Source organism: Paenibacillus sp. UNC496MF, from assembly GCF_900113915.1.
GTDB classification, from domain to species: domain Bacteria; phylum Bacillota; class Bacilli; order Paenibacillales; family Paenibacillaceae; genus Paenibacillus_Z; species Paenibacillus_Z artemisiicola.
The window spans coordinates 57672-114852 of record NZ_FORE01000012.1 but is presented as its reverse complement, the minus strand read 5'-3'; the positions used below and the strand labels follow the sequence as shown (position 1 = coordinate 114852).

At 63.7% G+C, this 57181-nt stretch carries 50 protein-coding genes (2 of these 50 only partly in view); 24 read left to right on the top strand and 26 right to left on the bottom strand.

The window, feature by feature from the left end; all coding sequences use genetic code 11:
• Both BMZ79_RS21860 and BMZ79_RS21855 read right to left on the bottom strand, forming a co-directional pair.
• A protein-coding gene (locus tag BMZ79_RS21860) for an ABC transporter ATP-binding protein (RefSeq protein ID WP_371263770.1) crosses the window boundary here: on the bottom strand, nt 1–1852 show its 5' portion. It extends 2 nt beyond the left edge of the window; the window shows 1852 of its 1854 coding nt (coding positions 1–1852); its start codon is at nt 1850–1852; only part of the stop codon is in view: it crosses the left edge, with 1 base visible at nt 1.
• On the bottom strand, nt 1845–3593 hold the full coding sequence (locus BMZ79_RS21855; RefSeq protein ID WP_090643846.1) for an ABC transporter ATP-binding protein: 1749 nt from the start codon (nt 3591–3593) through the stop codon (nt 1845–1847). The genes BMZ79_RS21860 and BMZ79_RS21855 overlap by 8 nt, the downstream gene beginning before the upstream one ends.
• A 771-nt stretch (nt 3594–4364) precedes the next feature.
• On the opposite strand from BMZ79_RS21855, the gene BMZ79_RS21850 reads away from it, so the two are divergent.
• Together BMZ79_RS21850 and BMZ79_RS21845 are read left to right on the top strand one after the other, a co-directional pair.
• Entirely contained in the window at nt 4365–5519 is a 1155-nt protein-coding gene (locus BMZ79_RS21850) for a ParB/RepB/Spo0J family partition protein (protein WP_090643844.1), read from the top strand.
• A gap of 204 nt (nt 5520–5723) precedes the next feature.
• Nucleotides 5724–6551, top strand: a complete 828-nt coding sequence (locus BMZ79_RS21845) for a sugar phosphate isomerase/epimerase family protein (protein ID WP_090643841.1) — start codon at nt 5724–5726, stop codon at nt 6549–6551.
• A 149-nt stretch (nt 6552–6700) separates the two neighbouring features.
• On the opposite strand, the gene BMZ79_RS21840 is transcribed toward BMZ79_RS21845, so the two are convergent.
• Nucleotides 6701–7696 (bottom strand): oxidoreductase, encoded by a 996-nt coding sequence (locus BMZ79_RS21840; RefSeq protein ID WP_218154752.1) that lies wholly within the window; start codon nt 7694–7696, stop codon nt 6701–6703.
• 7 nt (nt 7697–7703) lie between these two features.
• Nucleotides 7704–8096, bottom strand: coding sequence for a MerR family transcriptional regulator (locus tag BMZ79_RS21835; protein WP_090643836.1), 393 nt, complete (start codon nt 8094–8096; stop codon nt 7704–7706).
• A gap of 279 nt (nt 8097–8375) precedes the next feature.
• Between BMZ79_RS21835 and BMZ79_RS21830 the strand changes: the two genes are divergently transcribed.
• Nucleotides 8376–8801 carry a GNAT family N-acetyltransferase gene (locus BMZ79_RS21830; RefSeq protein WP_090643834.1) on the top strand — a complete coding sequence of 142 codons (426 nt, stop codon included), beginning with the start codon at nt 8376–8378 and terminating at the stop codon, nt 8799–8801.
• 69 nt (nt 8802–8870) lie between these two features.
• Here the strand turns inward: BMZ79_RS21830 and BMZ79_RS21825 are convergent, their stop codons facing one another.
• The 7 genes from BMZ79_RS21825 to BMZ79_RS21790 all read right to left on the bottom strand — a co-directional run bounded on the left by BMZ79_RS21825 (nt 8871) and on the right by BMZ79_RS21790 (nt 18417).
• Nucleotides 8871–9965 (bottom strand): glycoside hydrolase family 99-like domain-containing protein, encoded by a 1095-nt coding sequence (locus BMZ79_RS21825; RefSeq protein ID WP_177222265.1) that lies wholly within the window; start codon nt 9963–9965, stop codon nt 8871–8873.
• Between the two features lie 672 nt (nt 9966–10637).
• On the bottom strand, nt 10638–11465 hold the full coding sequence (locus BMZ79_RS21820; RefSeq protein ID WP_090643829.1) for a carbohydrate ABC transporter permease: 828 nt from the start codon (nt 11463–11465) through the stop codon (nt 10638–10640).
• Nucleotides 11465–12343, bottom strand: a complete 879-nt coding sequence (locus BMZ79_RS21815) for a carbohydrate ABC transporter permease (RefSeq protein WP_090643826.1) — start codon at nt 12341–12343, stop codon at nt 11465–11467. The genes BMZ79_RS21820 and BMZ79_RS21815 overlap by 1 nt, the downstream gene beginning before the upstream one ends.
• Before the next feature lie 120 nt (nt 12344–12463).
• On the bottom strand, nt 12464–13900 hold the full coding sequence (locus tag BMZ79_RS21810) for an ABC transporter substrate-binding protein (protein ID WP_177222264.1): 1437 nt from the start codon (nt 13898–13900) through the stop codon (nt 12464–12466).
• Nucleotides 13901–14008: 108 nt separating this feature from the next.
• Nucleotides 14009–15577: a response regulator transcription factor gene (locus BMZ79_RS21800; RefSeq protein ID WP_090643819.1), complete on the bottom strand. Its 1569-nt coding sequence runs from the start codon at nt 15575–15577 to the stop codon at nt 14009–14011.
• A gap of 4 nt (nt 15578–15581) precedes the next feature.
• Nucleotides 15582–17297, bottom strand: a complete 1716-nt coding sequence (locus BMZ79_RS21795; RefSeq protein ID WP_177222263.1) for a cache domain-containing sensor histidine kinase — start codon at nt 17295–17297, stop codon at nt 15582–15584.
• 298 nt (nt 17298–17595) lie between these two features.
• Nucleotides 17596–18417: an AraC family transcriptional regulator gene (locus tag BMZ79_RS21790; protein ID WP_177222262.1), complete on the bottom strand. Its 822-nt coding sequence runs from the start codon at nt 18415–18417 to the stop codon at nt 17596–17598.
• A 278-nt stretch (nt 18418–18695) separates the two neighbouring features.
• On the opposite strand from BMZ79_RS21790, the gene BMZ79_RS21785 reads away from it, so the two are divergent.
• Both BMZ79_RS21785 and BMZ79_RS21780 read left to right on the top strand, forming a co-directional pair.
• On the top strand, nt 18696–20123 hold the full coding sequence (locus BMZ79_RS21785) for a sulfatase family protein (RefSeq protein WP_090643811.1): 1428 nt from the start codon (nt 18696–18698) through the stop codon (nt 20121–20123).
• 241 nt (nt 20124–20364) lie between these two features.
• Entirely contained in the window at nt 20365–20586 is a 222-nt protein-coding gene (locus tag BMZ79_RS21780; protein ID WP_090643808.1) for a hypothetical protein, read from the top strand.
• 37 nt (nt 20587–20623) lie between these two features.
• Here the strand turns inward: BMZ79_RS21780 and BMZ79_RS21775 are convergent, their stop codons facing one another.
• The 4 genes from BMZ79_RS21775 to BMZ79_RS21760 form a co-directional block, all read right to left on the bottom strand.
• Nucleotides 20624–21400: a 5-oxoprolinase subunit PxpA gene (locus tag BMZ79_RS21775; RefSeq protein ID WP_256252960.1), complete on the bottom strand. Its 777-nt coding sequence runs from the start codon at nt 21398–21400 to the stop codon at nt 20624–20626.
• Nucleotides 21397–22875 (bottom strand): amidase, encoded by a 1479-nt coding sequence (locus BMZ79_RS21770; RefSeq protein ID WP_090643806.1) that lies wholly within the window; start codon nt 22873–22875, stop codon nt 21397–21399. Before BMZ79_RS21770 ends, BMZ79_RS21775 begins: the two co-directional genes overlap by 4 nt.
• 144 nt (nt 22876–23019) lie before the next feature.
• Nucleotides 23020–24303, bottom strand: a complete 1284-nt coding sequence (locus BMZ79_RS21765) for a cytosine permease (protein WP_090643803.1) — start codon at nt 24301–24303, stop codon at nt 23020–23022.
• A 147-nt stretch (nt 24304–24450) separates the two neighbouring features.
• Nucleotides 24451–25101, bottom strand: a complete 651-nt coding sequence (locus BMZ79_RS21760; RefSeq protein WP_090643800.1) for a GntR family transcriptional regulator — start codon at nt 25099–25101, stop codon at nt 24451–24453.
• A 201-nt stretch (nt 25102–25302) separates the two neighbouring features.
• On the opposite strand from BMZ79_RS21760, the gene BMZ79_RS21755 reads away from it, so the two are divergent.
• The 4 genes from BMZ79_RS21755 to BMZ79_RS21740 all read left to right on the top strand — a co-directional run bounded on the left by BMZ79_RS21755 (nt 25303) and on the right by BMZ79_RS21740 (nt 29447).
• Nucleotides 25303–26709, top strand: coding sequence for a helix-turn-helix domain-containing protein (locus tag BMZ79_RS21755; protein ID WP_090643798.1), 1407 nt, complete (start codon nt 25303–25305; stop codon nt 26707–26709).
• 122 nt (nt 26710–26831) lie between these two features.
• Entirely contained in the window at nt 26832–27146 is a 315-nt protein-coding gene (locus BMZ79_RS21750) for a hypothetical protein (RefSeq protein WP_256252957.1), read from the top strand.
• A gap of 89 nt (nt 27147–27235) precedes the next feature.
• Complete coding sequence (locus BMZ79_RS21745) at nt 27236–27646, top strand: VOC family protein (protein WP_256252956.1); 411 nt, start codon at nt 27236–27238, stop codon at nt 27644–27646.
• Between the two features lie 409 nt (nt 27647–28055).
• Nucleotides 28056–29447 carry a glycine--tRNA ligase gene (locus tag BMZ79_RS21740; RefSeq protein ID WP_143089031.1) on the top strand — a complete coding sequence of 464 codons (1392 nt, stop codon included), beginning with the start codon at nt 28056–28058 and terminating at the stop codon, nt 29445–29447.
• A 40-nt stretch (nt 29448–29487) separates the two neighbouring features.
• On the opposite strand, the gene BMZ79_RS21735 is transcribed toward BMZ79_RS21740, so the two are convergent.
• Both BMZ79_RS21735 and BMZ79_RS21730 read right to left on the bottom strand, forming a co-directional pair.
• Complete coding sequence (locus BMZ79_RS21735; protein ID WP_143089030.1) at nt 29488–30066, bottom strand: hypothetical protein; 579 nt, start codon at nt 30064–30066, stop codon at nt 29488–29490.
• Nucleotides 30051–30464: a hypothetical protein gene (locus BMZ79_RS21730; RefSeq protein WP_090643789.1), complete on the bottom strand. Its 414-nt coding sequence runs from the start codon at nt 30462–30464 to the stop codon at nt 30051–30053. Before BMZ79_RS21730 ends, BMZ79_RS21735 begins: the two co-directional genes overlap by 16 nt.
• Between BMZ79_RS21730 and BMZ79_RS21725 the strand changes: the two genes are divergently transcribed.
• The gene (locus tag BMZ79_RS21725) at nt 30433–30654 is read left to right on the top strand and encodes a hypothetical protein (protein ID WP_218154751.1); all 222 of its coding nucleotides are present in this window, start codon (nt 30433–30435) and stop codon (nt 30652–30654) included. The genes BMZ79_RS21730 and BMZ79_RS21725 overlap by 32 nt on opposite strands.
• 209 nt (nt 30655–30863) lie before the next feature.
• Entirely contained in the window at nt 30864–31784 is a 921-nt protein-coding gene (locus tag BMZ79_RS21720; protein WP_090643785.1) for an amidoligase family protein, read from the top strand.
• Nucleotides 31785–32544: 760 nt separating this feature from the next.
• Here BMZ79_RS21720 and BMZ79_RS21715 read toward each other — a convergent pair.
• Both BMZ79_RS21715 and BMZ79_RS21710 read right to left on the bottom strand, forming a co-directional pair.
• Entirely contained in the window at nt 32545–33297 is a 753-nt protein-coding gene (locus tag BMZ79_RS21715) for an SDR family oxidoreductase (protein ID WP_090643783.1), read from the bottom strand.
• A 91-nt stretch (nt 33298–33388) separates the two neighbouring features.
• Nucleotides 33389–33868, bottom strand: a complete 480-nt coding sequence (locus BMZ79_RS21710; protein WP_090644398.1) for a carboxymuconolactone decarboxylase family protein — start codon at nt 33866–33868, stop codon at nt 33389–33391.
• Between the two features lie 356 nt (nt 33869–34224).
• Here BMZ79_RS21710 and BMZ79_RS21705 point away from each other — a divergent pair, with 356 nt between their 5' ends.
• From BMZ79_RS21705 to BMZ79_RS21680, 6 genes are all read left to right on the top strand, one after another.
• The gene (locus BMZ79_RS21705; protein ID WP_256252955.1) at nt 34225–35673 is read left to right on the top strand and encodes a spore germination protein; all 1449 of its coding nucleotides are present in this window, start codon (nt 34225–34227) and stop codon (nt 35671–35673) included.
• A complete protein-coding gene (locus BMZ79_RS21700) occupies nt 35670–36845 on the top strand; it encodes a Ger(x)C family spore germination protein (RefSeq protein WP_090643780.1) in 1176 nt (391 codons plus the stop codon). Before BMZ79_RS21705 ends, BMZ79_RS21700 begins: the two co-directional genes overlap by 4 nt.
• 3 nt (nt 36846–36848) lie before the next feature.
• The gene (locus tag BMZ79_RS21695; protein WP_090643778.1) at nt 36849–37949 is read left to right on the top strand and encodes a GerAB/ArcD/ProY family transporter; all 1101 of its coding nucleotides are present in this window, start codon (nt 36849–36851) and stop codon (nt 37947–37949) included.
• Nucleotides 37950–38036: 87 nt separating this feature from the next.
• Nucleotides 38037–38909, top strand: coding sequence for an RNA polymerase sigma factor SigJ (gene sigJ, locus BMZ79_RS21690; RefSeq protein ID WP_090643775.1), 873 nt, complete (start codon nt 38037–38039; stop codon nt 38907–38909).
• 192 nt (nt 38910–39101) lie between these two features.
• Nucleotides 39102–39512, top strand: coding sequence for a MarR family winged helix-turn-helix transcriptional regulator (locus BMZ79_RS21685; RefSeq protein WP_090643772.1), 411 nt, complete (start codon nt 39102–39104; stop codon nt 39510–39512).
• 99 nt (nt 39513–39611) lie between these two features.
• Nucleotides 39612–40361 (top strand): SDR family NAD(P)-dependent oxidoreductase, encoded by a 750-nt coding sequence (locus BMZ79_RS21680; protein WP_090643770.1) that lies wholly within the window; start codon nt 39612–39614, stop codon nt 40359–40361.
• A 171-nt stretch (nt 40362–40532) separates the two neighbouring features.
• On the opposite strand, the gene BMZ79_RS34390 is transcribed toward BMZ79_RS21680, so the two are convergent.
• A complete protein-coding gene (locus BMZ79_RS34390; RefSeq protein WP_177222261.1) occupies nt 40533–40685 on the bottom strand; it encodes a hypothetical protein in 153 nt (50 codons plus the stop codon).
• 329 nt (nt 40686–41014) lie between these two features.
• Nucleotides 41015–41458, bottom strand: coding sequence for a carboxymuconolactone decarboxylase family protein (locus BMZ79_RS21675; protein WP_090643768.1), 444 nt, complete (start codon nt 41456–41458; stop codon nt 41015–41017).
• Nucleotides 41459–41679: 221 nt separating this feature from the next.
• On the opposite strand from BMZ79_RS21675, the gene BMZ79_RS21670 reads away from it, so the two are divergent.
• Entirely contained in the window at nt 41680–42186 is a 507-nt protein-coding gene (locus tag BMZ79_RS21670; RefSeq protein WP_090643765.1) for an RrF2 family transcriptional regulator, read from the top strand.
• Nucleotides 42187–42592: 406 nt separating this feature from the next.
• Here the strand turns inward: BMZ79_RS21670 and BMZ79_RS21665 are convergent, their stop codons facing one another.
• Nucleotides 42593–43420 (bottom strand): helix-turn-helix transcriptional regulator, encoded by an 828-nt coding sequence (locus BMZ79_RS21665; RefSeq protein ID WP_090643762.1) that lies wholly within the window; start codon nt 43418–43420, stop codon nt 42593–42595.
• Nucleotides 43421–43597: 177 nt separating this feature from the next.
• Here BMZ79_RS21665 and BMZ79_RS21660 point away from each other — a divergent pair, with 177 nt between their 5' ends.
• From BMZ79_RS21660 to melA, 3 genes are all read left to right on the top strand, one after another.
• On the top strand, nt 43598–44695 hold the full coding sequence (locus tag BMZ79_RS21660; RefSeq protein ID WP_090643759.1) for an FG-GAP repeat domain-containing protein: 1098 nt from the start codon (nt 43598–43600) through the stop codon (nt 44693–44695).
• Nucleotides 44692–45771, top strand: coding sequence for a Gfo/Idh/MocA family protein (locus tag BMZ79_RS21655; protein ID WP_090643757.1), 1080 nt, complete (start codon nt 44692–44694; stop codon nt 45769–45771). The genes BMZ79_RS21660 and BMZ79_RS21655 overlap by 4 nt, the downstream gene beginning before the upstream one ends.
• A 276-nt stretch (nt 45772–46047) precedes the next feature.
• Nucleotides 46048–47460 carry an alpha-galactosidase gene (melA, locus tag BMZ79_RS21650; protein ID WP_090643754.1) on the top strand — a complete coding sequence of 471 codons (1413 nt, stop codon included), beginning with the start codon at nt 46048–46050 and terminating at the stop codon, nt 47458–47460.
• Nucleotides 47461–47848: 388 nt separating this feature from the next.
• Here the strand turns inward: melA and BMZ79_RS21645 are convergent, their stop codons facing one another.
• Nucleotides 47849–49321, bottom strand: coding sequence for an aminoacyl-histidine dipeptidase (locus BMZ79_RS21645; protein WP_090643751.1), 1473 nt, complete (start codon nt 49319–49321; stop codon nt 47849–47851).
• Between the two features lie 359 nt (nt 49322–49680).
• Here BMZ79_RS21645 and BMZ79_RS21640 point away from each other — a divergent pair, with 359 nt between their 5' ends.
• The gene (locus BMZ79_RS21640) at nt 49681–50253 is read left to right on the top strand and encodes a TetR/AcrR family transcriptional regulator (RefSeq protein ID WP_090643749.1); all 573 of its coding nucleotides are present in this window, start codon (nt 49681–49683) and stop codon (nt 50251–50253) included.
• A 317-nt stretch (nt 50254–50570) separates the two neighbouring features.
• Complete coding sequence (locus BMZ79_RS21635) at nt 50571–51977, top strand: MFS transporter (RefSeq protein ID WP_090643746.1); 1407 nt, start codon at nt 50571–50573, stop codon at nt 51975–51977.
• Between the two features lie 152 nt (nt 51978–52129).
• On the opposite strand, the gene BMZ79_RS21630 is transcribed toward BMZ79_RS21635, so the two are convergent.
• From BMZ79_RS21630 to BMZ79_RS21620, 3 genes are all read right to left on the bottom strand, one after another.
• On the bottom strand, nt 52130–52774 hold the full coding sequence (locus BMZ79_RS21630; RefSeq protein WP_090643744.1) for an HD domain-containing protein: 645 nt from the start codon (nt 52772–52774) through the stop codon (nt 52130–52132).
• A 266-nt stretch (nt 52775–53040) separates the two neighbouring features.
• On the bottom strand, nt 53041–54849 hold the full coding sequence (locus BMZ79_RS21625; RefSeq protein WP_090644393.1) for an ABC transporter ATP-binding protein: 1809 nt from the start codon (nt 54847–54849) through the stop codon (nt 53041–53043).
• A 64-nt stretch (nt 54850–54913) separates the two neighbouring features.
• Entirely contained in the window at nt 54914–56644 is a 1731-nt protein-coding gene (locus BMZ79_RS21620; protein ID WP_090643741.1) for an ABC transporter ATP-binding protein, read from the bottom strand.
• A gap of 300 nt (nt 56645–56944) precedes the next feature.
• Here BMZ79_RS21620 and pepT point away from each other — a divergent pair, with 300 nt between their 5' ends.
• Nucleotides 56945–57181 carry the beginning of a peptidase T gene (gene pepT / locus BMZ79_RS21615; protein ID WP_090643739.1) on the top strand. 1002 nt of this gene lie beyond the right edge of the window, so 237 of the gene's 1239 nt are visible here — the first part of the coding sequence; the start codon lies at nt 56945–56947; the stop codon falls past the right edge of the window.

Below are 57181 nucleotides of genomic sequence, written 5' to 3'. Positions count from 1 at the left end.
ACGCTTGCTTGAGCGGCTTGGCGGCGCCGAGGCCCGGACGTTCGGAGCGGCCCTGCGAGTGCCGGTACAGCTCGTCGTAATAGCCCCCCGCCGCGAGCAGCTCGCGGTGCGTGCCCTCCTCGACGATCTCGCCTTGGCGCATGACGATGATCCGGTCCGCGTTCATGATCGTGGACAGCCGGTGCGCGATGACGAGCGTCGTCCGTCCTTCGGAGACGACCGCCAGCGCGCGCTGGATGAGCTGCTCCGAGTGCGAATCCAGGTTCGCCGTCGCCTCGTCGAGAATGAGGATGCGGGGCTTGAACACGATAATTCGGGCGAACGAGATGAGCTGCCGCTCGCCGGCGGACAGGCCGCTGCCCCGTTCCGACAGCAGCGTGTCGTAGCCGTCCTTCATGCCCCGGATGAGCGCGTCCGCGCCGACGAGCCGGCACGCCTCGATGACTTCCTCGCGCGAGATCGCGTCGTCGAAGAGCCGGACGTTGTCGACGATGCTGCCGGAGTACAGGTACGGCTCCTGCTGCACGAGGCCGATCAGCCGGTGCAGCGTCTCCTGCGGCATGTCGCGGACGTCCGCGCCGTCGATGGTCACGCTGCCCGCCTTCACGTCGTAGAAGCGGCAGAGAAGGCTGATCAGCGAGCTCTTCCCCGCGCCGGTCGTCCCGACGATGCCGATCATTTCGCCCGGGCGCACGTGCAGGTCGAGGTGATGCAGGACGGGGATGCCGTCCGTGTAGCCGAATTTCACGCCGTTGAAGTCGATTTGCCCCTTCACGTTGGCGACGTCGAGCTTCGCGTCCGGCCGATCCTGAATCTCGGGCACCGTATCGAAGATCGACCAGATCCGGTTCATCGACACCGAGGCGGACAGAAGCGTGTTCCACTGCTGCGTGATCGTATTGATCGGCTGGAAAAACTGCCGGATGTACGTAATGAACGCGAACAGCACGCCGAACGGGATCGACTCCCCGAGCACCGCGTTGCCGCCGACCCACGTGACGAACGCCACGGACAGGTTGCCGAGCATGTCGAAGGAGCGGTTGAACAGCACGTTGGTCCGGATCTCGCGCAGGTTGGAGCGGAAGTACGTCTGGTTGCGCTCCGAGAACTGCCGCTGCTGCTCCTTCTCCTGGTGGAACACCTGGATGATGTGCATCCCCGCGAGGTTCTCCGCCACGAAGGCGACGAGCCGGGACAGGTTCGTCCGCGCCATCTGGTACGTCGTGCGCATGTAAGTGCGGAACGAAATCGCCATCACGGCGATGATCGGCAGCAGAATCAGACAGTACAGCGTAAGGTGCACGTCGAGCCGGAACATGAGCACGATGATGAACACCAGCGTCAAGCCGTCGCGGAGCACGCTCAGCAGCACCTGGCTGAAGAACTGGTTGATCGTCTCCGTGTCGCTCGAGACGTGCGTGATGAGACTGCCGCTCGGCACGCGGTCGAAGTACGACATCGACTGCCGCGTGATGTGGCGGAACAGATTTTTGCGGATGGCCGCGACGATGCTTTGTCCCGCATGCTGAAGCAGATTGTTCTGCAGGTACGTGAACAGGAAGCCGCCGACCGAGAGCAGCAGGTACACGCCCGCGATCAGGAACAGCATGTTCGCGTTCGCGTCGCCTTTCGTAAGATGGTCGTCGATCGCGATCTTCACGAGATACGGCTGCAGCAGATCCGCGGCGATCGCCAGGATAATGCAGCCGAATACGGCCAGAAACGTCGTCAGATGCGGCCTCGCGTATTGGAACAGACCCTTGTACGCGGAGCTGTTCGACTTCGGCGGCTGCGGCAGCGAAGGATCGCCCGCGCCGCCGTCCGCCTTGATTTTCTCCCTCGTCTTAGCCAACGCTGTTCCCCTCCTCCTGTATCGCGTGCAGCATCGCGTAGATGCCCTTCTGCGCGAGCAGCGTCTCGTGCGTGCCCCGCTGCACGATGCGCCCTTCGTCCATGACGATGATCTCGTCGGCGTGCTTGAGCGCGCTGATCCGGTGGGCGATCAGAATCGTCGTCTTGCCCCGGCGCTCCTTGCGGATCGTCTCGATGATGGCCGTCTCCGTCACGGCGTCGACGGCGCTGACGCTGTCGTCGAGGATCAGGACCGGCGCGTTCATGAGCATGCCGCGCGCGAGCGCGGTCCGCTGGCGCTGGCCGCCCGAGAGCGTGACGCCCCGTTCGCCGAGCTTCGTCTCGAAGCCGTCCGGGAACGTCATGATGCTGTCGTGGATCTTCGCCTGCTCCGCCGCCTTCTGCACGAGCGACAGCTCGGAGCTGCGGCGGAAGAACGCGATGTTGTCGCGGATCGTCGTGCTGAACAGGAAGCCGTCCTGCGGCACGTAGCCGATGCCGCCGCGCAGGCTCTCGAGCGTCAGCTCGTTCAGCGGCGTACCGCCGATGTTGATCGTGCCGGAAGGCGTGTCGAAGACGCGGAGCATCAGCTTGACGAGCGTCGTCTTGCCGCTGCCCGTCTTGCCGATGATGCCGAGCGTCTTGCCCGGAGGCACCGTCAGCGTGATGTCCTTCAGCGCTTCCTTGGACGCGCCGGGGTACGCGAACGTCAGATGGTTGACCGTAAGCGGCGCGTGGGCCCAGTCCACGTCGACCGCCGCTTCGTGCTGGACGATCTCCGGTTCGCGGTTCATCAGATCGTTCACCCGTTCGAGCGACGCCCGCGAGCGCTGGATCGTGTTGATGACGTTGCCGATCGCCTGCAGCGGGTTGACCATCATGCGCACGTAGAGCGTCAGGGCGACGAAGTTGCCGAGCGTGATCCGGCCCGTCAGCGTCAAGTAGCCGCCGAACGCGAGCGTGATGATCAGCGACAGCGCGCCGAGGAACGGAATGAGCGCCTGGAAGAAGGAGGAGACGCGCACGAGCTTCAGCTGATTGTCCTTGATCACGTCGACCGTCCGGCCGAACCGGCCGTTCATGATGTCTTCGACGGCGAATTTCTTCGTGACCCGGATGCCGCCGAACTGCTCCTCCGCGGACTCCGTCATTTTGCCGAGCGATTCCTGCACTTTGTGCGAGCGCGCCCGGATGACCGGCCCGAGCTTCACCACGATCCACGGAATGGCGATCAGCGGCGAGACGCTGACGAGAATGAGATAGAGCGGGATGTTGCTGACGATCATCATGACGATGGCCGCGACGATCAGCATCGCGGCGTTCGCCGTCTGGTTGACGCCCATCGAGATCGATTCGCGCACCGTCGTCACGTCGTTCATGACGTAGCTGAGCAGCTTGCCGACGCCGTTCTTGGAATAGAATTGCTCGCCAAGCTTCGTGAAATGCTTGAACAGCTTCTTGCGGGCGTATTGCTCGAAGAGCCGTCCGACGTACATGATATGGAACTGCCCGATGCCGCCCAGAATCCCGTAGGCGAGGCCGATGACCAGCAGCGTCAGGCTCGCGTCCATGACGGCCGTTTGCGTCAGCCCCTGCTGCTCCAGCTGGTCGGTGAACTTGCCGAGCACCTTGGGATAATACGACTGAAACAGGTTGGCCGCCAGCGTGAACGACACGCCGGAAGCGTAGATGTACCACTTGGAACGAATAAACGAAATCAATAGTCCGCGCCTCTTTGCCATAGTGCAGTTCCTCCCCCATAACCGATTCGTGGCCTTGCCGTGCGTGCTTTTCGTCCGAATTCACTTCTCCGGCTTCCCCGAAGCCGGAATCGCGCGCCGAAAAAGCCTCCCGCAAACGGATAAGCTTGCAGGAGGCGATGGACGCTTGCCGCCGGCCTGCCGCCTGCGACTCAGGCGGAACTCCGGACGACGGTATGCGGTTGTGCGTTCGCGCTGCGGGCCGATCGCGCGCCGCCGAACGGGGCGCGTTCCCGATGCGCCGCTTCCGTTGCCCGGCTTCGCGCAGCGTCCGCTCGTCCGCCGGCCGATGCCGGGACGATGCCCGAAAGGCCGCGCCCGTCCGCGGTCGTTTCCCGCCCCGCGCGCTGTCGGCCGCAGGATGCGCAAACAAGCCCGGACGCCTGACGCCCCGTGCCGATTGCCGGTTGTGCCTTGCGTGCCGCGCCGATTGCCGGTCGTGCCTTGCCGATTGCCGTTCGAGCCTCGATGTCCTGCCTCAAGCCGAGCACCTCTTCTCCCCAGACTGGCGACGCGTCGACGTGTTAAAGCGAACTGCCCGCGGAGCGCAAGCCCAACCGCCGTCCTAGCTGAATTTGGAAAATATTTGGTACCTGTAAACCGCCAAGTAGTATCGTATCACATCGCGCCGCAGAACCCAATTGCGACGTAAGCGGTTACGGGGCCATTTTCACAAGCAAGCACGTGTTATATAATACGGAGGACTGATTTGCGCCGAATTTCACGACCTTCTGCAAGGATAGGAGTGCAACCATGGATATTATCGAAATCGAAATGGGATTGATCGACGAGGATACGGACCAGCCGCGCTACCAGTTCGACCAAGAAGCGCTGGAGGAGCTCATGCGGAGCATCGAAGAGCTCGGCCTGCTTTCCCCCATCAAGGTGCGGTCGACGCCGGACGGACGGTACAAGATCATCTACGGCAACCGCCGGTACAAAGCGTGCAAGATGCTGAACAAAGCCACGATTCCGTGCATCGTCTCGACGGCGACGGACGAGATGGACATTTACTTGGAACAGATCGCGGAGAACCTGACCCGCGAAGGCTTCTCGCCCATCGAGGAAGCCGAAGCGTTCCACAAGCTGATGAACGACTCGAAGTTCAACAGCTCCCTGAAGTTTCTCGCGAGCAAGCTCGGCAAGCCGGAGGCCTACATCAAGAACAAATGCGAGCTGCTCAAGTTCGGCAACGCCGTCCGCAAGCTGATCGTCGCCGGCACGCAGATCCGCAAGGACAAGCTGACCGAGGACCAGGTGCTCCCGCTCAAGGATCTGCCGCTCGAGCACCGAGACCCGCTCGCGCTCCTCGCGGCGAGAGACGAGCTGCCGGTCGGCGACGTGAAGAAAATCGCGAAGCTGTTCAAGGACAAGGAGATCTCCGGCGGCACGAAGGACAAGCTCTTGTACAAGTCCGGCTACGAGCTGCTGCAGACGTGGTCGACCGTGCAGCAGAACAAGAAGGAGCGCGAGCGCGCCGCCGAGCTGAAGGCGGAGCAGGCGGAACGCGCCGCCGCGGCGAAGGCCGAGAAGGCGCGCCAGGCGGCGGCCGAGGCCGCGCAGGCGCGCCGGGCCGCGGAAGCGCCCGCGGCCGGGGCCGGCACGAGCGCGGGCGGCATGGCGGCGCTCGCGGAGGCCGCCGCGGCGGCCGGGCTCGGCGAAGCCGCCGCGGCGCCGGCGGGCGCGGCGCCGCTCGCGGGCGAGCTGCGTCGGCTGCTCTCCGCGCTCGGGGACGCGCGGCCGCTGCCGGCGGAAGCGCTGGGCGCCTACGCCGCGGCGGACGCCGGCCCGGATCACGCCGGCTTCGCCGCCGGCGTGGACGCGCTCGTGCGCGGCCTCGAGCAGCAGCTCGCGCAGTGGCGCGAGGTCAAGGCGATCGCCGACGCCAAGGCGGGCGCGGCGGACTGAGCCGCGGACCCGGCGGCGGCGGACGACCGCGGCGCAAGCGTTCTTGCACAGGATCACCCACATCGAAGAGACCGCGGGCGCCACGCGCAGCCGGTCTCTTGCTGCGTCTATAATCCGCTGCCGTTTTTTGCTACAATAGGCCTTGTCTCGCCTTGCCGAATGTTCCGTACCATCCATCCACCATTCATGGGAGCGTGAACGACAATGAGTTATTTATCGCTGAGCACCTGGAGCCTGCACCGCAATCTCGGACCGCTGCGCTGGACGCAGTGGGATGCGGAGGCCGGCAAGCATATGTTCGTCGAAAACCCGCAGCCGGAGCTGATGAAGCTCGTCGACCTGCCGGCGCATCTGGCCAAGGAAGGCTTCGGCGCGGTCGAAATCGGGCATTTCCACTTCCCGTCCACGGATGACGGCTACCTGGCCGAGCTTCGCGCCGCGGTCGAGCGCGCGGGCATCTCGCTCGATACCATCCTGCTCGACTACGGCGACGTCTCCAGCGCCGACGAGGTTCGCCGGCAGGCGGACGTCGCGTACGCGCGCGAATGGATCGACGTCGCCGCGAAAGCCGGCGCGAAGAACATCCGCGTCGTCGCCGGCGAAAGCGAGCCGGGCGACAAGGCCGCGCTGGCCCGATCCATCGCCTCGCTCAAGGAGCTGCACGCCTACGGCCAAAGCCGGAACGTCCGCGTCATCACGGAGAACTTCAAACCGCTCGCCTCGACGTCCGACAACGTCCTCGCCATCATCGGCGCGTTCGAAGGCGGGCTGAACGTCATCGACGACTTCGGCAATTTCAAGGGCGAAACCAAATACGAGCAGCTCGCCGCGATTCTGCCGCATGCCGTCTCGATCCACGCGAAGGCGCACTACGACGAGAACGGCCTGCCGGACACGGAGGAATACGTCCGCTGCCTCGAGCTGCTGAAGACGGGCGGCTACGACGGCGCCGTCTCGCTCATCTACGACGGGCCGGGCGACATGTGGGAAGGCCTGAGCCGCATCCGCCGCATCGTGGAACCGTACCTGTAAGCCATCGCGGACGCTTCGCGAGGTTTTCCCGCTTGCCGCATGCCGTGCTATCGACATATCCGAAACATGCACAAAGAACACGCCGGCTTCCCGGCGTGTTCTTTGTTGTATAACCGCGTTACGCGTTAATCATAAAGACAGATTATAGCTTACCGAAACGTCACGCCCGTCAGCTTCTCGCTCAGCGTCCACAGCTTGCGGGCCGCTTCGGGATCAATCGCCCACTGCGCCACGCCCGCGCCGAACGCGTCCGAACCCGGCTCCGCGACGACGGCGATGTCGGCATCCTCGCAGTAGACGCCGCCGCGGCCTTCGAGCTGCGGGTTGGCGGCGCACCAGACGCTCGTCGCGGCGCCCTGCGCCACGGTTTTGAACCGGCTTGGGTCGCTCGCCACCCGGTTGCCGTGCTCGTCGAGCGCGCCCATGCCCCGCATCTCGTCGTCGGACAGATGCCGGGACAGATCGGTGACGATCGTGCCCGGGTGCACGGAGAACGCCCGTACGCCGTGCGCGAAGCCGATCCGGTCCAGCTCGACCGCGAACAGCGCGTTCGCGGACTTCGATTGGCCGTACGCCATCCACTTGTCGTATTCGCGGTGCTCGTAGTTCGGATCCTCCAGGTCTACGCCCGCGAAGCGCAGCGCCCGCGATGATACGGACACGACGCGCGCGTCGCCGGATTGCTTCAGCGCCGGCCACAATCTCGCCGCCAGCTGAAAATGCCCCAGATGGTTGACGGCGAACTGCGATTCGTACCCGCGGGCGTCCCGCGTAAGCGGCGTCGCCATGATGCCGGCGCTGTTCACGAGGATGTCGAGCGGCCGGCCCGAGGCGAGGAACCGCGCCGCGAACGCATCGATCGACGCGGGATCCGCCAGGTCGAGCGTCTCCAGCTCGATGCGCTGTAAGCCGGCCACCGCCGCGGCGGCTTTCTCCGGCGTCCGCGCGGGCACGACGACCGTCGCGCCGGCTTCCGCCAGCACGCGGGCGGTTTCGAGGCCGAGGCCGGAGTAGCCGCCGGTGACGATGGCGGTTTTGCCGGTCAGGTCGCGGCCGCCGAGCGCCTCGGCCGCGGTCGTTTGCGGGCCGAAGCCGGACGGGATCGGCGCTTGGGGCGTTGGCACGTAGTTATCGGTAGGTGGCATGGATGCGTCACTCCTTATTCGTGATGGGGTACGTCAAATGAATCAGCTGCGCGTAATTGTCCAGCTTGTACTGCATCATGCCGAGCGACTCGCGCAGCTCCTCCATTTGCCGTTCGATATGTTGCTTGTGCTCGGCGAGCACGAGGTAGCAGTCTTCGTAGCGGCCTTCGTTGTAATAACGGATGTACCGTTCAATGTCCTTGAGCGGCATTTGCGTCCGTTTCAGATGCGTGACGAACATGTAGCGGCGCAGATCCGACTCCGAGTAGAAACGATGCCCGTTGTCTTTGCGCTTCGCCGGCGGCAGCAGGCCGATCCGCTCGTAATAGCGGATGACGTCGATGCTGAGGCCCGTCAAGCTCGAAATGTCCGCGATGGCGTATTGCTTGTTCTTCTCCATCCCCTATCCTCCTCTGCTCGGGCGTCCCCGTAACGGACCTGCCGCGAGTATCGTAATACCTAAACCATGGTTAAGGTCAAGCGACCAATAATTAGCTTCTTTTAGCATAACCCGTTCTCGCCGAAAAGGACGCGTTCCCATCGCGGAAACGCGCCCTTCCGCGATACGGTTGCGGCCAACAAAAAACGTCCAAGAGCCCGCGGTCTGCACGGTCTTGGGGATCTAGGCTTATCGCCCGCGGCCGCGGTATCCTTTTGCTGCAAAGGCAGGGAGAGAGCCATGAACATCCGGGAAGGGGAAAAGGTCCGGCTGCAGGCGATCGTGCCGGAGGATAGAGCGGCGTTTCACGCGAACGATCAGGATACGGAAGGCGCGCGGCTGTCCGACGCCGTCGGCGGCTGCTTGAATTCGCACGGCTGCGACCCGCGGAACGGGACCTTCCAGTACGGCATCGCCATCTTCCGCCCGCAATGGCGGAAGGGCTGCGCGCATGAAGCCGCGCGCCTGCTGCTGCGGTATTATTTTCGCGAACTGCGCTACGAGAAGGCGGCCGCGCACGTGCATGCGTTCAACGAAAGCTCCGCGAAGCTGCAGGAGAAGCTCGGCTTCCGGCGCGAAGGCCCCCTGCGGAGCGCCTTATTCACGAACTGCCATCGGCACGACGAGCATCTCTATGGGCTGCTGAAGGACGAATTCGTGTTTTGACGGGGATGCGGCTGCGAACGCCGAAAAGGACAGCGCGAGCTGTCCTTTTTCGTTTCCGAGGCTAGGGCTTCAAGCGCCGAACACGTCCCAGATCGCCTCCAAATACTTCAGGCCGTGCACCGTATCCGGCTCCAGATACCCGCCCTCCGTCCACTCGTTCCAGGCGTACACCGTGAACAGCTTCGGATCGAGGCCGGACGCGCGGTCGAGGTAATCCTTCATCTCGCGAAGCATGCGCGCGAACGCCTCCGGCGTATTGCCGGTCAAAATCGGCGTGTACGGGTAATCGCCGCGGACATGCGGCCGATCTTGCGCGCAGCGCGGACCCGGGTCCCAGCCCATCGTCGCGTTCGGAAAATACGGCACCTCGTACGCGTCGCGGAACGCGGGCCATAACGCCGCGGCCGCCGCCGCGCAGTCCGCGTACGGCGCATCGGGGAACGCCTCCGGCTCCGCATGGTGGATCCAGACGTACGACGTAACGCTGTCGATGCCGAGCATGCGGATCAGCGCGTTCGCGTCCGGCCCGATGATCGCGCGGTGCCGCTCGTTCAACCCCCACTCCACCAGGTTCAGGTGCAGCTCCCCGCAGCCCGCCTCGCGCGTCTTGGCGCGGAACGAAGCCAGCGCGTCGCGCGCCGCCTCGACGCCGCCGAGTCCGTTGATCAGCGTATGGCACTCGTAGATGGAGAAATAGAGCTTGCCGTCGAGCTTCAGAAAGTTCGGTTCGTTGAAGTAGCGGATGATCAAATAATCCGCCATCGCGTCGAACCGCTCGCGCGACACCTCGTTATGATTCGCCCACATGATGCCGAAGCGCAGCCGGTCGCGGTTGCCCGCCTGCAGGAAGCCGTCCTCGAGCGCGCGGTGCAGGAACGGCCCTTCGCCCCCGCCCATATCCCAGTACCAGTCGTAAATGAACGACGTCACCCCGTGATCGGCGGCCGCCGCGATCTGCTTTTCCGACACCGCGGGATCCGACTCGTCCAGCTCGCCCCAGAGCGGCACCTTCGGCTGCTCGTGCCCGGGGAACAACGGCTTCGCCGCCCGCAGCGTCGGCCACTCCGTCCAGCCTTCGCCGCGCAGCGCCTCGTTCTTGGCATCGGGATGCCATTGCGGAAAATAGTACACCGCGACCTCATACGGATGATTCGATGCAGCCATCGTCTCAGCTCGCCTCCTGATTTCGTGAAATGGGCCAGGCCGGTTCTGCCTGTTTCGCGGCCATGTGCGGTACGGGGTACCGCTCTTTGGCCGCTTCGGCCGGTTTGGCGGCCATGTGCGGTACGTGGTACCGCTCTTTGGCCGGTTCGGCCCGGTCCGGCGGCCATGTGCGGTATGTGGTACCGCTCTTGGGCCGGTTCGGCTGGATTGCGGCCATGTGCGGTACGTGGTACCGCTCTTTGGCCCAGCGCAAGCGCAGGCATGCCGAACGAGAGCGACTTTGGTGCGAAGCACCACGGGAGCGCTCGTCGGCATTGACGGCTCTGAAGCAAGCGGCCCCCTATAGCGCGAAGCGCGGCCACTTCAGGCGCGGTCCCCGTCAGGCCAGAGCGCGAAGCGCGACCATCCGAGCGCTGCGCCGCCGCGATCCAGAGCGCGAAGCGCGCTACAAGGCGCCACAGGCGCCGCTCGGCGAAGACCAAGCGCAAGCGCAGGCATGCCGAACGAGAGCGACTTTGGTGCGAAGCACCACGGGAGCGCTCGTCGGCATTGACGGCTCTGAAGCGCAGCGGCCCCGCCCCGAGAGCGCGAAGCGCGGCCGCCTGAGCGGTGCACCGCCGCGTTTCGGAGCGCGAAGCGCGACCGCCTCAGGCGCAGCGGCTTCGCCAAGCCTCAGCCTTTCACCGCCCCCGCCGTCAGCCCGCGCAGCATGTACTTCTGCGTGAACGCGAAGAGCACGATGAGCGGCAGCACCGCCAGCACGCTGACCGCGAACACGGGGCCGTAGTTAACGGACTGCTTGTTGAACATGAACTGCACGATCTGCGGCATGAGCGTCATTTTCTCCGGCTGGTTGAGGAAAATGAGCGGCGTCAGGAAGTCGTTCCAGATGCCGTACACGTTGGTCACGATGAACGTGCCCGTCGCCGGCAGCAGCAGCGGGAAAATGATCCGCGCGAACAGCCGCAGCGGCCCGCAGCCGTCGAGACTGGCCGACTCCTCGAGCTCGCGCGGGATCGCCTTCGTGAAGGCCGCGTACAGGAACGACGCGAACGGGATGAAGCCGGCCGTGTAGATGAGCACGAGCAGAATACGCGTGTTCATGAGATGGATTTTGACCGCCAGGGTAAACAGCGGGATGAGCGAGCCGACCGTCGGGATGACCATGCCGCTCAGGAAGAACAGGTACGCGTAGCGGAACAGCCGCTCCTGCCGGCGGGACAGGACGTAGCCCGCCATGGAGGCGACGAGGATGGCGAGGCCGAGCGCGCCGACCGTCACGAGCACCGTGTTGAGCAGCCCGCGGAAGAAGTCCATGTCCTGCAGCGCCTTGCGATAGTAGTCCAGATACAGGCCGTGCGGCAGCGCGAAGGGCTGGAAGAAATACCGCGGCGCCTTGAAGCTCGACTCCACGAGGAAGAAGATCGGGAACAGGAACGCCAGCGCGATCAGGATCATCAGCGCCTCCAGCGCGACGGACGGACGTTTGTTCAGGCCCATCAGAGCTCGACCTCCCTTCGGCGGGTGATGGCGAGCTGGACGACGGTGACGATGATGATGAAGATCGCGAGCAGAATGCCGGCGGCGGTCGCGTAGCCGTAGTTCTGCGCCTTGAACGCGGCGTTGTAGACGGCCAGAAACAGCGTGTACGAGGACGTGCCCGGGCCGCCGTTCGTGAGCAGGTACGGCAGGTCGAACAGCCGCAGCGCGCCGACGATCGTCAGGAACAGCACGATGGTAACCGACGGCATCAGCATCGGGAACGTGACGTGGCGGAACAGCGCGAAGCCCTTCGCGCCTTCGATATCCGCCGCTTCGTAGATGTCGGGCGGAATCGACTGCAGGCCGGCCAGGTAGATCAGCGCGCAGTAGCCGATGCCCTGCCATTGCGTCAGGAGGATGATCGTCGGAAACGACGTGTACACGGTGCCGAGCCAGTCCTGCAGATGGGCTTCGCCGATGATCGGCTTCAGCAGGCCGTTCAGGAAGCCGTCGTACTTCAGCAGCTCGCCCCAGATGATGGACGTGACGACGAGGCTGACGATGATCGGCAAGTAGAAGGACGTGCGCAGAAACGCCCGCGTCCGGAATTTGCGATTGAGCAAGAGGGCGAGCAGCAGCGCCAGCGGATTTTGCACGACGAGGCCGAAGACGACCATCTTGAGCGTGTTTTTCATGCCGTCGAGCATCTGCTGGTCCGAGAAAATGTACCTGTAATTGTCGAAGCCGATAAACGCCGGCGCCTTCAGGCCGTTCCACTGCGTGAACGAATAATAGATGCTCTGCAGGAACGGATAGTAGAAGAACAGGCCGAAAATCGCCAGCGCCGGCAGCAGAAACAAGCAGGCGATCCAATATTGCTTGCGTTCCAGTCTCATCGCGATTCACCTACTCTTCGTAGACGGGATATAACGCGTTCAGCCGCGGAAAGCGCGGCTGAACGGTTCGTTCGTGCGGGTCCGTTGAGGGGGGCGGGGTCGCAGGCGGACGCCGAAGCGTTACTCCGCCGGCAGCACGACCGTCGCTTTGTCTTTTTCGAGGCTCGTTTGCGCCGCCTTCAAGTCGCCCGCGTTGAACTTGACGCCGGAGACGACCTTCGTCAGCTCGTCGAGCAGGTTCGTGATCGAGCTGGCCGGCAGGTAGCTGACGAACTGCGACGTCAGCACCGTGCTGGCGTCGACGGCCGCCTGGACCTCGTTCATCGCCGGATCGCTGTAGGTCACCGTGACGTCCGTGAAGGAGGTCAGCGCGCCGTCGCCGGCCATGAACGGACTGATGATGTCCGCCGTCGTGATCAGGTTGACGAGATCCTTGGATTCCTGCATGAGCTCGGTCTTGGCGTTGATGCCGAGCGCCTCGTTGCTGCCGAGCGTCATCGCCACTTTGCCGCTGTCGCTCGCGAGCGGGAAGAAGCCGATGTCGAACGTGTCGAAGCCGCCCTTCGCGATGTTGTCGGCGTTCGCGCCCGGCATCCACGGGCCTTGGACGATCATGGCCGCTTCGCCGGAAGCGAACATTTGACCCGATTGCGGCCAGTCGATGCTGATCGCGTTTTTGTTGAAATAGCCGTTGGCTTTCATTTGCTCGAAGTTGTGGTAGACCTTCTGGATCGTCGGATCCTCGGCGATCTTCGTCTTGCCGTCGTAGACGTCCTTGCCGAGCGTCGGATTGTCGAGCCCGTACGAGTTCAGCCAGTTCGAGAAGAACATCTGCGCCGTCCATTGGTCCTTGAAGCCGAGCGTGATCGGCGTCTTGCCGGACGCTTTGATTTTGTCCGCCGCGTCGAACAGCTCCTGCGCGGTTTTCGGCGGCGTCAGGCTGAGGTCGGCGAACAGCTGCTTGTTGTACCAGACGCCGCCGCCGATCGACAGGCCCATCGGCACGCCGTACGTCTTGCCGCCTGCATGCGTCTGCGCGTCCTTCTGGGCCCCGTCGTTCAGGCGGGATACCCACGGCTCGCCGGAGAGATCCGCCAGGTTGCCCGACGTCGCGAAGTCGACGCCTTGGTAGAACGCGACGTCCGGCGCGGACCCGGAAGCGAACTGCGCTTTCAATTTATCGAAGTACGTGGCGCCGAGGACGACGTCCCATTGGATTTTGGCCTTCGGATACAGCTTGGCGTACGCCGCTTCGACGTCTTGCTTGAACTGCACCATGTACGGGCGTTCGTCGAGGAACCAGGCGCCGACGCGGATCGTGAACGCCTTGTCGCTCTTCGCCCCGCCGGCCGCTCCATCGTTCGCCGCCGCGCCGCCGCCGTCCGCGGCTGCTCCGTTGTCCGCCGCCGCCCCGTTGTCCGCCGCCGCCCCGTTGTTCGCCGCCGCGCCGTTATTCGCCGATCCCGCATTGTCCCCGCCGTTGTTCGAGCCGCACGCGGACAGCACCGTCGTCAGCAGCAGCGCGCCGGCCAAGGCCGACCATCCTTTTCGTTGCATGCACCAACACCCTCTTTTCGTCTCCGGTATCCCTTGCCTCTCCAGTGTAGCGCGTTGCTAGAACCGAAAGGATAGCTGCATTTTACAGTTTCTGTGCTGCGTTTGCCGTCAGTCGTCCGCCTGCGCCGAGCCGCCCCTCGCGCTCGCCCGGTACGCGCTCGGGGAGACGCCGACCTTCTTCTTGAACATGAAGCTGAAGTGCGCGGTGTCCTTGAAGCCCACGGCGTACGCGACCTCGTACGTCTTCAGGTCCTCGCGCAGCAGCTTGTTCTTGGCCGCCTCGATCCGGAAATCCCAGAGCAAATCGGTGAAATTGGTGCCCGTCTCCTTCTTGATGAGCCGGCTGAGGTAGGAATAGTTGACGTTCAGCTTCTGGGCCACGCTTTGCAGCGTCAGCTCCTCCATGTACTGCTCCCGGATCAGCTGGCGCACGTCGGAGATGACCTTGAGCGGCGAATCCGCGAGCCCCGCGCGCATGATCTCCTGGTAGGCCAGCAGCTGCTTCTCCAGCTCCTTCATGATGTCCGTAAGCAGCACGGCCCGAAGCAGCTTCTCGCGGATGCGGACGGAATCGCCGTGCGACGGTTTTAGCCCGACGTCCGCGAGCGCCGCCTCCGCCTTCTCCACGAAGCCGAGGGCGTAGTGCTGCACGTCCTTCTTGCTCGCGCCGACGGCGAGCATGCTGCGGTACGATTCCTTCAGCAGCGCCCGCACGGCCTCCGCGCCGCCGCCGCGCAGCGCGTCCGCGATGAGGCCGAGCGCGGCGCCGGTCTCCTTCTCTTTCTCGTTCAGGAACGATTCCATCGCGTCGTAGGCGATGACGGAGTTTTTGCCGAGCAGCATGCGGTACTCCATGCACCGCTTCACTTGGCGCAGCGCCTCGGGCAGGCGGCAGAAGGACGGGAACGCCCGGCTGATGCCGACGGACAGCGACAGGCCGCGGTCCGTGCCGTTGCCTTCGGCGACGCCCTTCGCGAACGCGAGCAGCGCCTCGCGCCCGCCGGCCGAGCCGTCCGCCGGGACGAACAGGTACGTGCCGCTGGCGGACGAGGACGTCCGGCCCCGCAGCCCGGCCGCCTCGGCGGCCTGTTCCAGCTGCCCCCGCAGATGCGCCGCCGCGAACGGAAAATGCTCCCCGTCCGCGTCGCGCGGCGCGTCCAGCTCCGCGTACAGCAGCTGGAAGCCGCCGTCCCGCAGCCCCTGCTCCGCCAGCCACAAGCGCTTGTCCGCGTCGCCGTCCTGCTCGTCCGCCATGCGCTCGAAGAAGCGGTCATGCTCCTGCCAGACCGCAAGCCGCGGCTCGTGGGCGCGCAGCGAAGCGACCGTGCGGATCAGCTCCTCCGGCAGGAACGGCTTGGTCAGAAAATCCGCCACGCCGAGCTTGACCGCCTTCCGCGCATAGTCGAATTCGTGATAGGCCGTCAAGAAAATCACCGGAATCTCGGGATGCCGCCGGCGCAGCTCTTCCGCGAACGCGATGCCGTCCAGGACCGGCATGCGGATGTCCGTGACGACGACGTCGGGCAGCGAGCGCGGGCCGTTCGCCCGCAGCCGGTCGAGCGCCTCCTGCCCGTTCGCCGCCGTCCAGGCCACCTCGCACCCGATGTCCGCCCAGCCGGGCAGCGAAGCCAAGAAATCCACGATGTCGCGTTCGTCGTCGATGATCATGATGCGCATGCGGTCAGCCTCCCTCGTTGTCCTGCAAAATCTGAATCGGCATGACGACCCGCGTCACCGTGTCGTCCGCGTGGCGCAGCAGGCTGACGCCGTAGGTATTGCCGTAATGCAGCCGCAGCCGGGCGTTCGCGTTCTCGAGCCCGGAGCCAAGCCCCTTCGAGCGCCGCAGGGCGAGATTGCCCGACGCCCCGTCGTCCTCCCCCGGCCGCGAGCTGTTCGCGATCTCGATCACGAGCTCGTACTGCTCCTCCTTGACCGTCACCGCGATCGTCCCGCCTTCCGGCAGCCGGTCGATGCCGTGCACGACCGCGTTCTCCACGAGCGGCTGCAGCAGCAGCTTCGGAATCGCGATTTTGCGGAACAGGTCGGGTAGGTCGATCGCGTAGGTCAGCCGGTCGCCGTACCGGAACCGGTGGATCTCCAAATATTTGCGGACGAATTCCATCTCCGTGCCGAGCTCGACGAAGGCGTTGCCCGGCGTGATCGAGAAGCGGAAAATGCCGGACAAATGGTGGATCATCTGCGGGATATGCTTCGCCTTCTCCGGCGAATGGGACATGATGCTGATGTATTCCATCGTGTTGTAGAGGAAATGCGGGTTGATGTACATGCGGATCGCCTTCAGCTCGGCTTCGCGGAGGAGGAGCTCGTTCTTGTAGTTCGTCTCGATGAGGTGGCTCGTCCGGGCGACGAGGCTGTTGAAGCCGTTGCAGAGCATCGCGATTTCGTCCTTCGTCGCGATGCCGGTGATGAGCTGGTATTCCTCCCGCTCCGCCGCGCGCATGAGACGCGTCAGCCGCTGGATCGGAATCGTGATTCGCCGGAGGATGACGTAAGTCACGATCGTGATCGCGAGCCAGGCGGCCAGCGTGATGCCGGCGATGAACAGCGCCTGCTGCTTGACGAGCCCGCCGGTGCCGGGGCTGGCGATCAGGACGTATTGGAATTCGGAATAGCGGGATTTCTGGCGGATGACGATGCCCTTGACCGGCTCGCGGATGTCGAGCAGGTGCCCGACCCGGCCGAGGTCCGAGGCGCTCATGATCTGGTTGTCGGCGTTCGCGATGAAGAACTTCCCCGGCGCGAAGCCGGCGAAGAGCGGCCGCAGCAAGGCGGTGTCGAGCGTCACGACGAGCCGCCCCGTCTCGGATTCGGGCGACGGCCGTTCGCCTTCGGCGAAGATTTTGACGACGCAGGCGATGCGCCGGTCGTCGCTGAAGAACGCCCACTCGGGCAGGCGGTCGAATTCGAACGGCATTTTCCAATAGGCGTCGGGATAAAGCAAGCGCTTTCGCGAATCGGTGCTGTACAGCTGGCCGGCGGCGTCCAGCACGTAGATGCCGCTGACGAACTCGCCGATCTTCAGTTTGGCGGAGGTCAGCTCGGATTGGAGCAGCTCGTCGACGGAAGCGTAGCCAGCATCATCCCGCTGCCCGCGGCTCGCGGCGCGGAGCAGCGACTGGAGGAGCAGGTTTTCGCCGATCGGGGTCATCTGGCTCTTCACGGCGTACAGCACTTCGTCGAACTTGTCGGCGGCGCCGGACAGCTCGCGCTGCGCTTCTTCGGCGGCTTTCTTCTCGATGACGAGGCTGGAGCGGATGTAGAACGTCGCGCTGACGATGAGGAGCGGAACGAGCGTCAGGAGCGAATAGATGATGAGCATCTTGTAAAACAGCCTGGAGCGGATGGGGTCCAGCACGCGCGCGGTCAGCCATCTCATGGAGAAAGCCCCCTGTTCGGTTAACGGGCGGATCGGCGGGTGGCGTGAAGAGGACTTCGGATCCCGACGGCATCCGATCCGATTGAAGTTGATTCCATTATGCATGAACGCAATGGATATACAAGAGAAATTCGAGGGGTCAAACCATATATCGGTAGGGGTTACAGCATTGCCCATATAATAGAAACCCAGCGGCGACGGCCATGTAGGCGACCGCACCACCCTCTTGCCTCCAAACCGCACCCGGCCGCGGCCATGTAGGCGACCGCACCACCCTCATGCCCGCCCCGCCTCTCCCTCAGCGATGACCGGCCTGCAGCCGGAAGCCCGTCGGGGTCATGCCCGTCTTCTGCTTGAACAAGTTGGAGAAATAATGCGGGTCGGCATACCCGAGCCGAAACGCGATTTCGCTGACGCTCAGACTCGTGTCCTGGAGCAGCATCTCGGCGTGCCCGATCCGGCGCGACAGCAGGTAGCCGTATACGGTGAAGCCCGTTTCCCGCTTGAACACGCGGTTCAGCTGCTTGTAGGACATCGCCATGTGCCGGCTGAAGCGCTCCGAATCGAACGGCTCGGCCAGCTGGTCGAGATACTGCTTGATCCCCTGCGCCTGGTCGGACAGCATCTGGTTGCGGCTCTTCAACAGCCGCGAGAGGGCGATCAGGATTTCCGTCAGCACGAGCACGACGCCTTCCTGAACCTGCTCCATGCCGCCGCGCTGACCCCGCCGGACCAGGCGGAACGCCTTGCGGAACAAGCCTTCGAGCGGCGCGTCCGGCACGAGCGATTTTTCCTTCAATTGGTACGCGGCGAGCAGGTCGTCGCTGTTGCCCGCGATATTGAACCACAGGTACGTCCAGTACCCGTCCTGGTCGGGCAGCGCCGTCACTTCGTGGTAGCTCCCCTTGCGCAACAGGAACACGTCGCCTTCCTTCGGCCGATGCTCGACGGAATCGACGCGGATCGTCCCCTCCCCGCGAAGCACGTACGCGAGCACCGTGATGTCGGCGCGGCTGCGGACGTTGCGGTAGTTGGAATGGCAGTAGTTGGTGCCGATCAGCGGCACGGAGACGCCGACGTCCCAATCCGAAGGAATGGTGTACACTTCGCCATGCTTCATGTCCGTAACCCTCACTTTCCTCGATTCCATTCTCGATGTCCGCATTATAGCACATGTCCTTCACCCTCACCTTTTGTTCCGTATCCCGCATGTCGCGCGGCGGCGCGCGGAGGTAAAATGAAGTTACGCGCGAGAAAGCGGCTAAGCCGCGTTCGAACGATCGCAGCAGCGCCAGCACTGGCGAAGCAAGACACTCGCATGCTAAAACGGTCAACCATGGCGCCGGGCGCTTCGGAAACGCGCGGCGCTCTTCGACACGTCCAAGGAGGTCCTTTACGATGCAACGCCATGCGCTTCGCGCGCGACCGAACCTCATCTACGTCTTTGCCGACCAGCTGCGCCTGGACGCCTGCGGCTATGCCGGCGACCGGCGGGCGCAGACGCCCAACCTGGACCGGCTCGCCGGGGAAAGCATGAATTTCGCCAACGCCGTCTCCGGCCATCCGGTATGCGCGCCGTACCGGGCGTCGCTGTTCACCGGCAAGTACACGACCAGCACGGGCATGGTCATCAACGAAATCAGCATGAATCCGAACCATCGCGGCATCGGGCACGTCCTGACCGAAGGCGGCTACGAGACGGCCTACATCGGCAAATGGCATTTGTCGGCGAACGAGCTGGGCCATCACTACGAAACCCGCAATTCCTACACGCCGCCCGGGGAACACCGGCTCGGCTTCGACGGCTTCTGGGCCGCGTACAACTTTCACCACGAGTATTACGGCATGTACTACCATGCCGACTCCCCGGCGAAAATCCCGATGGAAGGCTACGAACCCGACGGGCAGACCGACATGGCCATCGGGCAATTGCGGCGGATGGCGGAAGAGGACCGGCCGTTCGCGCTGTTCCTCTCGTACGGCACGCCGCACGATCCGTGGACGCCGGACAACGTGCCCGCGGAATATTTGGCCCGGTTCGCGGACGCCGGCTTCGGGCTGCCGCCGAACTATCGGGACGCGAACGACCCGCACGCGGACGCATGGGCTCGCATGACGCCGGAGGAGCGCGCGAGCATTCCCGACTGGCTGCGGGTGTATTACGCGATGACGGCCAACCTGGACTGGAACCTCGGCCGGCTGCTCGCGGCCGTGGACGAGCTCGGCCTGCGCGACGACACGGTGTTCGTCTTCACGTCCGATCACGGGGAGCTGTTCGGCGCCCACGGACGGAAAGGGAAAAACATCTTCTACGAGGAGGCCGTCCGCGTCCCGTTCCTCCTGCGCCAGCCAAGCCGCGTGCCGCAAGGCGAAACGGACGTGTGCCTGAACACGTGCGACATCATGCCCACCTTGCTGAGTCTGCTCGAGCTCCCGGTTCCGGAGGAAGTCGAAGGATCGGACCTTAGCCCGTTCGCGCTGGGCGCCGGGGGCGAGGAGCCGGAGGCGGCGTTCCTGCAGGGAACCGGCGCCACCGCGGATTGGGCCGACGGCCACGAATGGCGGGCGCTGCGGGACAAGCGGTACACCTACGCGATCTACCGGGCGGACCGGCAGGAGCTGCTGTTCGACCGCGAAGAGGACCCGTACCAATTGCGCAATCTGGCCGAGGATCCGCGTTACGCCGCCGAGCTGGAGCGGTTCCGCGCGCTGCTGGCGCGCAGGATGAACGAGATCGGCGACACGTTCGAAAGCTGCACCTGGTACCGCGACCATTGGACGGAGGACCGGCGCATCCTGCGGACCGCCACGCTTGCGGCCAAGTAGAAGCGATCGGGACGGGAGACGGCCGGGATCTCCGGACCGTTCCGCGCCCGTTTCCGGCGTTATTCGCGCCCAACTTCGACAGGCTGCCCCCCTTATCGGCGGGCAGCCTTTTTTTTGCGTTGCGCGGTAGCCGCGCGGCCATGGCCGGCTATTCATAGCCGGCGCGTTTAACGAATCTACGAATCGGCAATGCTAGTAGGACGCACGTATTTTCATAGATTCGCGGAAAGGAGCGTTGCCCTTGAAATGCATCAACTGCCACTCGATCGATATCGGCAAGATCGGTCCTCATCAGTATTTCTGCTGGAATTGCTGCATCGAAATGACCATTGCCGGCGATAAGCTCGACGTCTACCAAGTGGAGGAAGACGGCTCGGTCAGCTCGCTCAACGATTTGTTCGTCGCGGAAGACATCGGCGATCCGCAAGAAACGCAAAAAGAGATCTATTCCGACAGGCGCTAGCGTCTGCCGGAACGGATCTCTTTTTTTGCGCTGCGTGCTATTCGTCCCGGGCGCTACGCAGGTCTACGGCCGTTTGCGGCGCCGTCCCCGGGGTCCCGCCTTCCCCGAACGTCCGGTCGAGCAGCTCGCGAAGCGCCCGCATGATCGCCGGCGCGCCGGCCGTGTCGCTGTGGACGCAAATCGTGCCGATCTCCGCATAGCGGGGATCCGCGAGCATGCCGGCGACCCGCGAGGCGATCTCGGGCGGCGAGCCGATTTCGTCGTGCGTCCAGCCGAACATTTTCACCCGGCCCGCGGGATAGGGGCGATCGGCGAAATACTCGCGCACGACGCGAAGTCCCATCCGCGACGCGCTCCCGGCCGTATGGCTCCCGGGCAGCGCATAGACGCGAAGCGAGGCATCGAACGCCCGGACGGCCTCGGCGAACGCGTCGGCAAGCGCCGCCTCCTCGGACGTCATCATGTAGAGCGCCCCGTGCAGCTTCACGTGCGACAGCTTCATCCCTTCCGCGCGCAGGAACGCGTCGAGCGCGCCGAGCTGATAGAGCGACAGCTCATAGACTTCCCGCGGCGACGTCTGGATGTATCTGCGGCCGAAGCCCGGCCGGTCGGGCAATCCGACGTGCGCGCCGACGCGAACGCCGTGCGCTTTGGCGAGCGCCACCGTGTCCCGCATGACGCCGGGATCGCCGGCGTGAAAGCCGCACGCGACGTTGGCGGAGGTGATCAGCGGCATCATGGCTTGGTCGGCCCCGTACCGGTAGACGCCGAAGCTCTCTCCCATGTCGCAGTTCAGATCCGGCGAGCGTCTCACCAGACGGGCTCTTTCCGCGGCGACGCCCGGCGCTCGTAATCATAGGCGAACCGCAAGAGATCCGCTTCCGCGAACGGCTTGCCGACCAGCTCGAAGCCCACGGGGAGATGAGCGGCGAACCCGGCCGGAACCGACATGGACGGCAGCCCCGATTGCGAAGCGATGACCGTGTTCGTCGGGAACGTCAGGCAGGTCCACTTCTCGGCGTACAAGTCCTCGCGCTTCGGAGGCAGCACGCGCACGGCCGGATACAGCAGGAAATCGACGTCGCTCGCGAGCATTAGATGGACCAGCGCGCGCCGGAATTCTTCCTGGCGCACCCGCTTGCGGTAATAGCCCTCCTCCCGCTCGGGTTCCACGGGTCCGCCGTAAATGTCATGGAACAAGTCGTTCCTCGGGTGGAACAGCCGCGCCTCGTAAAGGTCTTCGAAGCGCCCCGCGGGCGCGTCCGGCCGCTTCGCCAAGAAGGCGTTGATGTCCTTCTTCGACTGCATGGCGTAGAGCGACGTGTCGGCGGTCCACGCCTCCAGCTCCGGGATGCTCAGTTCGACGACCGCGACGCCCTGCTCCCGCAGCCAAGCGACCCTCGCGCGGACGGTATCGTTCACGGGCGCGCAGTCCGGATCGGCGTCCGGGCCGAACGCGTTCGCGACGACGCCGACGCGGTACTGCCGCATGCTCGCTCCGTCCAGCGCGGCTTCGTACCGCCCGGCGTCCGCGGCGTACGTCGCCGCCGCCGTGAACGCGTCGCCGCGGTCGAAGCCGACCAGGACGTCCATCAGCTTCGCCGCGTCCCGGACGGTGCGCGTCATCGGACCGGCCGTATCCTGGAAATGAACGAGCGGGGAAAAGCCGCTTCGGCTGATCAGCCCGGTCGTCGCCCGCAGGCCGAACACGTTATTGAACGAAGACGGCAGCCGGATCGAGCCTCCCGTATCCTCGCCGATGCCGATCAGGCCGAAATTCGCGGCGATGCCCGCCCCGGTGCCGGCGCTGGATCCGCCGGAATCCCGTTCGAGGTCGTACGGGTTCTTCGTATGGTCGGTCATGGACGAGAACGAAAACCACCCCGCCGCGAAATCGCACATGCTGGTCTTGGCGAGTACGATGGCGCCGGCTTCGCGCAGCCGCTTGACGAGCGAGGCGTCCTGGTCCGGCACGTAGTCCGCGAACGCGCGGGATCCGAACGTCGTGCGGACGCCGGCCGTCTCGGCCTGGTCCTTCACGAGCACGGGCACGCCGTGCAGCGGTCCTTTGAGCGCGCCGGTGTGGTCGTAATAGGCATCGAGCGCTCTGGCTTCTTCCATCGCGAACGGGCTGACCGTGACGACGGCTTGCAGGCTCGGCCCTTGCGCGTTCAAGGCCTCGATGCGAGCCAGATACCAGCCTACGAGGTCGGCCGCGGTGACCGCTTTCGCCCGCAGCGCCTCGTGAAACGAACTGACGGTGGCTTCCTTGAAAGTAAACGAGCTCATGCGATCCACTCCTTTTCGATTCGACCGATTCTATGTTCGTTTTCTATGTTCGTTCGGACGCGGTATGGTACAATGGCGGTACTGAATCTCGTTGGCCGGAGAGAGAGACGCGTTGGTAGGCGCGCCTCTCCTTCAATCGTGCCGTCAGGGCTTCGCTCCCGCCGAATGCGGCGCCGCGACGGACGGTTTCTTGGCCATCAGCCAATAAGCCGCGCCGGAGACGAGCATGCCGCAGATCGCGGTGGACATGCCGGGGAACTGATAATTGGCAATGAGCGCCGCGGCGGAACCGATCCCCCACGCAAGGAAAGGCCGGAACCGGAAATCGGCGTCGATGGCAGTCGACGACCTGCGCGCAACCCATTGATCCAAAATGATGATGGTCCCGATCGGCGGTACGATGACGCCAAGGAGATTCAGCCAATCGATGAAATAATTCCAAATGCCGAGAATGGCCAGCACGATGCCGATCGCCCCAAGGATCAGCGTCATGGTGCGCATTTTCGTCCCCGTAATGTGCGACCAGCCGACCGCCCCGTTATACAAGCAATGCGAGCAGACGGAGCCGAGGTTCACGAAGAGAAACAGCACGGCGATCCAAGCGATCGCGCCGCCCTTCCCGACGATCACGCCGAACACGTCGCCCGTGCCGGAGAGCGTCGCCGCCGCGATGATGCCGCCGATGGCCATGGCGATCAAGTTGGCCACGGGAAACGCGGAGAACGTGGCGATCAAAGCATGCTTCGGATTCCGGGCCCACCGGGTAAAGTCCGACGTCATCGTGCCCGAGTCGGCGAAGAGAGCGAACACCAGCGTAACGGCGACCCAGAACGCGAGCGGCGAGTCGGCGCTGCCGGCATAACTCGCGATGGCATGGCCGTTTCCCACCGCCTCCCCGACCGCGTAAAGGCCGAGGATGAGGAATAACGGCGCCGAGACGATCCCGATCAGGGACAAGGCCCGGATGCCGAGCAGCGTGAGCCCCACGTACAGCACCCCCGCGATCCCCACGATAAGCAATTCGTTGACCTGAAAAGCCCCGCTCATGCTGACGCCGGTCAAGCCGGTCTGCACGGCGAACCAGCCGATGACGAGCGTCGACAGCAGCGCGGACGACACCATGTACCCCTTTCGGCCGAACGTGCGCGACGCCTGCAGGGAGAAATTATGGCCGTCCTTCGCGCCGAGCGCGCTCAGCAGCCCGACGTACGCGAACAACAGCGCATTGCCGAGCACCATCGCCAGAAGGCCGCGAACGAAGCCCAGCCCGTGGACGATCGTCGCCCCGGTGACGGCGCCCGTGATGATCATCGGAAACCCGACCCAGATGGACGTGACGGCGAGCAGCGATTTTCGTTTGTCCGGCGGAACCGGCGCATGCTCGTACTCGTCGCCGAAAAGCTCATGATCCGCGGCAGCATGACTCATGGTTGACACCTCCGTTTTAGGTTGTTTTTGTTTCAGCCGCAAGGCCTGACCTACCCGAATACCCCCTTATACCGATCACCTCCTCGACGGAAAGTTCCTGAACGAAACGAAAGCCTCGCGCCAGCGTGCGGAATGCCCCAAGTTACCTCAAGCTTTGCCTGACAGCGCCGCCGAAACGACGCCGCAGGTGTAGTTCAAGTGGTCGGCGGTCTTCTCCAGCAGCATCGGGAGGTCGCGGCGCTTGATCATGTCCAGCAGCTCCCGGTGCTGCAGCTGCGCTTCCCGGAAATCCTCCACCGTCGAGGAATAGATCGCCATGTACGGCTCCACCTTATCCCATACGTTCCGGATCAGCTCAAGAATATGGGAGGAGTTCGAGCATTGGTAGAAACGAAGGTGGAACAGCTTGTTCAGCTTCCGCCATTCGTTCACGTCAAGGAGCGGATTCGCCATCGTCTCCAAGACGTCTTCCAATACGCCGATGTCGTCGTTCGTTGCCCGTTCGAGCGACCACTCCGCGGCGAGCAGCTCCAGCCGGAGCCGTATAGTAAAGACTTGCTTGACTTCCTCTACCGAAAGCTCGTTGACGGTGACGCTCCGCCGCTCGAATGTAATGAAACCTTCCGCCTGCAGCTTGCGCAGGGCCTCTCGCACGGGCATGGTGCTCACGCCGAAGGCCTCCGCGAGACTCCGGATCGAGATCTTCTTGCCGGGCGGGATCGTCCCCATGGTGATGCGCTGTTTCAGCCGTTCGTACACTTCGCGGTTCACCGTGGAAACTTCGATCAAATCGCTCATGTCTTCCACCCCTGTTAGTTTGTGATATGTGATCACATGTAAGATGTAGTCCGATTATGCCAAGCGCCGGCCGAACCGTCAAGGTTTATGTTAGGTTATTTTACACGAGCGCATGCAGGCAACTTTGATCATTTTGAACATAGTCTCAGTTATTGCCGCCCGTTATAATAGAGCCAAGACCTATACAGGCAGGTGAGCAGCATGAGTCCGGCCGATGCCGTGCAGCGGGCCATCGATTACATCGAAGCGCATTTGGACGAGGAGCTGGATCTGTCCCGGCTGGCGGAAGAAGCGTACGCGTCGGTCGCGGGGCTGTACCGGCTGTTCTACGCCTTGACCGGGCATCCCGTCAAGGATTACGTCCGCAAGCGCCGGATCAGCGTCGCCGCCGAACGGCTGCGCTTCGGGAAGCCGTCCGCGGAAGAGCTCGCCCGGGAGAGCGGCTTCGAAACCTATCCCGCCTTCGCCAAAGCGTTCAAGAAAATCGTCGGCCTCACGCCCTCCGCGTACCGGACCGCCGGCCTTCACTTCAGCTTCGAGCCCGTCCGGCTGCGCGAACGGTTCGCGTACGCCGAAGACGGGGAACGCTCGGACCGGTTCCCCGGCGTCAAAGTCATCCGCTTCGCGCCCGATGCGATGCACGGCTTCCTGCATGACGCCGACCGGGAAGCCGGCCTGGAGGACGAAGCGTATCGGATCGCCGCGGAACGGCTGTCGGCGGGATCTGCCGCTTCGCCTGAAGGACAAGGCGGGAAATGGCGCCTGTTCGGCAGCAGCGTCGACCTGCCCGACGCGGACGGACGCCCGCGCTACGGGTACAAGATGCTCGTCCCGGACGCGACGGACGCGGCGCTCGCCGGGTGCGGGTTCGCGGCGGAGCCGTTCGCCGGCGGCCTGTACGCCGTGAGCAGGATCGCGTCCGCCTCCCCCGGCGCCGTCCAGGACGGCTGGGACCGGCTCGTCTCGGATTGGCTGCCGGGCAGCGCGTTCGAGCTCGACGGACGCCCCTGCATCGAGGAATTCGTCGCGCATCGCGGCAAGCTCGCGCGCATGAACCTGTTCCTCCCGGTGCGCCGGAAGCTCCGGGCCGCCGAGCCGATCGAGGTCGTCCGCCTGCCGGAGCGGCCGGCGTTCGCCTTCCGCGGCAGCGGCGCCCGTGCGCAGCGCGATGCCGAGCGGCGCTTCCTCGACTGGCACGAGCGCGCGCGGGCCGAAGAAGGCGCGCATTCCATATTCGCGGCGAACGGCTTCGGCGAATATTACATGTCGTACCGCTACGGCGAGCCGGAGCCGGACGCGTACTGGTGGGAGAACGGACTGCTCGTCCAGGACGGCGCCGAATCCCGGCCGCTCGCGGGCGCCGCGCCGCGAAGGCTGGCGCGCGGCTTGTACGCCTGCTGCGTCACGCCCCCGCACGGCCTGCTGGCCGGCGTGCTGGAGAAGCTGTACCGGTGGGCGGCGGCCAGCGGCCGCTTCGCCCTGGACGACGGCCGTCAGTGGTTCGCGGCCTACCGCGTGCCGCCGGGCGGAGACGCCGAGCGGAATGCCGTCGTCCGCGTGTATCTCCCGATCGTACCGACCCGAACCGAGGAGCGTGATGGACCATGAAGCCGGAGAGACAGGAGCGCCGCCGACCCGCACGGCCGGCTTCCTTGCGATTACGCGCCGAGACGCGTGCCCGCGGCGCTCAAGGCGCTCCATCGACAGACGAAAAGCGAGGCGACGCGAGGATGAACATGGTAAAGACGAGCCGGGAGCCGAGAATCGTCCGGCACGAGGACATGAAGCTGATCGGCATTCCGTGCATCAGCCTGCAGTGGTATTTCCGGACGACGCTGCCTCCGCGAACCAGCGTCGCCGCGCCCGATCCGGACGGCGATTTCGAAGCGGCGAGTTCGGCCGTCCAAGCGTATCTTCGCGAAAACGGCCTGACCGAGGACGCGGGCGACCGGAACTACGCCATTTCCGAACGGTACGACTATAACGGGGAAGCCTTCGCGCGCTACTCCCTTCCGCTCTCGGATGCGCCGGGAGGCCGGCCATGAGCCCGGGTCCCGTTCGCAAGTCCATGCCGGAGGGCTACCGCCCGCGGCTCGTGCCGCGCGCGTTAACAACGATCCAAGGAGGATGGGCCATGAACGAATCGCAAACGCAAACCGGAAGCGCGCAGCCCGCGAGCCCGGTGAAGAACAAAATCGGCGGCGTCTTCGTCCCGGTGCGGGACATCGAGGCTTCCCGCCGCTGGTACTGCCGGGTGCTCGGCTTGGAGGAGAGCGCCTGCGCCATCATGAACGGCCACTTGTGCCCGCTGCCGATGACGGGCGCCGGGCTGATTCTGGACACGATGCCGCAGTGGGGCGGCCGGGAGCCGGGCGGCGCGCCGGCCATCGAGACGCCCGCGTTCATGCTGCCGACCGACGATCTCGAAGGCGCGCTCGCCTATATGAAGACGCTCGGCGTCGAGCTCGTGACCGGAATCGAGCACGATCACTGGTTCGTCGTGAAGGATCCCGACGGGAACAAGCTAATGATCTGCCGGGAGTAACGGTTCCGGCGGAGCGGCTTTAGGCGCGAGAGCGAGGGATGTGCCGGCGGCGGTTTTTTGCGCGCAGCCGGTTGCTTTTTGGCCGGCTTCGCGCTACGATATTCCAAACCATGGAAATACCTGCGGCGAGGGACAATAGTATCCGATCTGCCTTCTACTCAGCGAGCCGGGGAGCGTGCAAGCCCGGAAGAGGCCTCGGCGAAACGGCGGTCCGGAGCGGGATGGCGAGTGATAAGGGGGCGCGGCCGGCAAGGCGGCGTCAACCGGGGTGGAACCGCGGGCGCGCAGAGCTCCCGTCCCCGGACATCGAAGCGCGATCGAAGCGCGATGTCCGGGGGCGGGGGCTTTTTCTCATGGTTCGCACCGCTGCCGGCATCGGTCATTCACGATGCGAAAAGGAGCGATGGGCATGAACGACGCAACGAAAGCGATGGAAGACATTGTCTCGCTGGCGAAGCGGCGGGGGTTTATTTTCCCGGGGTCCGACATCTACGGCGGCCTCGCGAACACGTGGGACTACGGCCCGCTCGGGGTGGAGCTGAAGAACAACGTCAAGCGCGCGTGGTGGAAGAAGTTCATCCAGCAATCGCCGCACAACGTCGGCCTCGACGCCGCGATTCTGATGAACCCGAAGGCCTGGGTCGCCTCGGGCCACGTCGGCAATTTCAACGATCCGATGATCGACTGCAAAAGCTGCAAGAGCCGCCATCGCGCGGATAAGCTGATCGAGCAGGCGCTCGGCGAGCAGGGCCGGGACGTCGTCGTCGACGGCCTGTCGTTCGACGCCATGCAGGCGCTGATCGCGCGGCACGGCATCGCGTGCCCGGACTGCGGCTCGCGGGACTTCACCGGCATCCGCCAATTCAACCTCATGTTCAAGACCCATCAAGGCGCGACGGAATCGAGCGCGAACGAGATCTATCTGCGCCCGGAGACCGCGCAGGGCATCTTCGTCAATTTCAAGCACGTGCAGCGCGCCATGCGCCGGAAGCTGCCCTTCGGCATCGGCCAAATCGGCAAAAGCTTCCGCAACGAAATCACGCCCGGCAACTTTACGTTCCGGACGCGCGAGTTCGAGCAAATGGAGCTGGAGTTCTTTTGCAAGCCGGGCGAGGACCTGGAATGGTTCCGGTATTGGCGGGGCTTTTGCCGGGACTGGCTGCTCGGCCTCGGCATGCGGGAGAGCAGCGTCCGGCTGCGCGACCACGCCGAAGACGAGCTGTCGCATTACAGCAGCGCGACGACCGACATCGAATACCGCTTCCCCTTCGGCTGGGGCGAGCTGTGGGGCATCGCGGACCGGACCGATTACGACCTGAAGCAGCATATGGCGCATGCGGGCGAGGACTTCCGCGTCTCCGATCCGGACACGAACGAGCGGTACGTGCCCTACTGCATCGAGCCGTCGCTCGGCGCGGACCGCGTGACGCTCGCCTTCCTCGTCGACGCCTATGAAGAGGAACAGCTTGAGGCGGACGACAGCCGCGTCGTGCTGCGGCTGCATCCGGCGCTCGCGCCGTACAAGGCGGCGGTGTTCCCGCTGTCGAAGAAGCTGGCCGAAGGCGCGCAGCGCGTTTACGCCGCCCTGGCCGCCGACTTCATGGTCGACTACGACGAGACCGGCTCCATCGGCAAGCGGTACCGCCGCCACGACGAGATCGGCACGCCGCTCTGCGTCACGTACGATTTCGATTCCGAGGCCGACGGCTGCGTCACCGTCCGCGACCGCGACACGATGGCCCAGGAGCGGCTGCCGATCGCGGAATTGAAGGCGTACGTGGAAGCGAAAATCGCGTTCTGAACCGGCGGGGCCGCCTGCTAGCGCGGATCCGGCGCTACGGTTACTCGACCGTGATCGTTGCGTGCGCGGCGGCACGGTACGCGGCCCGGCCGTCGAGCGCCTCATGCAGGTCGAACGACAGGTTCGCCTCGAGCACGTACCGGCCTGCCGGCAAGCGGAGCTCCTTCTCCGCGTAGAACGCGCGCCAGAAGTCCGCGTCGGGGGCTTGGCTATCGTAACCGCCGCTTTTGAAGAACGGGTACGCGTACGTTTGGCCGCGGTTCAGCCCGGTCGGCGCGCGCTCCGCCGTCGAAGCGCCTTCCATGGCGAAGCCGTTCGCGTCATGAATCGCAAACGTCAGGAACGAACGGGCTCCCCAGACCGTAATTTTCGGCTGGTCGCCGATATACGTCAGGCTGGCCGAGGCCGCGATCGGCTCGCCGGCTTTGACCGTCGTTCGCTCGATATGCAGCTTCAGTTCGAACAACTCATCGCGATAGACCGGCTTCGGATGGGCCATTTTAGCCATGACCGCTTGCTTGGCCAGCTCCTTCCGCGCCGCTTCCTCCGGGTCGCTCCCGCCGGAACGGCCGCAGGCCGCCAGCAACACGACGGCCATTAGCATTACGAGCCATCGCATGGATTCGTCCCCTCCCCGCTCATGGTCATCGTGGCGATTTCCGTCAAATGATCGTTCGCGAACCGCCACCGAACTTGGGCTGTCCGGCCCTGCCGAATCGCGTCCGCGTCCGCCTCGACCCGCTTGCCGTCCCGCAGCTCGTAGATGCGGCTGCTCCCGGTAATCGACAACGACATGCTCGCAGACGCTTCCCCGGGATCGGAAATCAAGCCTTGCTGCACGCCGCGAAGGGTCACGAGCCATTCGGACCGCATGCCGTCGACGACCGCGCCGGTCTTGGCGACCGCGTCCACGCATCTGACTGCGGCATACGTCTCGCGATCGGCATACGGTCCGCCGCCGCAGCCGGCAGTCGTCGGCATCGCCATGGCGATCGCCGCCAACAGGAATTTCCGCATGCTGGTCATCCCCTTTCATTCGCTGCTTCCCGCGTTCGGCCCCATGTACCGCACCTCGTACCGCTCTCTCGCCGAAATCGCCGACTTCGGCCCGTTGTACCGTACCTCGTACCGCTCTTTCGCCGAAATCGCCGACTTCGGCCCGTTGTACCGTACCTCGTACCGCTCTTTCGCCGTTCTACCGTTCTAAACGGCTTCCATCGGGAGAAGTTGCGCGGGCCGGCAGCGGCGGACAGGAATTTTCTGCGTTCGGCGAGAATGTACTAGATTACATACGCCAACAGGAGGGAACCCCATGCCGAGAATGAAAATCCCCCGGTAACTCCGTGCGCGCGCACTCCCTTGCGCTACGGCTTGACTGTCCGTTATCAGCCGAACCAAGAAAGGGTGCGACCGCCTATGTGGCCCAAACAAGTAACGTGGAACGAACTGCGCTTCGGCGCGGAAATCGAATTTATCGGCGGGCGGGCGGCCGAGCTGGCGCTTCCGCCGGGCTGGGTCATGTCGCTCGACGAGCTGCAGGTGGACGGAGACGGCGAGGATTCCGGCAGCGAGCTGAAAACGCCCCCGATGCGCTGGGCGGACCGCGGCGAGATCCGCGTCATGCTGGAGCGGCTGCTCGCGCAAGGCGCGCGCGCGAACTGGAGCTGCGGACTGCACGTGCACGTCGGCCTCGAGCCGTGGGGCGAAGCGGCGGTACCGCCGCTCCTCGACGCGGCGCTGGCCGGCCAAGAGGCGCTTCGGGCGCTGCTGGGCACGAGCGGGCACCGCTTGATGTACTGCCCGCCGGTGACGGCGGCGATGCGGACGGATTACGCCCGGGCGCCCCGCCCGGAAGCGCTGCGGCGAGCGGGCCGGCCCCAGTCGCACCGCTGCGGCATCAACGCGGCGGCCTGGTACGACATCGGCACGGTCGAGATCCGCTATGCCAACGGCAGCCTCGACTACGGCGAAATCGTCCGCGCGGTCGAGCTGTGCCTGCGGTTCGTCGCGGCCGTCGGCGAAGGCCGCGCGCTGCCGGACGCGCCGGAGGCGCTTGCCGAAGCGCTCGGAGCGCCCCGGCACGGGTATCCCCCGCCGGCGCCGGCGCCGCGCTGGTTCCGCGAGCGGCTCTGGCTCGAGGACGCCGTAGCGCCGGCGATCGGCGGCTTGGCCGAACGGCTGGTGCCGGGCGGCGAAGTCTTGCACGCGCTGCCCGTTCGCGACGGCCTGCTCGTCGGTCTCGAAGACCCGGACGGCAAGCTGCACCGGTTCGTGTGCAAGCCGCCGGCGGACGGTTGGCAGCTCGTGCGCGCGCTTGACGCCGACGAGCCGACATGAAGTCGCGCGCCGCGGACGGCCACGAAGCAGATCCATACGACGACGTTTCGCCGACGGTCGTCCACCGCGCGCCGCGGGCGGCCACGACGGATCCATACGATGGCATCCGCCGACGGCCGTCTTCACCGCGCGGACGTCGAGGGAACCTACGCCATTGCCGAAGCCATTGGTGCTCACCGATACCACCTCCCAAGCCGGCAAGGCCGAACGGCGAACGAGCGGACGCAGCTGCGCCTAATTCGCGCAAATCGGGGGTTGAAGCGGTTTTAGCGGCCATCCGATCCGTTATTTCGCGTTCGAGCCACGGTTTTGACTGCATCCGAGACGAATAACGCGCCTGCGGCCGCGAAACTCCGGAAACGCGCAAAAAAGCCAATATAACGGTTCTCCTGTCCGCTCGACCTTGAACAAGGCGCGATAGGCATTCCTTGAACCGCGATAAACACACCAAAAGGGCTGTCCCGCGTCGCCTTACGGCGAACGGGACAGCCCTGTTGCGTGTTTGTAGCCTGGTTGCTCTTTACCTTGTTTCCTTTACCTTGTTACTATTACCCTGGTTACTTATTACCCTGGTTGCTTGTTAACCCGGTTGCTTGTTGACCCGGTTCTTTATTAACCAGCTATTTTTAGCCCAGCTATTTTTAGCCTAGTTGCTTTTTTGCCTAGCTCTATACCTGCCGCTAGCTCGCCTGTCCGCCATGGTCCGGCGACGCCCGCAACCGCGCAAGCCCCGCCGGTTTACGCAGCCGGCGCTTCCGGCTTATTTCGAGCCGACCAACCAGTCCGTGAACCGCGTCGGCGCGATGCGCGGCTTCGAATCGTCGGCCGGAACAAGCGACTTTTCTTCCAGCGTCGATCCGTAGTAGCGCGCGCCGTTATCCGTGACGACCTGACGCGGGTCGCCTTTCGATTCCAAATACAGCCGGACGAGCTCGTCGAAACGCATCCGTTCCGGACCGGCCACCTCGACGATGCCGTTCGCCGGCGACGCGACCGCGACATCGGTCAGCGCGGCGGCGACGTCATCCGAGACGATCGGCTGGAACGCGACGTTCGGCACGCGGACCGTGTTGCCGTCCGCGAACGAATCGGCAATGCCTCCCACGAATTCGAAGAACTGCGTGGCGCGGAGAATCGTGTACGGAACTCCGGAAGCCGCGATCAGCTTCTCTTGCGCCGTCTTCGCGCGGAAATAGCCGTTCTCGGGCAGGCCGTCGGTGCCTACGATGGACAGGGCGACGTGATGCTTCACGCCGGCCGCCGCTTCGGCCGCAAGCAGATTGCGGCTCGACGTTTCGAAAAAGTCCAGCACGGCCTGATCTTCCCAAGACGGCGCGTTCGCCACGTCGACGACGACCTGCGCGCCGCTCAGCGCTTCGGCCAAGCCTTCGCCGGTCACGGCGTTGACGCCTTTGGAAGGCGACGCCGCCACGGCTTCATGCCCCAGCTCTTGAAGGTTATGGACGAGCTTCTTTCCGATCAATCCGGTACCGCCGATGACTACGATTTTCATATTCGTTTCCCCCTTGGTTGCTACCCTTGTCGGGCTATTCGTTGTTTCCGATTCTGCTGCCGATACGCGATTGCCTCGTTCGCGCTCCCGCTTAGCTCAAGCCCGCTTTCGTCAGACCGAACGCGGCGTCGGCCGAGCCCGGCGTCATTTTGAACGCGACGTTGGCGCGGTTCCAAGCGTTGATCGCCATGACCGAGAACGTCAGGTCCGAAAGCTCCTTCTCCGAAAACTGCTCGCGAACGCGGTTGTACAGCTCGTCCGGCACGCCGTGCTCCGGAATCCGGGTCAGCACTTCGGTCCACGCGAGCGCGGCCCGTTCGCGCGGCTCGAACAGGTTCGATTCCCGCCAGATCGCGATGTGGTAGAGGCGAAGCTCGCTTTCGCCGTGGATTTTGGCTTCCTTCACGTGCATATCCAGGCAAAAGCCGCAGCCGTTCATTTGGGAAGCGCGGATATGAACGAGATGCTGGATTTTCGCGTCGATCGCGCTTTGTTTCTCGGCCGTGCTGAGTCCCATCATCGCTTTGGTCAGTTCCGGCGATTGCTGCATGTAATTTAAACGTTGAGTCATGATCAATTCCCTCTCTTCGTTGGATTTGGTTTGCACCTTGGCGGATCCTGGTCTATCGCGACATTCGCCGATCGGCATGCCGCGGTCCCCTCATGAAGCCGTTCTGTCCGGGCGATCGCGCGTGCCGAAATCGGCGACGTTCCGTCCGTTATTCCGTTCGCCGCGCGCCCCTCTCGATCGGCTTCAAGCATAGAACGATCGAGCGCCGCGGGTTGTGACATGCCGCGCCGCCAAGAATATTTTGGATCCGCGCGCCTGCAAGCGTTAGCCGTTCGCATGCAAAATTTGCATAGCCGCCATGCGCAACGTCCATAATATCCACCATAAAATCTGTATTTAACCGGGGTGATTGTCCAGTGCGAGCCATCAACCGCGACATCGAAGCGAACGAAGCGTTTCTCAAGGCGCAATTCGATCATTGCTCGGACATGATCTTGCGGCCCTACAGGCTCAAGGACGGCACGATGCTGCTGCTCGCGTATCTGGACGGCATGACGAGCTTGGAAAGCGCGGAGGAAAATCTGTTAAAGCCCCTTCTCTTCGGCGGTCTTCCCCAAGGCATGGCGCGAATCCAGTCGCTCGCCGAGATGTTCGCCCGCGAATGGATGCCGCTCTCGAACGTCAAGACGGTCGACTCCATGGAAGAGCTCGTCCGGCATATCCTGCTCGGAAGCTTGGCCATGCTGGTGGACGGCGAGCCGACCGCGCTGGTCGCGCCCGCGCCGGGCTACGAGACGCGGGGCATCCAAGAGCCGCACAAGGAGTCGACGCTTCGAGGGTCGAAGGAAGGCTTCGTCGAGCAAATCCGGACGAATACGACGCTGCTCCGGCGAAGAATCGTGCACGACGGGCTGAAGATGGAATCGTTCACGATCGGCACGTACACGCAAACCGAAGTCGTCCTGACGTACATACGGGGGAAGGCGTCCGAGCGCGTGCTTTCGGACGTCAGGGAAAGGCTCGGCAAGATCGAAACCGACGGCGTCATCGATTCCGCTTACCTCGAGGAATGGCTCGAGGACAATTCCTTCTCCCTCTTCCCGCAGATCCAGAATACCGAGCGCCCGGACATCGTCGCGGCCAGCCTCTTGGAGGGGAAAGTCGCCCTCCTGACGAACGGAACGCCCTTCGCCCTTATTATGCCCATTACGTTCTGGTCCGGCCTGCAGTCGGCCGACGATTATTTCGAACGCTTCGTCTTCGTCATCCTGACCCGGATGGTCCGTTATATCCTGACCTTCGTCTCGTTCGCCTTGCCCGCCCTTTACGTCGCGCTGTCCACCTTCCATCCCGAGATGGTGCCGAGCAATCTCATGATCGGGATCGCGACCGCCCGGGAAAATTCGCCGTTTCCGACGATGATCGAAGTACTCCTCATGATGTTCGTCTTCGACGGCCTGCAGGAGGCCGGCGTGCATCTCCCGAACCAGCTCGGTCCGGTCGTCAGCATCATCGGAGCGCTCGTCATCGGTCAAGCCGCCGTCGAGGCCGGCATCATTTCCACGCCGATCATCATCGTCATCTCGCTGACGGGCATCGCGGCGTACACGATTCCGCGGTACAGCGCCACCCTGCCCTTCCGGCTGCTCCGGTATCTCATGCTGATCTTCGCCGGCTGGCTCGGCTTCGTCGGCTTCGCGTTCGGCGTCATCTACCTGCTGATCCATCTGGTCATGCTGGAATCGTTCGGCACGCCGTACTTCAGCCCCGTCGCGCCGTTCGACGGCCCGCGGATCAAGAACCTGATCGTCCGCTATCCCTTCTGGGCGAAGCACGGCCGGAACAAGAAGGGACGCCGGTCATGATCCGCTTCGCGCTACTGGCGAGCGTCCTGGTCCTGCTCGCGGTTCCGGCCGCCGGCTGCACCGATTTCGTCGAACCGAACCAATTGGCCTTCGTCATGGGAAGCGGATTGGACGATGCCGGGAACGGACTGATCGAGGTCAGCCACCAGATCGTCATTCCTTCGCGGCTCAGGGGGAGCAGCTCCGACAAAGTCGATCAATACATCGTCATGTCGGCCAAGGGAAAGAACCTGTTCGACGCCACCCAAAAAATCCAGCTCAAGCTGTCCCGCCGGCTGATGACGAGCCACCGGATTCTGATCGCCTTCGGCGAATCGTACGTCAAGCATTACGACATCGGGCGGATATACGATAAAATCGGCCGCGACCCGACGAACAGCTTAAGGGATGCCATCCTGCTCGTCCGGGGCGGATCCGCCAAGGAATTTCTCATGCGGAAGCATCCCATGGAATTTCTCCCCAGCGTCGCGGCCGGGAAGGAGCTGCAGATCAACGGGCTGCGCAAATTCAGCGCCCGGCAGCTCGTCATCGACAGCCTGGCCGGCGGAACCCGTCCCCTCCTGCCGTTCCTCCAATTCGAGAAGGTCGAGCTCAGCCCGGACAAAAAGACGCCGATCGCCGCGTTGAGCGGGTTCGCGGTTCTGGACAAGCAGCGCAGAATCAAAGGCTACCTGGACGAAGCCGAAGGCGGACGAGCCGTCTGGATGAGCGGGAAAGGCAGCTTCGACGCCATTACCGTTCCGTGGAGGGACACCAAAGGCACGCTCTCGTTCCGGCTGACGCATATCGAGCGAAAGCTTCGCGCAGCCGGCAGCCATAAGCCCGAGCGCGTCGGCCTGACCGTCAAGGCGCAGGCGTACCTGCTCGAAAACACGACCTCCATCGACATGGCCGAGGTCGACAATATCATCGCCGTTCAGCAATACTTGAACGCGGAAGTCCGGAAGCAGCTGCAGGGGACGATGGACAAGGTCCGGCAATGGGGATGCGACGTCTTCGGCATCGGCGAGTACCTGCATCATGCGTACCCGTATTGGTGGAAGACGCAAAAGAGCGATTGGGACGACGGCTTCAAAAATCTCGACGTGGCCGTCGACACGAAGATTAACCTCCGGTCGGTCGGCACGATCGGCGCACCGTACAAGTCAAACGAGGAAAAGGCGTGGCGATGAAGGATGAAAATTAGCGGCTACCAGCTGTTCTGGCTGATCAACATCTCCTCCATGATCATGTATTCCTATCTGCCCATTCAGCTGGCCGCGGAAGTCTCCGCCCAGGACTGCTGGATCTCCGAGCTGCTCGGCAGCGCGGCCATGATGGCGATTACGTGGCTCATGCTCCGGCTCTGCATCCGCCATCCGAACAAGACGCTGGTCGGCTTCTTGAAGGAACTGCTCGGAACCGTGCTCGGCAAGCTTCTCGCGACGGCTTATTTCGCGCTCTGGTTCATGCAGCTGTCGCTGATCGCGAAGGGCACGATCGAATTCCAAAATCTGGTCATGCTCCACAACACGCCGATGATCGTCATCCTGCTGCTCCTGCTGTTTACGGTGGCGTATGCGGTATGGAAAGGCGGCCTTACGGCCGTCAGCCGCTGCGCGGAGGTCATCGGCCCGATCTTGATGTTCACGCTGTTCACGCAGCTATTCCTGAACCCGCAGGATATGGAGCTGGGCCGCATCCTGCCGGTGTACGCCGACTCGGGCTGGTATCGCATCCTCAAAGGCGCCTGGCACTCCATCTACTACATGATGGACCCGTCGATCGTGCTGATGCTGTTCTTCTTCGCCGAGAACAAGCGGACCGCTTCCCGCGCGGTCATTTGGGGCACGGCGATCGCGATGCTGTGGGGGGTATTGGCCACGCTGGTCGTGCTGTTCGTGACCGGACCGAATATGGCCGCCGAGATGATCGCCCCCATCTATTCGCTGACCAAATTCGTGTCGATTCTGAATTTCATCCAGAACATCGACGCGATCTACATCCCGTTATGGCTGCTCGGCGCCTTCGTCAAGCTTGCCGTCGGCTTGTTCATCCTGAGCTACGGCCTGTCCGAGTGGTCCGGATTCAAGAACTGGAAGCTGATCGCCGGCCTGATGACCTGCGCTGCCGTGGGGTACATCCTCTACAGCGGGCATCATGCCCGGTTGGCCAATACGCTTAAGAACCCGTATTTGGTCAATTACTTCTATCCCTTCGTCTACCTCGTCGTCCCCCCGTTGTTATGGGCGATCGGCAGCATACGGAAGGGGCGCCGGACGCCGGGCATCCGATAGGCGTGTCACAAAATCCCCCCTGCGTTCGTTTCATGAAAAGGGTCGACCTGCAACCGAACGCAACCCGAAAAGAACGGAAGTGGTACGATGCAAGAACTGTATACCAACTATAAATCGCTGCTGTTTACGCTCGCCTACCAGCTGACCGGCTCCGTGTCCGACGCGGAGGACGTCGTGCAGGACGTCTTTCTGAAGATTTACGACGTGCCGCCGGAGAAGCTCGCGGAGCCGAAGGCCTATCTCTGCAAGATGGTCACGAACCGCTGCCGCGATCTGCATAAATCAGCCCGAAAAAAACGGGAACAGTATGTCGGCGAATGGCTCCCCGAGCCGTTCCTGACGTCGCCCGATGATTCGATGGAATCGGCTGTGGTTCGCGACGATCTGCTGTCCTACGCGATGATCGTGCTGCTGGAGCGGCTCAGTCCGTCGGAACGGGCCGTATTCGTCCTGCGCGAGGCGCTCGGCTTCGATTATCAGGAGATCGCCGGGCTCGTCGACAAAAGCGAGCCGAACTGCCGCAAGCTGTTCAGCCGCGCCCGCGCGAAGATGGGGATCGACCAGGAGGAGCTCGTCCGGCCCGAAAGCGAATCGGCGGGCAGCGAGTGGGTGCAGGGCTTTCTGGCCGCGCTTAAGCAAGGCAACCTGAATGAGGTGTTATCCATGCTCAGCCAAGAGGTCGAGCTGGTCACCGACGGCGGCGGCAAGGCGAGCGTCATTCCCCGGCCGATCGCGACGAGGAGGCGCGTCGCGGCGTTTCTGCTCGGTCCGCTTCGCCAAATCGCGACGTTGGCCGGACAGCTGTCGATCGAGCTCGTGCAGCTGAACGGCCAGCCCGGGCTCATTCTGCGCTCGGACGAAGGAACCCGTTCCGCGGTGCTCTTTCACGTCGAGGGAGACGCGATTCGTAATTTCTATATCGTACGCAATCCCGACAAACTGACGCATATCGGCGCATGAACCGACGGCCGCGGTACCCGCGCAAAGGCCAGGAACGATTCCCCAGTTGACGGCCGGGAGCCGTTCTTTTATTGTTAACGTGCTAATAGTTAATGATTTAACTGTTGGCCGGGCCATCGCTCTTCTTTCCAAGCGGTACCCGCACGATAAGGAGGTTGTCGTATCGAGAAATGGAATCCGTTCGAGAAGCCGATGCCGGCGATCGACGTTTTTTTGACGCTCTATAAGACCAATCACCGGCTGGTGCAAGCGCTGGAGGAGCAGCTCGGCAGCTTCGGGCTGACGCTCGGCCGTTGGTGCCTGCTGGTCGCCCTGAGGTCCGGCGGCAGGCCGATGCTCCCTTCCGAGCTGAGCGACGATCTGGCCGTCACGCGGGCGAACGTCAGCAATCTATTGAACGCCCTCGAGAAGGCCGGCCGGATCGAACGGGCATTCGACCCCGCCAACCGGAAGCGAATTCTCGTCCATCTCACGCCGCAAGGCCGCGAGGTCATCGCGAGCGTCTGGCCCGTCTACGAGCAGACGATCGCCCGGCTGGTCGGCGGCAAGCTCGCGCCGGACGAACAGGCGCAGCTGAGCGCCCTGCTGAAGAAGCTGGTATGACGCTAAGAATACCCCCCCTGCCATAAAGGAGGGCGTATTCCATCCAATAGTTAATTCATTAATTATTAAATACCTAATTATAAAGGAGAGGTTCTTAGTATGGTATTCAACGGTAAAGTCGCGATCATTACGGGCGGAGGGGCAGGCATCGGGTTGGCCGCTGCCCGATTATTGGCGGAGCAAGGCGCGAAGGTGCTCGTCACCGGCCGCCGGGAAAGCCGTCTGAAGGAAGTCGAAGCCCTCCATTCGAATCTCAAGGGCTTCCCGGCGGACGCCGGCGACGCGGATTCGGCCGCCCGTACGGTCGCGGCGGCGATCGGCCTCTGGGGACGGCTCGATCTCGTCGTCAACAACGCGGGAGCCGGCGCGATTCAGCCGCTCGTCGATATAGACGCCCGGTCGGCGCAGGACATGTTCGCCGTCAACGTCATCGGCCCGACGCTGCTCGCGGCCGCCGCGGTCCCGCATCTGGCGAAGACGAACGGCACGATCATCAACCTGTCCAGCACGTACGGCAGCAAAGCGGGAAGCGGTCTGTCGCTCTACGCCGCGAGCAAGGCGGCGCTGGAGCATCTGACCCGCTGCTGGGCGCTCGAGCTCGCGCCGCAAGGCATCCGCGTGAACGCGATCGCGTCCGGACCGGTGGAGTCGGACTTCCTCCGCGAGCGCATGGGGCTCTCCGACGAGCAGATCGCCGCCGTCAAGGACCAGGAACGGCAGGCGATTCCGCTCGGCCGCCGCGGCGAGCCGACCGACGTCGCGCGGTGGATCGCGAAGCTGGCCGATCCCGAAGCCGACTGGATCACGGGCCAAGTCGTCGCGGTCGACGGCGGCCTGACGATCGCCTAAGGCTCGCCGCGAACGAAGAGGCCGGGGCGGAACAGGCAATCCTGTCGCCTTCCGGCCAGACGGAAGAACCGTTCGCCCCGAGCAATCGGCAATACAAAGCGGAAGACCGGGCCACGTTCGCCCGGTCTTCTTCATGTCCGCTTATCGCGCTTCGTTGCAGCCTTGCGACCTTTACGGAGCTGCTCCCGGCTCCGCGCAGATGGCCAACAGCTCTGTTAGGCTCGAGAGCATGTACGTGCCCGGTATCGCCTGCGGGCCGGATTGCGCCGCCCGGTTCCGGTTGATCCAGCAGGTACCGATGCCCGCCTGTTGACCGCCTTTCATATCCGTATTTAAGCTTGTTGACGGTATGATAATGCCGAAACAGCTCGTCCGGGTAGGCATACCCGAACTGCCGAAACATTCGGGTTAACGAGTCCGTCTCTTGCGCGCCGAAATCCAGCAGCGCATGGTCGAGATCGAACAGCAGGATCTTGCAGCGCATAAGGTCCCCGGTCCCTGCATAAGCCGATTCGTTTTTATTGGTTCGACCATCAAGGATACGGCCAGATTGCCATCTGATCAGAGTATCTCCCGCCGCACGGGACTTCATTCTGGCGGCGGCGTTTGGCCGGAAGCCAAGCCGCGCAACGATCAGGCGATTCGCTTCGGGCTCAATCCTCTTCGGGGAACATGCCGGTCGAGATGGCGAGCCGGTTCCAAGCGTTGATCGTATTGATCGCCATGATGATGGCTACGTATTCCGCTTCGTCGACATGCGCCCGAACCTTCTCGTAGACGTCCTGCGGCACGCCCTGCTCGGAGATGCGGGTCACCGCTTCCGTCAGCTCGAGCACCGCCCGTTCTTTATCCGTATAGAACGGCGCTTCGCGCCATGCGTTCAACAAGTAGATCCGCTGCTCCGTCTCCCCCAGCTTCCGCGCTTCCTTCGTGTGCATGTTGATGCAGAACGCGCAGCCGTTGATTTGCGAGGCTCTGATTTTGATGAGCTCGTACAACTTCGCGTCCAGCCCGCTCGTTTTATTGAATCCTTCCAGCTTCAGCATCGTTTGGAACGCGCCCGGACTGGCTTCGGTATAGTTGAATCGGACTTTCATCGTATCTCCTCCGATATTCGTATTTGGCCTTTCGGCATATCGTCGATAACGTATATCGTTGATCGATTTCATCTACAATATAACGCTTGGGTTCACGGTTGTCAATTCGCCATCATCCGGTATTTTGGCGCACGGCTGCCGTCCGGCCTTCATTTGACAAAGGGGCTGAATCTACCTAAGATGTTTACTATCAACCGTGCGTCATGAAAGCAGGTGTCCGCATGCAGTATAGTATCGGCGTTGAATATGCCCTGCACTGCTTGGTTTATTTAATCGATATTCCGCCTGATGCGACCGTCGGCATTAAAGAACTCTCCGCGTTCCAAGGGATCTCGGAAACCTATCTGTCGAAGATCTTCGGCAAGTTGGCGAAAGCCGGCATCGTCGGCTCCGTTCCCGGCGTCAAGGGCGGGTATAAACTAGCCAAGCCTCCGGCGGACATCTCGTTTTGGGACGTCGTGGAAGCCGTCGAAGGCGTCACGCCCATTTTCCAATGCAAAAACATCAAAGATAACAGCTATCTGTGCCGCAGCGACGGCGAATACGCCGCCTGCGCGCGCGCCATGCCTTGCACGATCAATCTCACGATGCTCGAAGCCGAGGAGAGCATGCGCAATTCGCTGCGCGGGAAGTCCCTGCTGTGGCTGAACGAGGAGCTCGATCGCGTGTTGACGCCCAAGGCGCGCCAAGACACGCGCGATTATTTCTCCGGCGTCAGCGGCGTTTGACGGCGCGGCGGCCGCGCGCGCAATCCGCAGGCGCGGCTGCGCTTCCCGCCGCGGTCCCGAATGGCGGGGCGGCGAGCGCCGCGCAAGAATCATAAAGAGCCCAAAGAGCCTTCGCAAAGCGGCATGCCGCACGAAGGCTCTTTGGGCTGTATCGCATTCGTTTCGGGTCACGGTACCGGCATCATCCGCCCGTCGGCCGCGGGACGAAGAGCGGCTTCGCCGGCCTGCCGGCCGCTTCCGCCGCGGCCGCTCCGAAACGCCCCTTATATCCGCTGCAAGGCCCACACCAGCCAGACGAGCGCCCCCACCATGAGACCGCAGCTGCCGAATAACGCAAGAAGCACGAGTTTGTTTTTCATCGTTGTCAGCCTCCTTATCGTATGCCCGAATCGGATCACGCGCAGGATCAACCGTCGTCCCTGTACTTGCGCGGCGTCGTGCCGGTCGTCTTCATGAACGCGTTATAGAACGAGGGCTCGCTCTGGTAGCCGACGATTTCGGCGATTTGCTTCACCTGCAGACCGGTCGTGCGCAAATACCGCTTCGCCGCTTCCATCCGGCAATAGATCAAAAACTGAATCGGGCTGACGCCTACGATTTCTTTAAACAAATGCGCCAGATGGTATTTATTCAAATACGTGTCCGCGGCGAGCGAGGCCAGCGTATGGGCGGCGCCGTAATTCTCCTCCAGCATCCGCTTCGCCTTCCACACCGCTTCCTTGGCCGTCGAGCGGCCGCGTTCCGCCGCGTCGCCGTAGTGAGCGAGCCGCGCCAGCTTCACGAACAGCAGCCCCAGGTAGTGGCTGGCCGCAAGCTGCGATTCCGGCTCCATCCGGCGGTGCTCCGCGATGCAATCCTTCATCAGCTTGGCGACCGAGGGCAGATGCTCGCGCAGCTCGAGGACCGGCGCCTCGGCCGGGTCGAAAAAATAATCCGGCGGCAGCGCGCCGATCTGCATGTCCGTAAACCCGATATACGTGGCGCGAAAAGGATGCTTCGTCGACAGCTCCTTGTGCCACAGGCCGCGCTGGTAGAACAGCAGCGTTCCCGGTCCCGCGGCGTAACGGCGCCCGTCGATCTCGAACTCCCCTTCTCCCTCCTCGATCAGCAAGATCTCGCTGTTGGCGTCGTGCTTATGAAGCTCCAGCAAGAACCGCCCCGCGTGGCCGTCGAACGCGAAGGTCGCGCCGGAGAGGAAGACCGGCTGGCTGCGAAACAGCGATGCCTCGCTCATCGAATCACCTCCGCAATCGCAAGAATCGATAGGTTTATTCACAAGCTCTCTTATTGAATCGCTCCCGGCGATGGCATAACCTTATATAGAAGATAGCGCTTGCATGGGATACATCCCAAGCATAGCGCATAATCGCAAGACGTACAACAATATTTAGTTGGAGGAGCGTGCGCAATCGTGCTGCAATTCAGGAAGCGCCACCTGTCCGAGGAGAAATACGAAGCCTGCGCCGTGTTCGACGTGAACGGCGACGGCGTGCCGGACATCGTCAGCGGCGCGTACTGGTACGAGGGGCCGGACTTCGCGAAGAAGCATTTTATCTGCGACGTCCTCGCGATCTCGGACTACCATGACGATTTCTCCGATTACCCGATGGACGTCGACGGCGACGGCCGGCTCGACATCGTGACCGGCGCCTGGTGGGGCGAGACGCTGCGCTGGCGCCGCAACCCCGGCGAGACCGGCGCGGCATGGGAGACGTTCGACATCGACCGCTGCGGCAGCATCGAGACGATCCGCTATCTCGATATCGACGGCTGCGGCGTGCCGGAAATTTTCCCGAACACGCCGGGCGCGCCGCAGGCGTTCTACAAGCTCGTTCGCGACGAAGCCGGACGCGGCACCGGCACGTTCGAGAAATACGTCATCGGCGAAGGTCCGAGCGGCCACGGCCTGGGCTTCGTCGACGTGAACGGCGACGGCCGCGCGGACGTCGTGCTGTCCGGCGGCTGGCTGGAGCAGCCGGCGGATCCGTTCGGCGGGCCGTGGACGTTCCATCCGGAGTTCGACCTCGGCAGCGCCAGCGTGCCGGTGCTGGGCCACGACGTGAACGGCGACGGGCTCGTCGACCTGATCGTCGGGCAGGCGCACGATTACGGGCTGCATTGGTACGAGCAAGGCCGGTCGGCGGACGGCTCGCGCACGTGGACGAAGCACGCGATCGACATGTCGGGCTCCCAGTTCCACGACCTTCGGCTGGTCGATCTCGACCTCGACGGCGAGCCCGAGCTGGTCACGGGCAAGCGGTACCGGGCGCACAACGACGGCGACCCCGGCGCGTTCGACGACATCGGCCTCTACTACTACAAGCTCGGCGGCGGCCGCTTCGAGAAGCGCGTCATCGACTACGGCCCGGCGGGCGAGGCTTCCGGCGCCGGCATTTATTTCTGGGTGCAGGACCTGAGCGGCAACGGGTATCCCGACATCGTCGCGCCGGGCAAGGACGGCTTGTACCTGTTCGAAAACTTGGGACCAAGCGAGGGGGAACGGTCATGAGCAAGGTGAGAATCGGTTTCGTCGGCGGCGGCGGGATGGGTCAGATGGCGCATCTCAGCAATTACGCGGTGCTGACGGACGAATGCGAGGTCGTGGCGCTGGCGGAGATCCGGCCGCAATCCGCGGCGCTCGTCGCCGGACGCTACGGCATTCCGGAGGTGTACCCCGACCATCGCGAGCTGCTCGCGAACGCCAAGGTCGACGCCATCGTCGCCCCGCAGCAGTACCGCCACCACGCGGCGCTGATCCCGGATATCCTCCGGGCGGGCGTGCCCGTGTTCACGGAGAAGCCGCTCAGCCTGACCGTGGAAGCCGGCCGCGAACTGGTACGCATCGGCGAGGAGACCGGCACCCTGCATATGGTCGGCTACCACAAGCGCTCCGACCCGGCGATGGAACGCGCCAAGCGGGAGGTCGACGCTTGGCGGGCGAGCGGCGGCTTCGGCAAGCTGCGGAGCATCCGCGTCACCATGCCGCCGGGCGACTGGACGGCCGCGGCCGACAAGCCGCTGAACGCGGGCGACCCGTACCCGGCGCTGCAGCAGGAGCCGGGGCCGGCGGATTACACCGACGAGCAGACGCGCAAGCTGGATATTTTCGTCAACTATTACATCCATCAGGTGAACGCGATCCGCTTCTTCCTCGGCGGCGAGAACTACAAGCTGACGTTCGGCGACCGCGCCGGCGTGCTGCTCGCCGGCGAAAGCGACGGCGGCGTCACGGTCAGCCTGGAGATGGCGCCGTACCTCACGTCGATCGAATGGCACGAGCACGTCATCGTCGCCTTCGAGCACGGCTTCGTCCGGGTCGACCTCCCCGCTCCGCTCGTCCGCCAGCAGGCGGGCAAGGTAACGATCTACAAGGACGGCCCCGGCGCCGGCGAGCCGGAGATCGTCCAGCCGGTCATGCCGAACGTCTCGGCCATGCGCAACCAGGCCCGCAACTTCCTGGCGGCCGTCCGCGGCGAACGCCCGGCGCCCTGCACGTCCAAGGAAGCGCTCGAGGATCTGATCTTCGCCCGCTCGTACATCGACTACATGTCCCGCACCTACGGCGTGGGGCTGGCCAGGGTTTAGAGCCGTAAGGAGCAGGCGGAGCCTGCTCCTTGCGGCGTTGGCGCGAGAGCGCGCAAGCGGCATTGAGCGCGCAGGCGCCGTTGAGCGCTTGGCAGATTTGAGCGTTTTCGACAGTGAACGCAAACCAATCCCCTTAACTGGTCGTCCTAATAATCAGTTTTACCCACTGAATCGTGTTAATGAGTAATCCGATGACCACAGCGAGCGGAGACCCGTACCACCCGCAAGCCCATGCTTCCTCCTTTTATTTACCATTCCAAAGAACGGGGTGTTCGTATGAGAAGAGTCGCCATCATCGGCGCCGGCAGCGTCGTCTTCTGCAAAACGCTGATCCTGGACATCATGGCCACCGAGGCGCTCGAAGAAACCGAGTTCGTGCTCATGGCGCCGTCCACGAACAAGACGACCCACGTGAAAGCCTACATCGACCGCGTCATCGCGCATAACAACCTGAAGGCCGCGGTCTCGATCACGACCGACCGCCGCGAAGCGCTCGCCGGCGCGAACTACGTCATCTGCTCCTTCCAGATCGGCGGCTTGGCCGCATTCGAGCTCGACTACAAGATTCCGCTCAAATACGGCGTCGACCAATGCATCGGCGATACGCTGGGACCGGGCGGCGTCTTCCGCGCCTTGCGCAGCATCCCCGTCATCCTCGACGTCGCGCGCGACATGGAGGAGCTGTGCCCGAACGCGATATTGCTCAATTACGTCAACCCGATGGCGATGATCTGCTGGGCGCTCGGCGAAACGAACATCCAATACGTCGGCCTGTGCCACGGCGTGCAGACGACGCTCGATCTCATCTCCGGCTACACCGGCGTGCCGAAGCAGGAGATCGATTTCGTGACCGGCGGCATCAACCACATGGGCTGGTTTCTCCGGATCGAGCACGAGGGCCGGGACCTCTACCCGCTCCTGCGCGAGAAGTTCGAGCAGCCGGAATTTTACGTCAACGAGAAGGTGCGCGGGGAAGTGTTCCGGCATTTCGGCTATTTCATGACGGAGTCGACGGGCCATCTGTCCGAATACGTGCCGTGGTTCCGCCACAGCCGCAAGGCGCTGGACCTGTACTGCGACGAGCCCGCGTTCGGCGGCGAATCGGGCGCGTACTACAATTGGTGCATCTACGTGGCGGGCAAGTACAAGGAATCCGACCTCCTGACGGACGAATCGTCCGAGCTGCCGCCGCGGAGCATCGAATATTGCGCGTACATCATCGAAGCGCTCGAGACGGGCAAGCCGTTCAAATTCAGCGGCAACCTGCGCAACAACGGCATGATCAAGAATCTGCCGGACGACTGCTGCGCGGAAGGGCTCGTGTACGCCGACCGGACCGGCATCCACCGGACGATCGTCGGCGAGCTGCCGCCGCAATGCGCCGCGCTGAACCAGACGAACATCAACGTCCAGCGGCTCGCCGTCCTGGCCGCCAAGTCCGGCGATCCCGAGACCGTCGTGCAGGCGATCGCGCTCGATCCGCTGACCGCCTCCGTGCTGACGCTCAAGGAAATCCGCGACATGGTTACGGAGATGCTGGACGCCGAAAGCGAATGGCTGCCGCAGTTCGGCAACCGCCGGCCGCGCCCGACGCCGACGATTCCGATCCCGGCCGACGTGAAGGGCGCCGACGTGCCGATCGACCCGGCGCTCGCCATCTTCGCGCGCCTCGGGGAGCTGGCGCAGTAGCGGCATACGTGGCCTGAAAAAAGCCTAACCCCGGGCCGGATGCTTCCGGCGCCGGGGTTAGGCTTTTCGGGTTGGGGGCCGAGGTCGTGGAGCCGGCGGCGGAACCGCCGAGCGGCCCGCCAAGCGGACACCAGCGCCGCTATTTTGCGTTTTCGGCCGGTTTTGCGTATTTCGCGGCCATTCGTTCCGCTATTAGGGCCTAAAGTGGTGCCGCGCACGGTGTTTCACGCCATTAACGGCTCTGGCGGCCGCGAAACTCGCGAATTGCGCGACTTCCGCCAAATAGCGGCTCCCGGGTCCGGCAACGTCCGGCGGAACCGCCGACTGACACCGCCGAGCCGCCCGCCAACAAAAAAACCGCCGGGTTCCCCCGGCGGTTCATCGCGTTTTACCCTTTCAACGCCGCAAGCACGTCCTCCAGGAACGCCCACGTCCGCTCCACCGACGAAATCGACAGGTGCTCGTCCGGCGTGTGGATCTCGTACATGTTCGGCCCGAAGGAGACGGCGTCGAGGTCGGGCATTTTCTCGATCAGCACGCCGCATTCGAGGCCGGCATGGATCGCCTTGATCTCGATCGGCTTGCCGAAGCGCTTGTCGTATGCCGCCTCGATCACGGGGCGCAGCTTGGAGTCCGCGCGGTACGGCCAGCCCGGGAAATAGTGGTCCGTGCGAAACTCGCAGCCGACCGCTTCCGCCAGCGTCGCCATCGTACGCACAACGTCGTCGGTCTGCGAGCGCACGGAGCTGCGCGCCAAGCTTTGCATCACGACATGCGTCTCGTTCACGGACACGACGCCGAGGTTGGAGGACGTGCGCACGAGGTTGCCGATCGCCTTGTCCATGCTCAGCACGCCGTTCGGAATGAGCGCCAGCAAGCGGATGACGGCCGTTTTCACGTCGTCCGCGAACGCCCTTCCGGCGGAGTCGCCCGCATCGAAGCCCGCCTGCAGCGTGATCGAGACGCCCTTGTCGCTCGCCTGGAACTCGTCCCGCAGAATGGCGTTCAGCTCCGCGATCCGCGCTTCGACCGCCTCCTTCGCCGCGGCGTCGAGGTACACCGCCGCTTCCGCTTCGCGCGGAATGGCGTTGACCTTCATCCCGCCGCCGACGCCCGCCAGCTCGAACGCGGCATGGCGGCGCAGGTCGTCCAGCACGCGGCCGAGCAGCTTGTTCGCGTTCCCGCGCTCATGGATGATGTCGTCGCCCGAGTGGCCGCCCATCAGCCCTTGCACGGCGATCGTGTGCGGCTCGCCCGCGAACGAACCCGCTTCCTTCCACGCCAGCGGCACGGTATGGTACGCGTTGATGCCGCCGGCGCTGCTCACGAACAGAATCCCTTCGCGGTCGGAGTCGAAATTGATCATCATCCGGCCTTTCAGCGGGGACGCGTCGAGCTTGAACGCGCCGCCCATGCTCGTTTCCTCCTCCGTCGTCAGAAGGATCTCCAGCTCCGGGTGCGCCATGTCCGGCGAATCGATGATCGTCATCGCCGTCGCGACCGCGATGCCGTTGTCCGCGCCGAGCGTCGTGCCCTGCGCGTAAATCATGTCGCCGTCGATTTTGAACCGGATCGGATCCTTCGTGAAGTCGTGCACGGTCGACTTGTTCTTCTCGGTGACCATGTCCAGGTGGCCTTGGAAAATCACGATCGGCGCGCGCTCGTACCCGGGCGCCGCCGGCTTGCGGATGATCAGGTTATGCCGGTCGTCCTGCAGCACCGTGCAGTTCCGCGCGCGCGCGAAATCCGCCACGAAGTCGCTGACCGCCTTCTCGTTGCCGGATCCGCGGGGAATGCGCGACAGTTCCTCGAAAAACCGAATGACCCGGCTGTCGCCGGTATAGACGTTGTCTGGGCTCATATGTAAAAAATCCTCCTTAATCAAATAAATGGCCTATGCTTCCAGTGTAGCGCATGCGCCTTCAAAACGCCAAATATGGCGATTGGTTTGCGTTCACTGGCGTAAGTCAGGGAATGCAGCATGCGCCTGCTTCGGAAGCATAAGCTTGGCGCAAGGCGCTTGGTTTGCGTGTACCGACGGAGGTCGGGAATGCAGCATGCGCCCGCTTCCTCGAATAGGGACATGCAGCATGCGCTACTTCGGGAGCATAACCTTGGCGATTGGTTTGGACGAACTCTCAAAAAAAATTTGACAATCGCTTCCTCGATATGGTATTTATTTATTAGTCAATAAATATCGCTTAAGGAGCCGCCCACGCCATGACAGCCAAAGAAGAAGCCGCCCAAAACCGCAAAGAACAGATTCTCGACGCCGCCGCGGCGCTGTTCGCGGAAAACGGCTACTACAAGACGACGACCGCCGAAGTCGCCCGATCCGTGGGCGTGACGCAGCCTTACGTCTTTCATTTCTTCAAGTCCAAAGAAGCTCTCTACCTCGCCGTGCTGGACCGGGCCTACCGGCGCATCGTCAACGCTTTCGCCGCCGTGCAGGCGCCGCCCGAGAAGCTGCAGGAAACGATGGGCAAGGCGTTCGTGGACCTGCTCTGGGACCATCGCGACGAAATCCTGCTCGTCATGATGTCGTACACCACGCCCGAAACCGCCGTGCGCGACTATACCCGCAAGGAATTCGGCACGATCTACGAACGCGTCAAAGCCCGCTTCGAGCAGGCCGGACTCGAGGACGCCGCGGACAAGGCGAGCAATTTCATCGGCCACGGCCTCCTGATCGCCATGTCGGAAACGCTGGACCTGCCGCACCTATGCCGTTGGCGCGACAAGGCTCCCGAGAAGTACGCAGCGCTCGAAGACCCGGAACACCCCGGTTCTTGAGTGCATCGTTGAAAGCAGCGGAAATCGCAATCCCGTTGCTTTTTATTAGCACAACTGTTTATTAATCAATAAATAAACTCCACGTTTCTTTTGGCGCCTTGATTTATTTATCGATAAATTAACTCTCTTCTCCAAGTCGGCGTCACATCCACTCCTAGGTCAGTCCTCCGTTTCTTATCCGCAGCCCTGCCGACGCCAATGTCATCTCTTTTTTTATCCGCTTATTTAGTTATCCATAAATAAAAATAGGCGCAAAAGCAGCCCTGCCTGTCATTTATGGATTCAATAATCAACCTCATAAAGGAGTGTTTCGTTCCATGTTCACCTCGTCCCGCGTCAAACTGCTCGTCGTCACGTGCGCCGCGCTCTTCATGGCCATGCTCGACAATCTCGTCATCGGGGTCGCGCTCCCCTCCATTCAGGAGTCGTTCCACGCCGGCATGTCCGACCTGGAATGGTTCATGAACGCTTACACGCTCGCCTTCGCCGTCCTGCTCATCCCGTTCAGCGTCCTCGGCGAACGGTTCGGCCGCAAGCGCATGTTCCTGACCGGCATCGTCCTGTTCACCCTCGGCTCCGCCATGTCCGGCATCAGCGAAAGCTCCATTCAACTCATCCTCGCCCGGGCGCTGCAAGGGGTCGGCGGCGCCGCGATCGTGCCGCTCAGCCTGACGCTCGTCAACGGCGCGTTTCCCCCGGACAAACGGGCGGCGGCGCTCGGCATCTGGTCCGGCATTTCCGGGCTCGGCCTCTCCGTCGGCCCGCTCGTCGGCGGCCTCATCGTCAACGGCGCTCCTTGGCAGCTGATCTTCTGGGTCAACGTGCCCGTCGGCATCGTCGCCTTCCTGCTCGGCATGCGCTGGCTTCCGGAAACGCGCGGCGATCGCAAGCCGATCGATCCGCTCGGCATCGCGCTCCTCGGCGCCGGCCTGTTCGGCATCGTCTTCGGTCTGGAACGCGGCAATACCGACGGCTGGAGCTCGGCGACCGTCATTTCCCTGCTGGCCGGAGGCGTCGTGCTCCTCGCGCTGTTCTATCTCTGGGAACGCAGCCGCAAGCGGCCGTTCGTCCAATTCGAGCTGTTCCGCAGTCCGAAATACAGCAGCTTCGTCATCGCGGGCTTCTGGATGAACGCCGGCATCTTCTGCGCCATCTTCCTGCTCACGCTGTTCCTGCAGCAAGCCCAAGGCTTCTCCGCCCTGGAAGCCGGCGTCCGCGAAATGGCCTGGACCGGCTGCACCATGCTCGCCGCCCCGCTTGCGGGCCTCGCCGTCGGCAAGCTCGGCACCCGCGCCGTCCTGACGACCGGCCTGCTGCTGCAAACCGGCGCCCTGCTCGGGTTCGGCCTGCTCATCGCGAATCTCGGCGTCGACTTCCCGTTCGGCTACATGCTGCCGTTCATGATGATGGCGGGCGCCGGCATGGGGCTCAGCTTCACGCCGCTCTCCCACGGCCTGCTCTCCTCCGTGCCGGAATCCGCCGCGGGCGAAGCCAGCGGCATGAGCAACGCGATGCGGGAGCTCGGCGGCGTGTTCGGCATCGCCATCGGCGGGCTGGTGTTCCAATCCGGCGCCGCCGTCCGGACCCCCGCCGACTTCGGCGATCACATCGTGCCGGCCTTGTTCGCCGGCGCGGCCATGATCGCGATCAGCCTGCTCAGCGTCATCGCCGTCCGCGGCCGACACGCTGCCCGCCGCGCGCAAGCCGCGAACGATCCGGCGTAAGCCTGGCCCGCGGACGCGAGGGTCTCCGCCGGTGCGGACGCTCCTCCGGCCTGCGCGGATGCGAGGCGCCGCCGCAGGTACGGCGCGCCTCGAACGCCAACACAAAAAGCCGAACGCGGTTGCGTTCGGCTTTTTGACATGTCGGACCTGCCTTACACCTGCCTTGATCCACTGGCCCGGCCTGCGCCCCGTCCCCCGGGCGCGTGCCCAGCCGAATACCCCTTCGCCACCGCTTCCTCCAGCAAGCTATGAACGAAGCCCCCCAGGCCCGGCGCCGCCTCGGCGACGATCGCCATGCGTTTCCGCACGGCGTCGGCGCGGACGCCGTGCGCCCGCCACGCCTTGCCCTCGGTGCAGAAATTGTGCAAGACCGGATGCAGCCGGTCCATCGCCAAGGCATACTTCGCTTCCGGCGTCCGGCCTTCCTCGAATTCGAGCCACAGCGCCATCCAGGCGTCCCGCTGGTCCTCCGGCAGCAGCCCGAAGATCCGCTTGGCCGCGGCGACCTCGCGCTCCCATTTGTCCGCGTGGCCTTGAACGTCGTAGGCGAACGTGTCGCCGGCGTCGATCTCGACCAGGTCATGCACGAGCAGCATGTGCACGGTCTTCTTCAGGTCGAGCGCCGCGTCCGCCGCGTGCTCCTGCAGCAGCAGCGCCATGACGGCGATGTGCCACGTATGCTCCGCGTCGTTCTCGCGCCGCTCGCCGTTCATCAGGTAGGCTTGGCGCAGCACGTGCTTCAAGCCGTCGATCTCGCGAATGAACGCGATTTGTTTGGCGATCCGTTCGTTTTCCATTGGTTTTCATGCTCCTTTTCCGTCGTTCGTACTTTCCATCGTTTCCTCATCATACCGCCCCGAAGGCTGCCTGCAACAGGACATCGGTCCCGTGCAGCCGCCTCGCCCCCCGCCCAAAGCCGTGACGCGAGCGAAAAAAGACGCTCCCCAAGCGGCGCCGCCCGGGAAACGTCTCTTCTATCCGTTCAATGACCGCGAAGCTGCGCTGTTTTCACCTTGCCAGCCTTGCCAGCCTTGCCAGCCCTTAACGCGACGCCGGCCGGCCGTTATCCGCCGCTTAGCACCGCGCCGAACTGATTGGTGAACATGTCGTAGTACACGCCGCGCCGCTCCATCAGCTCGTCGTGCGAGCCGCGCTCCACGATGCTGCCGCGGTCGATGACCATGATCGTGTCGGCGTCGCGGATCGTGTTCAGCCGGTGGGCGATGACGAAGCTGGTGCGGTCCTGCAGCACGCCCTTCAGCGCGTCCTGGATGTGCAGCTCGGTCCGCGTATCGATGCTGCTCGTCGCCTCGTCGAGAATGAGGATTGACGGATCCGCGAGAATGACGCGCGCGATCGCGAGCAGCTGCCGCTGCCCCTGGCTCAGGTTGCTGCCGTTCTCCGCGAGCACCGTGTCGTACCGCTGCGGCAGCCGGCGGATGAACGGCGCCGCGTTCGCCAGCGCCGCCGCCCGCTCCATCTCCGCGTCCGTGGCGTCCGGCTTGCCGTACTTGATGTTCTCCCGGATCGTGCCGGAGAACAGGTACGTATCCTGCAGCACGATGCCGAACGCCTGCCGCAGGCTGTCCTTCGTGTACGCGCGGATGTCGCGGCCGTCGATCGCGATGGAGCCGCCCGTCACGTCGTAGAACCGCGTCAGCAGGTTGACGATCGTCGTTTTGCCCGCGCCCGTCGACCCGATCAGCGCGGTGCTCGTGCCCTCCGCCGAATCGAAGCTGACGCCCTGCAGGATCGGCCGGTCCGCGCGGTAGCCGAACGAGACGTTGTCGAACACGACGTGCCCCCGCGGATTCGCGAGCCGGACCGCGCCCGGCGGGTCCGCCGGCTCCTCCTCCTCGTCCAGCACCTCGAACACGCGCTCCGCGCCCGCCACGCCGGACTGCAGCATGTTGAACAGATTCGCCAAGTCGATGAGCGGCCGCACGAACTGCCGGGAATAGCTGAGGAAGCTCGCGATGACCCCGACCGTGATATGGCCGTTCACCGCCAGCAGCCCGCCGACGATGGCGACGGCCGCGAAGCCGAGGTTGTTGATGACGTTCATGATCGGCATGAGGAAGCCGGAACGAATCTGCGCCTTAATGCCGACCTCGCACAGCTCCGCGTTGATCGCCTCGAACTCGTCGATCGCTTTCCCTTCGCGGTTGAACGCTTTGACGATCTCGATGCCGGATATCGTCTCCTCGACATGGCCGTTCAGCAGGCCGAGCTTATTCTGCTGATCCTTGAACAGCGGCCCCGTCGAGCGGGCGATCGAGCGGGTCAGGAAGTAGACCGCCGGCACCGTGACGAGGCTCGCGAGCGTCAGCAGCGGGCTCAGGACGAGCATCATCACGAGCGCGCCCGCGATGGAGATCGAGCCGGTCATGACCTGCGCGGCCGACTGGGCGACCGTATTGCTCACGTTGTCGATGTCGTTGGACATCCGGCTCATCAGGTCGCCGTGCGTCCGCGTGTCGAAGAACCGGATCGGCAGCTTGTGCAGCTTCTCGAACAGCGCCGCGCGCAGCCGGCCGACGATCCGCTGCGAAGCGCCGGCCATCAGCCAGCCCTGCGCGAACGTCAGCCCGCCGTCGGCGACGTAGGAGACGACCATCGCGAGCAGCGCGAGCTCGAGCGCGCCGAAGTCGACGCCCCCCGCGTTCGCGGTCATGGCGTCGATCGCGCGGCCGATCAAGTACGGCGCCGCCAGCATGATGAGCGAATCGACGAGGATGATGACGAAGACGGCCGTCAGCAGCTTCCGCTCGCCGCCGAAATACGACCAGAGGCGCCGGAGCGTCGCCTTCAGGTTCTTCGGCTTGACGACGGGGCCGCCGCGTCCCGGGCGGCCCCGGCCGGCCATGCCCATCGGCGGCGGGCCGGAAGGCGCTCCCGCGCCGCCGCCCGCTTGCCCGCGCTGGCTTTCGTCGCGCTCAGACATTCGCCCTCGCCTCCTTGCCGGTCTGCGACCGGTAGATTTCCTGGTACGTCCGGCAGGTCCGCATCAGCTCGTCGTGCTTGCCGGATCCCACGATCTCGCCGTTGTCGAGCACGACGATCCGGTCGGCGTCCATGACGGACGTCATGCGCTGCGCGATCAGGAGGCAGGTCAAGCCTTCGGCGTATTCCCGCAGCGCCGCCTTGATGCGCGTCTCGGTCGCCGCGTCGACGGCGCTCGTGCAATCGTCGAGGATCAGAATCGCCGGCTGGCGCACGAGCGCCCGCGCGATGGACAAGCGCTGCTTCTGGCCGCCGGACAGGTTGACGCCGCCTTGGCCGAGCTTCGTGTCGTAGCCGTCGGGAGACGCGGCGATGAATTCATGGGCTTGCGCCATCTTGGCGGCCCGGACCATTTCCTCTTCCGTGGCGTCCTCCTTGCCCCAGAGCAGGTTGTCGCGGATCGTGCCGGTGAACAGCACCGTCTTCTGCGGCACGATCGCGATCCTCTCGCGCAGCCGCTTCGGCTCGACGTCGCGCACGTCCGTCCCGTCGACCTCCACCGTGCCGGCAGCCGCGTCGTAGAAGCGCGGAATGAGGGAGACGAGCGTGGTCTTGCCCGAGCCCGTCGACCCGATGATGCCGATCGTCTCGCCCGGCCGGCAGTCCAGCGTGACGTCGCGCAGCACGGCATCCGTGCCGCCGTACGCGAACGACACGCCCTTGAACGAGACGCTGCCCGCCGCCTGGGGCTCGGCCGCCGCGCCGTCCTTCCAGGTCATGTCGTCGCGCTCCGCGAACACTTCGCCGATCCGCTCCGACGACGCTTTCGCCCGGACGAACAGGTTGAACACGTTGGAGATCATGAGCAGCGAGAACAGGATTTGCGTCATGTAGTTGATGAACGCGATGATATGCCCGACCTGCATGTGACCCTCGTCGACCCGGTGGCCGCCGAGCCAGATGACCGCGACGATGCCGAAGTTGACCGTCAGCATGATGCCCGGGCCGAAGACGGACATCATCCGCATGGCGCGCGTGGTGATCTCCCGGTACGACCGGTTCACGCCGCCGAATTTGTCCGTCTCGAACTCGAACCGGTTGAACGCCTTGACGACGCGCACGCCGGACAAGTATTCGCGGGAGACGCCGTTCAGCCGGTCGAGCGCCTTCTGCACGCGCGAAAACAGCGGAAAGCCGATCCGCATGTTACAGACGATCAGGACCGCCACCATCGGCACGACGACGGCGAGCACGACCGACAGCGGCGGATTCAGCCGGATCGCCATGAAGAGGCTGCCGAGACAGATGAGCGGCGACTTGACGAAGATCCGCATCAGGCCGTTCGTGAAGTTCTGCAGCTGGGTGACGTCGTTGGTGAGCCGGGTGACGAGAGACGCGCGGTCGAACTTGTCGATGCTCGTGAAGCTCAGCGTCTGAATCTTGCGGAACAGGTCCGACCGCAGCTTGGTGCCGAAGTTGAGCGACACGTGGCTGGAGATGACGTTGCGCATCGTGGCGGCCACCGCTCCGAACGCGGTGACGAGCAGCATGTATCCGCCGAAGCGGAAGACGTAATTCAGGTCCTTGTTCTGCACCCCGACGTCGATGATGCGCGACATGAGCGTCGGCTGCAGCAGGTCGCAAAGCGCTTCCAGCGTCAAAAACAGGATCGCCGCGGCGAACGGCTTGCCGAACCGCCGCAAATATGGACTCAAGTAACGCAAGCGCAGGACTCCCTTGCCGATTGAATGGTCTGCTTCTTTCCTACTTTTCGCAATCCGACGTGGCGACTCTTCTTCCGATTCTTCCTCCGACTTCTTCTTCCGACTTCTTCTTCCGGCGTTTCTTCCGATTTTCTTCCCGGATGCCTTCCGGCCTCCCTGTAAGCCGCTCTTCGTTCTGCCCGCTTCCGCCCCGTCCCTCGCGGGGAATCCATCAACCGTCTGCCGTGTCCGCTCTTATACTTCTCATTATAACTTGTGGTACGATAGGAGGGAAATGAAACCGCAAAGGAGCGTGCGACCATGAAAGAAGAACTGTTGAACCGATTCACTTCATACATAACGATCGACACCCAATCCGACGACGACAGCGATACCTGCCCTTCCACCGCGGGCCAATGGGACCTGGCGCGGCATCTCGAGCGCGAGCTGAAGGAGATCGGCCTGACGGAAGTAACCTTGGACGAGAACGGCTACGTCATGGCGACGCTGCCGGCGAACACGGACAAGGAAGGCGTGCCGACGATCGGCTTCATCGCC

Excerpts from the sequence above, each read along its gene's own strand:
- BMZ79_RS21670 (WP_090643765.1), top strand. The coding sequence starts at position 41,680 with ATGCAGTATAGTATCGGCGTTGAATATGCCCTGCACTGCTTGGTTTAT.
- BMZ79_RS21850 (WP_090643844.1), top strand. The coding sequence starts at position 4,365 with ATGGATATTATCGAAATCGAAATGGGATTGATCGACGAGGATACGGAC.
- BMZ79_RS21820 (WP_090643829.1), bottom strand. The coding sequence starts at position 11,465 with ATGGGCCTGAACAAACGTCCGTCCGTCGCGCTGGAGGCGCTGATGATC.
- BMZ79_RS21630 (WP_090643744.1), bottom strand. The coding sequence starts at position 52,774 with ATGGAAAACGAACGGATCGCCAAACAAATCGCGTTCATTCGCGAGATC.
- BMZ79_RS21765 (WP_090643803.1), bottom strand. The coding sequence starts at position 24,303 with ATGAGTCATGCTGCCGCGGATCATGAGCTTTTCGGCGACGAGTACGAG.
- BMZ79_RS21730 (WP_090643789.1), bottom strand. The coding sequence starts at position 30,464 with ATGCGGAAATTCCTGTTGGCGGCGATCGCCATGGCGATGCCGACGACT.
- BMZ79_RS21745 (WP_256252956.1), top strand. The coding sequence starts at position 27,236 with ATGAACGAATCGCAAACGCAAACCGGAAGCGCGCAGCCCGCGAGCCCG.
- BMZ79_RS21695 (WP_090643778.1), top strand. The coding sequence starts at position 36,849 with ATGAAAATTAGCGGCTACCAGCTGTTCTGGCTGATCAACATCTCCTCC.
- BMZ79_RS21665 (WP_090643762.1), bottom strand. The coding sequence starts at position 43,420 with ATGAGCGAGGCATCGCTGTTTCGCAGCCAGCCGGTCTTCCTCTCCGGC.
- BMZ79_RS21830 (WP_090643834.1), top strand. The coding sequence starts at position 8,376 with ATGAACATCCGGGAAGGGGAAAAGGTCCGGCTGCAGGCGATCGTGCCG.
- BMZ79_RS21795 (WP_177222263.1), bottom strand. The coding sequence starts at position 17,297 with ATGAGATGGCTGACCGCGCGCGTGCTGGACCCCATCCGCTCCAGGCTG.
- melA (WP_090643754.1), top strand. The coding sequence starts at position 46,048 with ATGAGAAGAGTCGCCATCATCGGCGCCGGCAGCGTCGTCTTCTGCAAA.
- BMZ79_RS21640 (WP_090643749.1), top strand. The coding sequence starts at position 49,681 with ATGACAGCCAAAGAAGAAGCCGCCCAAAACCGCAAAGAACAGATTCTC.
- BMZ79_RS21770 (WP_090643806.1), bottom strand. The coding sequence starts at position 22,875 with ATGAGCTCGTTTACTTTCAAGGAAGCCACCGTCAGTTCGTTTCACGAG.
- BMZ79_RS21855 (WP_090643846.1), bottom strand. The coding sequence starts at position 3,593 with ATGGCAAAGAGGCGCGGACTATTGATTTCGTTTATTCGTTCCAAGTGG.
- BMZ79_RS21700 (WP_090643780.1), top strand. The coding sequence starts at position 35,670 with ATGATCCGCTTCGCGCTACTGGCGAGCGTCCTGGTCCTGCTCGCGGTT.
- BMZ79_RS21835 (WP_090643836.1), bottom strand. The coding sequence starts at position 8,096 with ATGGAGAAGAACAAGCAATACGCCATCGCGGACATTTCGAGCTTGACG.
- BMZ79_RS21655 (WP_090643757.1), top strand. The coding sequence starts at position 44,692 with ATGAGCAAGGTGAGAATCGGTTTCGTCGGCGGCGGCGGGATGGGTCAG.
- BMZ79_RS21825 (WP_177222265.1), bottom strand. The coding sequence starts at position 9,965 with ATGGCTGCATCGAATCATCCGTATGAGGTCGCGGTGTACTATTTTCCG.
- BMZ79_RS21810 (WP_177222264.1), bottom strand. The coding sequence starts at position 13,900 with ATGCAACGAAAAGGATGGTCGGCCTTGGCCGGCGCGCTGCTGCTGACG.
- BMZ79_RS21715 (WP_090643783.1), bottom strand. The coding sequence starts at position 33,297 with ATGAAAATCGTAGTCATCGGCGGTACCGGATTGATCGGAAAGAAGCTC.
- BMZ79_RS21800 (WP_090643819.1), bottom strand. The coding sequence starts at position 15,577 with ATGCGCATCATGATCATCGACGACGAACGCGACATCGTGGATTTCTTG.
- BMZ79_RS21725 (WP_218154751.1), top strand. The coding sequence starts at position 30,433 with ATGGCGATCGCCGCCAACAGGAATTTCCGCATGCTGGTCATCCCCTTT.
- BMZ79_RS21625 (WP_090644393.1), bottom strand. The coding sequence starts at position 54,849 with ATGGGCATGGCCGGCCGGGGCCGCCCGGGACGCGGCGGCCCCGTCGTC.
- BMZ79_RS21755 (WP_090643798.1), top strand. The coding sequence starts at position 25,303 with ATGAGTCCGGCCGATGCCGTGCAGCGGGCCATCGATTACATCGAAGCG.
- BMZ79_RS21760 (WP_090643800.1), bottom strand. The coding sequence starts at position 25,101 with ATGAGCGATTTGATCGAAGTTTCCACGGTGAACCGCGAAGTGTACGAA.
- BMZ79_RS21815 (WP_090643826.1), bottom strand. The coding sequence starts at position 12,343 with ATGAGACTGGAACGCAAGCAATATTGGATCGCCTGCTTGTTTCTGCTG.
- BMZ79_RS21710 (WP_090644398.1), bottom strand. The coding sequence starts at position 33,868 with ATGACTCAACGTTTAAATTACATGCAGCAATCGCCGGAACTGACCAAA.
- BMZ79_RS21685 (WP_090643772.1), top strand. The coding sequence starts at position 39,102 with ATGCCGGCGATCGACGTTTTTTTGACGCTCTATAAGACCAATCACCGG.
- BMZ79_RS34390 (WP_177222261.1), bottom strand. The coding sequence starts at position 40,685 with ATGAAAGGCGGTCAACAGGCGGGCATCGGTACCTGCTGGATCAACCGG.
- BMZ79_RS21635 (WP_090643746.1), top strand. The coding sequence starts at position 50,571 with ATGTTCACCTCGTCCCGCGTCAAACTGCTCGTCGTCACGTGCGCCGCG.
- BMZ79_RS21735 (WP_143089030.1), bottom strand. The coding sequence starts at position 30,066 with ATGCGATGGCTCGTAATGCTAATGGCCGTCGTGTTGCTGGCGGCCTGC.
- BMZ79_RS21675 (WP_090643768.1), bottom strand. The coding sequence starts at position 41,458 with ATGAAAGTCCGATTCAACTATACCGAAGCCAGTCCGGGCGCGTTCCAA.
- sigJ (WP_090643775.1), top strand. The coding sequence starts at position 38,037 with ATGCAAGAACTGTATACCAACTATAAATCGCTGCTGTTTACGCTCGCC.
- BMZ79_RS21645 (WP_090643751.1), bottom strand. The coding sequence starts at position 49,321 with ATGAGCCCAGACAACGTCTATACCGGCGACAGCCGGGTCATTCGGTTT.
- BMZ79_RS21840 (WP_218154752.1), bottom strand. The coding sequence starts at position 7,696 with ATGCCACCTACCGATAACTACGTGCCAACGCCCCAAGCGCCGATCCCG.
- BMZ79_RS21720 (WP_090643785.1), top strand. The coding sequence starts at position 30,864 with ATGTGGCCCAAACAAGTAACGTGGAACGAACTGCGCTTCGGCGCGGAA.
- BMZ79_RS21750 (WP_256252957.1), top strand. The coding sequence starts at position 26,832 with ATGAACATGGTAAAGACGAGCCGGGAGCCGAGAATCGTCCGGCACGAG.
- BMZ79_RS21845 (WP_090643841.1), top strand. The coding sequence starts at position 5,724 with ATGAGTTATTTATCGCTGAGCACCTGGAGCCTGCACCGCAATCTCGGA.
- BMZ79_RS21785 (WP_090643811.1), top strand. The coding sequence starts at position 18,696 with ATGCAACGCCATGCGCTTCGCGCGCGACCGAACCTCATCTACGTCTTT.
- BMZ79_RS21740 (WP_143089031.1), top strand. The coding sequence starts at position 28,056 with ATGAACGACGCAACGAAAGCGATGGAAGACATTGTCTCGCTGGCGAAG.
- BMZ79_RS21680 (WP_090643770.1), top strand. The coding sequence starts at position 39,612 with ATGGTATTCAACGGTAAAGTCGCGATCATTACGGGCGGAGGGGCAGGC.
- BMZ79_RS21790 (WP_177222262.1), bottom strand. The coding sequence starts at position 18,417 with ATGAAGCATGGCGAAGTGTACACCATTCCTTCGGATTGGGACGTCGGC.